This window comes from Paenibacillus sp. FSL R7-0312, from assembly GCF_038004445.1.
Lineage (GTDB): Bacteria > Bacillota > Bacilli > Paenibacillales > Paenibacillaceae > Paenibacillus_AQ.
Window position 1 is genome coordinate 6,858,196 of the sequence record NZ_JBBORE010000001.1, and the last position, 57,671, is coordinate 6,915,866.

A 57,671-nucleotide genomic window follows, 5' to 3' on the forward strand; every position below is an offset into this window, starting at 1 on the left:
ACATGACATCACGGTTGCCTCCGGCGAGAATGTACTCTGCTGCATTCAGCAGCTCATCGTAAGTCGCACTGAACCCGCGTTTCAGCAGGACGGGACGCCCGCAGGTTCCCAGCTTGCGCAGCAGGTCAAAGTTCTGCATGTTACGTGTGCCTACCTGCAGAATATCCGCATGCTCCGCACAGATATCTACATACTCCGGTGTCATCACTTCCGTGATGGTCAACAGGCCGTGGCGTTTACCGGCTTCAGCCATCATCGTAAGACCTTCTACACCCACACCCTGGAAGCTGTAAGGTCCGGTACGTGGCTTGAAAGCACCGCCGCGCAGCACCTGGCCGCCGGAAGCCTTAACAAGCCGTGCGATTTCATCAATCTGCTCCGGGGATTCCACGGCACAAGGGCCGCCCATAATGACGAGATTCTCTCCGCCGATCTTCACCCCGCGGATATCGATAACCGTATCCTCCGGATGGAAATCACGGCTTGCCAGCTTATAGGACTTGGTAATCTTCACGACGTTCTCGACGCCCTTCATCTGGCGCAGATGCTCGGCCAGCTTCGGCGTCACGCCGCCGACAAGACCGATCACAGTATGATCTGCTCCCCTTGAGAGATGTACCTGCAAGCCTTCTTTTTCAATTATGGCAATAATATCATTTACCTGATCCTGCGGTGTTTGGTTGGATGTAATAACGATCATATTATAGCTCCCCTTTTTGGACACTTATTCTTATAAACGGGTACAATCAATTTAAATTTGATACTATCTCGCTACGACGCGTGTACGCTTTTAAGCACTAAAGTGATTTTACCGCAAGTTTCCGTTCCAGTCAACCCCAATAGGCTATATATAACAAAACCGCCGGAGGTAAAATCAATAACTCACTAACTTTATCACGGCACATGCTCGCAGGAGCGGCTAGCGCCCAGGAACGAGAAAAACGGCAGCATACCCGGTTACAGGCCACACTGCCGCTATACCTATTCTATAAGTTCATAATTGCTATCATGTCAGGTAGCACTCGTACTCTTGTTCTTCACAGGCGGCAGAAGCTTCGCCATATTCACCGTACGTTTGATCTCCCAGGTCTCGGGGTTCGATTCGTCATACTGCTCCAGATAATTGATAACTTCCTTGGTAATCGGCGTTGGCGTAGAAGCGCCTGAGGTTACCCCTACCTTGGTAATTCCCTTCAGCCAATCCCTATTCAGCTCAGATACATCTGAGATCCGGTGAGCCGGTACACCGGCAATTTCTTCCGACACCTGTGCCAGACGGTTAGAGTTATTACTGCGCGGATCACCGACAACAATGACCAGCTCACACTGGCCGGCCTGCTCCGCTACCGCTTCCTGGCGGACCTGGGTTGCCATACAGATCTCATTATGGACCTCGGCTCCCGGGAAGGTCTCCAGCAGTTTTTTCATAATATGCTTAATATCCCACTGGCTCATGGTGGTCTGATTCGTAATTACAATACGCGAGGAAGGGACCGAGAGACCGGCAATTTCATCTTCCTTCTCAATCAGATGGACATGCTGAGGGGCAATCCCCACCGCACCTTCCGGCTCAGGATGACCTTTCTTGCCGATGTAGATAACCTCGTAGCCCTCTTCAACCTTTTCCTTGATGAGGTCATGAGTCTTTGTTACATCGGGACAAGTGGCATCGACTGTGGTTAACCCCTTGGCCCGTGCTATCTTGCGTACCTCGGGCGACACACCATGAGCAGTGAAAATAACCGTCCCGCTTTCTATTTTATCCAAAATATCCAGACGGTTATGCCCGTCCAGCGTAATGATTCCGTCATCCTCAAAGGAGTTCGTGACATGGCTGTTATGCACAATCATGCCCAATATATAAATCGGCCGTGGCAAATCAAGATTTTGTGCGGCCTGCCGTGCCATTACCATAGCATCGACGACGCCGTAGCAATAGCCCCGGGGAGAAATTTTGATGACTTCCATGATTCACCGCTTTCTGCTGTCAATGACTGCTGTAATAGGAACCGTTTAATTATACCCTATTCCAGCGGCGGGGCAAAGAGAAGCGGCATCCAGATCACAAAAGTCGTCCCTTCCCCCTGCCGTGTGACCACCTCTACAGAACCGCCGTGCTCATCAATTATCCATTTGGCGATGGACAGCCCCAGACCGATCCCTTCGGTAATTCCTCTAGATTCATCCGCACGGTAGAAACGGTCAAAGATGTGCGGCACTTCGTCCTTATCCATCCCGATTCCGGTATCCGAGATACGGATTCCCACCTGGTTCTGATAAAAGACGGCATCCAGCGTAACCTCACCCGCAGGCGTGTATTTAAAAGCATTATCAATGAAGATGAACAACATCTGCTGCAGATAGTCCTTGTTGCCAAGAATATATTTGCCGTTCAACTGGCCCATTTCGCCCACAGACCACTCCGCCTGACGCGGCAGGAAGGAAGCACGGCGTGCTACTTCGGTCATCATCGGCTCCAGCGCTACCGGCTCTATATCAAAGGTCCGGCCTGTATCCGCTCTGGCCAGAGAGAGCATATCCGCCACCAGCCGGCTCATACGCTTGGATTCATCAGCAATATCCTTCACCGATTCAATGGAGAGCTGGCGGATTTCCGCCTCGGTCATCCGGCTGTCATCCGGCTCCATCTCCCATATCTTCTCCAGCAGATCAATATTTCCGCGAATCGTTGTAAGCGGTGTCCGCAGCTCATGCGAAGCATCCGAGACGAAGCGGCGCTGCGTGGCATAGGCCTCCTCCAGCCCCGTATAGAAGCCTTCCATCCGCCCGAGCATACTGTTCACCGTCTCAATCAGCCGCCCGATCTCATCCTGCGGTCCGTCGTATTCAATGCGCGAGCTCAGATCCGTCCCGGTCTGTATCCCGTTTGCCGCCTCAATAACCTTGCCGATCGGACTCATTGCTTTGCGGGCCAGGAACAGCCCGAAGGTGAAGGCTGCGATCAGAGTCGCAAAAGAGCCAACGAGCAGGATATTCTTCAGTCTCAGCATCAGCCGATCCTGCTCACCTGTATACGCGGCCATTTGCAGGACTGCAGCAGGATTGCCTTCATACCCCGGAATATCAACAGCCCGCTGATAGATTAAGAAAGAATTTCCTTGGTAGCTCTCTCTAACAAAGCCCTGTTGGCTGACTATAGCGGCTTGTTCCGGAATATTGAACCGAAGATCAAACGTCTTCATGTTATTATTGGGAACAATCCGCGAAATATCATATATATACAACTGTGCAAATAAATTCTGGCCTTCCAGACTTCCGCCCACATACAGATTGGAAGTTCCGTCATAATAAGTAACCGGCTGCAGTTCGATCTGATTGGCCTGATTCTTAAGACGGTCCTTCAAGTCACCGTACGTATTAATATAGACAAACCCGTAGATTAACGCGGACAGGGCCAGCAGCATTATGGCCAGAATCCCTGAATACCAGGCAGTCAGCCGCAAACGTATAGACATATTAGTCACCTCTTAGGATGTAGCCGGCTCCCCGGATCGTTTGAATCAGCCTTTTGCCGCCATGCTCTTCCGTCTTCTGGCGCAGCATTGCGATATATACCTCAAGCACATTGGATTCACCGCTGTAATCGTAACCCCAGATCTTATCCATGATGAGATCACGGGACAGCACCCGCTTCGGGTTCTGCATGAACAGATGCAGCAGTTCGAATTCCTTTGCCGTCAGCTCCAGACGTTTGCCTGCACGCGTCACTTCACGCGAATCTACATCCAGTGTGATATCCTCATAGGAAACCGCCTGGTCCGAGCCTCCGCCCTGCTCACTTTTGCGCCGGAGCAGTGCCCTTACCCGGGCAAGCAGCTCCTCCAGAGCAAACGGCTTCACCAGATAATCGTCCGCACCCAGATCGAGCCCTTTGACCCTGTGTTCAATCTCATCCTTGGCCGTCAGCATAAGTACCGGAACACTGCTTCCGCCCTCACGCAGACGGCGGCATACCTCAAACCCGTCCACTTGCGGCATCATTACATCCAGGATAACCACATCCGGATCGCTGTTCAGAACGGCACGCAGCCCATCTGCCCCGTTAGCGGCTGTTTTGACATCATACCCTTCAAAGGCAAGCCCGCGGCGCAGCATGGATATAATTTTCTCATCGTCATCAATAATTAGAATATTCGGTCGCATCAAGCAGCCCCCATTGTTCAGTTCATATATCTATATTGTATCATGAATCCGTTTACCCGCAGCCTATGCAGCAAAAACGGAAGGGTCTCCCCTTCCGCTGTACTGCTCACCGTCCGGTGTGTTTATTGCTTCTGAGTTTGAGTCGTGTCAAAATCATTTTTATTGCCGATCTTTACCGGAAGATCCAGCTTCTTACCGTCACGAACCACATTCAGTGTCACCTGATCGCCAACTTTGAGCGTCTGGATGTAAGTAATCAGATCCTGGCTGGTGGCATAGTTCGTACCGTTCACACCTGTGATGATATCGTAAGGGCGGAGGTCGGCGGTATACGCTGGAGATTTGAAGACAATCTCGGCGACTACGGAGCCTTCTTTAAGGTCAGTGCCCATTTGTTTAGCGACTTCATCGGTAATGGTCATCAGCGAAGCGCCGATGAATGGTACCGGTTCTTTCGGAATTTCCTGATTGGCTTCCAGTTTCTCTACAACTTCTTTAATGGTATTGACCGCGATAGCAAAACCGATACCCTGGGAGTCTGTGCTAACCGCCACATTCATCCCGATGACCTGACCATTCATGTTAAGCAGGGGTCCGCCCGAGTTCCCTGGATTAATCGAAGCATCCGTCTGCAGCAAGTTCTTGTAATTGCGTGTGCCGCTTCCGTCTTCTTCATTAATATCAATACTGCGGCCCTTGGCACTCAGTACACCTGCTGTAACGGTGTGGTCAAAGCCCTGCGGGTTACCAATCGCTACGACTTCTGAACCTACCTTAATGCTGTCGGAATCACCAAGCGCCACTGTAGGGAAGTCCGTTCCTTCAATTTTGAGCACTGCCAAGTCCAGATCTTTGCTGGAGCCGAGCAATTTCGCTTCATAAGGTTTGGTATTGCCGTCAACCGTAACCTGAATGACATCTGCATTATCCACCACATGCTGGTTGGTCAGAATATAACCGTCTGAATTATAAATGAAGCCTGTGCCGATTCCGTAAGGAGTAAGCTGGGATGAATCCGAATTGTTTGATTCCGGCTGGGATTCTGAATTGGAGCCGGAAGATCCGCTGCCGCCGAACTGATCACCGAAGAAGAATTGGGAGAACGGATCGCTCATATTCGGATTACTGCTGCTTCTGCTGCTTGATTTAACCAGCGTCTCAATTTTGACAACTGCCGGTCCCACCCCATCTACTACGCTGGATACATCACCCGATCCGGTAACCAGTGCTGCTGTGGAAGTGGAAGGCGTAATGGTAGCACTTCCGTTCGCTGTCTTAGCTGCTGTATTCGTAACGGCAGCAGTAACTGCCTGATCGCCTGTGAACCAGTTGCCCCGGTCCGCCATGAACATCGAACCCGATAATACAATCATTCCTGCAAGAAAAGAAATAAGTACCGCCTTAACCGGCTTCTTCGGCTTACGGTTATACTGCCAGCCATTGCCCCCCTCAGGAGGATTGCCGCCGCGTCCGCCATTGCCGTCATATCCTGTGGTACGGAGCGAAGTGCTGTAAGGTAAAGGCTTGACCGGCTGCGGAGGTGAGATCTCTACACGCTCCGGCTCCCGGCGGTTATAGTGCTGCGGATCTTCACCATTCATCTCGTCGTTGTTCAGGGATTTGAACGGCCCATAGGAATAGTAGTAGGAAGAGCCTGCTTCGTTTGATGAATTACTGTTAGTGCTATCTTTACTGTCCCATTCCCGCTGCGGTCCCGGTTCATTATCACGATTGAAGTTGTTCTCACGATTGTAATTGTTTTTGTTATCGTCCATGTTTTCTTTCCTCCCGCGCTCTGCCGCATCCGGCAAAGTGTTATTTGTTTTCTTGTTCTTATTTTGTACTTTAAACCTTAAGGTCACATTAAAAACAATTTAAGCGGAGATAAAAGATATGAACACTTAAAAGAGAATATGAGGGAGAACCGCCGGAAACGCGGTTACTGAGGCTGTTGAGGCAATTGCCGGACGTAGAGGACATGCAAATCCCCCGGCATTATAGCGCCGGGGGTATTGAAGGTTACCGCTTCACGCATACGTACAATAGGCATGAAAATTGTACATATTGCAACTTTGCTTCCTAGATAACAGGATGTTACGGAGAATTGTTGTACGAAATACAAGAATCGTCCCGTTTAGCCGTTTGAACGAGTTGGAATGCTGCCTTTCGTACAACAATTTTCGATTATAGACGATATGTAAAGGAAAATGTTGTATTTTGCGCAGGATTCACTGGCCTGAAGGAGCTAACTCTGCGCCCAGCCCTTACGGTGGGCGTAGATGGCCAGCTGGGTGCGGTCATCCAGCTCACATTTCATCAGCAGGTTGCTGACATGCGTCTTCACCGTCTTGATGCTGATATGCAGCTCCTCGCCGATATCTTTATTGGTTTTGCCCTCAGCGATCAGCAGCAGAACTTCCTTCTCTCGCTCGGTCAAGCCGGAAGAGTCGCCCTGTACGGTACGCTGGCGGATGCCTCGGGTAAGTGCCTGCGAGACATCGCCGGTCATCACCGGCATGCCGCGGTACGCGCCTTGCAGCGCGTAGATCAGCTCTTCTGCCGAGACGGTTTTGAGCACATAGCTGACCGCCCCTGCCTCGATCGCGTCTACAACAAGATCATCCTCCAGGAAGCTGGTGAGGATGACAATTTTGAGACCCGGGAATTCGGCCAGCACTGCGCGCGTTGTCTCCGCCCCGTTCATGACCGGCATCATCAAATCCATCAGCACCAGATCCGGCAGGGCATCATGCCCCAGTTCACGCAGCATGCCTAGCGCCTTATGCCCGTTGGCTGCCTCACCTATAACTTCAAACATTGGATCAAGCATCAGATAGGTTTTGAGCCCCATCCGCACCATATCATGATCATCCACCAGCAGCACTTTAATGAGACTCATTCTGTACTCCCCCTATCAGGCTCAGATTCGGCATCAACCGGCTCCGGGATGCCCTGCACAAACTTTGGTATATGTACGCGGATCGTCGTTCCCGCCCCCTTGCGGCTGATAATCTCTACCTGGCCGCCGAGCTTCTCGGCACGCTCGCGCATGGTGGTAAGTCCGTAGGAGCCCTGTTTATGCTGCACCTGCTCGAAGCCCTGCCCGTCATCGCTGATGCTCAGCACAACCTGGCGCGGCACTTCACGCAACGACAGGCTGACTACCCGTGCTCCGGCATGCTTCACGATGTTCGCCATCGACTCCTGAATAATCAGGAACAGCTGATGCTCAATCGCTTCGGACAGCTCACCCTGCAGTTCAAGCTCCTTTACCCCCTTGAGCCCGTTCTGGCGGCAGTAATCCGGGAACCATTTCTCCAGCGCCTCGAACAGATTGCGCCCCTCCAGCTCCACCGGACGCAGCTGCGCGATCAATGCCCTCATTTGCTTCTGCGCCATCTGGGACATGCTGATCAGCTGTTCCATCACCGTCTGCCCGTGCTCCGCGCTCCGTTCAAGCACTTTAGGCAGCGAAGAAGCGGACATGTGAATCGCAAAAAGCTGCTGGCTCACCGTATCATGCAGATCCCGGGCCATACGCCTCCGCTCTTCCAGTACCGCGCTCTCCGCCGCCTTTTCCTTCTCGATGACTTCCTGTTCACCCAGCTGCTGCAAAAGCTTCATCTTCTTCTCCACAGTATCCATCATAATATTGAATTCGTGATATACCCGGGCAAAAGACTGGTCTTCGCTCTCCGGCATCCGTACGGACAGATTGCCTTTGGCTACCTGAAGCATATTCAGATCCAGATGGTCGATCCGCCGCTGAATCCGCTGTCCGGCAATATAGCCGATAGTCACTGTGAAGAGCACAATGCCCAGACACAGGTACAGCCACATGCGGGTATCCACCACCCGGATATAGCCCAGGCATGTCCCGGCATACATCAGTCCGGCAGTTACTCCGCCGCTAAGCAGGAAATACACCAGCAGCATCCACTTGGTATTGCTGAAGATCGTCCCCATTTAGCCCACCGTTTTGACTTTAATGTCACCGATGAAGCAGCTGACGTTAATGCGGACTTTTTTACCTGCTTCCTTATAATAAGGCGTCTTGCACTGCACATTACTCATGAACCCGCTGCGCGACTGCTCAAGCACCTGCATATCACCAATGAACGAGCTGCCGTTAACCGATACACCAAGATTCATATCATCGGGAATATAAACCTTAATATCACCGACAAAAGCGGAAATGTTGATCTTGGTCTCACCGTAAGGAATTTGCGCATTGGTCAGATCCAGCACTGTATCCCCGATAAACTGCGAAATATTGGTTTGTTTCAGCTGGAAATGCTCGCGGCCCATATGGACATCCCCGATAAAAGCCGAGCGGTTCGTTGTTTCTTTGTCCTGCCCGGAATCCTGAAACTCCTCATGCCATTCGCCGTGGCGGCGGGCATGGCGTTCCTGACGCTCCTGGCGTCTGCGTTCATGGCGTTCCTGCTTCTCCTGCCACTTGGCATCTGACGAAGAAGAGGAGTCTCCCTGTTCTTCGTCTTCATCCTCCGTGTCTTTGTGCAGATAATCATTCCAGTCCCGCCCGCCGGCACCGGCAGATTTGCCGAACTTCTGCTCAAACTGCTCATCGAGCGTCGATTCCAGCGGTGCAGGAGGCTTCGCATCCAGCGGGCTTTTGCCCGGTTCGGGCGGATAGAAATTCGGTGGTGCCGGCGGTGCCGGAGGAACCGGCGGCGTTGTCCCCCGCGGCTTGAAAATAACAGCTAAACCGCCGCCGATCAGCATAACCGGGATCAGCATTTTGAAGAAATCGCCTGCCGAGAAGTCAAACCATTCTAAATTCCGCCCCAGGAAAAACACGCCGATGGCCAGAAAGAAAAATCCGCCAAGTGTTGCAGAGAATCTCGAATGCTCATCGTCCGGGGACAGAAAGCGTTTAACCCCTAATATAATCAGAATAACCGGCCAATACGTAGATATCATTGAACCCAAGCTGAAATCAGTGTAGCCCATCTGTCTTAGCAGGAACAGGCCTCCGAGACCGATAAGGATCAGTCCGCCGAGCACCTGGCTGGTGAACCGTCGTTTCATATGTCATTCCCCCTAGTAGTTAGTGTAACTCTCGCTTCTTCACGCTTATAGTCCTAGTCTACAGGAAGAAAGCTGCGGGGAACAGCGGCGTGAGAAGGAAACAGGCCTCAGTCTCCAGACCGAGACGGCTGGAATATTCCGTTAATTGTATGATGCCCATAAAAAAGCTGCCCTTTCAGCCCATAATCCGGACGTGAGAGGACAGCCTTGACGCTTCAAATGCTCATACCGTTACCCCAGCATTACTGCTGTGGTTTTTGTACCGGTTTGGAGAACGTGTTGCTCTTAGTAGTTGCACCGTCGTTCTCAACGGCAAACTCAGCATTGTATTTTTCATTCGGTGTTTTGAAGTTCTCTTGTACCTTTGGTTTCTTGGAATTGGCCACGGAAATCACCTCCCTTTTCCTTCAGTACAGCCTGTTTAGAGCTGACGAAAAGATTATATCGGAAGAGGCAAGTCGCTTTGCCCCAGTCGATATTATGGGAAATGTGACGTCGTATTATGCATGCTTACGTGAAAAATAATTCAAACTCAGTGAGGCCGGTCCAGCCCTTAAATAACCTCTTCCAGCAAATATTGCGGCACTGCATTATAGGTCTGGATTGCATGTCCGAGACTTTTCAGCATACTCTCCGTGCATTTTCCGTTACCGCGTTTGATGAGATGGACGACAACCGTCTTCTTGCCCCATTCTTTGTACACCTGCTTGGTGGTGCTGAAGTACAAGTCAATCTTCCGCCCCTTAATCGCTGAACCGGTGTCGGCCACTATAGCATATCCATAACCCGGAATATATAAAATACTTCCCAAAGGCAGAACTTTCGGGTCTGCAGCAATGGTGGATACGGCATTCTTGTCCCGGCGTACCTTGACACCCGAGTACGTAATTCCATACTGCGGATGCTTCGCGGTCTTGCCTGTGGATTCGTACCCGGCCGTATAGCCGGTCGCTGTTACTTTCATTGAAGTGATGATCTGCTCCGGCGCAGGTGCAGCTACCGGTACCGAATCCGGCTGCTTGGGAGCTGCCTTCGCCTTCGGCTTACTCTCCGGCACCTGTGCTGGCTTAGGAGCCTGGACGGTAACCGGCTGCCGTAACCGCGAAGAGCCTCCCAGACGGGATGCCGAACCTGCCTCTTGACGCTGAACCTGAGAATTCGTGGTGGCTGCACTAAGTTGTCCTGCAGTGTCTCCCGTCCCTCTTGCCTGTGCCGATTTGCGCGAATCATCCGGGTAGATCCCGGCTGCTGTCAGCAGAAGCACGATGGTGACGAAAAGACACCAAAACCTCTGGTATAAGCCCATTTTGTTCATTAGTTAAACCTCCCCATATAGCGAAGGTTTCCCGTTTCACAAAATTTTATACCTGACACCGGATAATAGCGGTCCCACGCGGCTTATAACAGAGGTTATTAATTCGTAATTATACGTACTATTAACAGCTTGTGAATGCTTTAGATTACGCGTCCCGCAATTTCCTGCGTAAGCGAATCGATGACTTCCTGCAGCGGTTTGGCGCCGATGTCGCCTTCACCGCGTTTGCGGATTGATACGCTGCCGGCATTCATTTCATTCTCGCCTACGACGAACATGTATGGAAGCTTCTCCAGCTGTGCTTCACGGATTTTGTAACCCATTTTCTCATTGCGCAAGTCAACTTCGGCGCGGATGCCGCTGCGCAGCAGCTTCGCAGCCACTTCCTTCGCATATTCATCAAAGGCCGAGGATACCGGAATGATCTTCACTTGCTGCGGAGACAGCCACAGCGGCAGTGAACCGGCAAAGTTCTCCAGCAGGAATGCTACGAAACGTTCCATAGTTCCTAGAATTCCGCGGTGCAGGACAACCGGACGGTGTTTCTGTCCATCATCCCCGACATATTCCAGCTCAAAGCGTTCCGGCAGCAGGAAGTCGATCTGTACAGTCGACAGTGTTTCTTCCTTACCCAATACTGTTTTGATCTGAACATCCAGCTTAGGGCCATAGAAGGCTGCTTCGCCTTCGGCTTCGTAGAATGGCAGGCCGGCTTCTTCGACAACCTCACGCAGCATACGCTGTGCTGTCTCCCACATTTCATCATTGGCATAATACTTCTCTGTATCCTTAGGGTCCCGGTAAGAGAGTCGGAAACGGTAATCTTCAATCCCAAAGTCGCTGTATACCTGCTTGATCAGCTCGAGCACGCGGATGAACTCGCCTTTGATCTGGTCCAGACGACAGAAGATATGGGAATCATTCAGCGTCATCGAACGGACACGGTGCAGGCCTGTCAGGGCTCCCGACATTTCATAACGGTGCTGGATGCCCAGCTCGGCAATACGGATCGGCAGATCGCGATAGCTGTGCATCGAGCTCTTATAGATCATCATGTGATGCGGGCAGTTCATTGGACGAAGCACGAACTCCTCGTTATCAATAGTCATCTTAGGGAACATGTCTTCCTGGTAGTGTTCCCAATGTCCGGAAGTCTTGTACAGCTCTACATTCCCCAGTACTGGAGTGTAGACATGCTGGTAACCAAGGCTGGCTTCCAGATCTACAATATAGCGCTCCAGAATGCTGCGCAGCTTGGCGCCCTTAGGCAGCCAGATCGGCAGGCCTTGTCCAACGAGCTGGTTGAAGGTGAAGATTTCCAGTTCCTTGCCCAGCTTACGGTGATCGCGCTTTTTCGCTTCCTCCAGCAGACGCAGATGCTCGTCAAGCTGGGCCTTTTTGATCCAGGCTGTGCCGTATACGCGCTGCAGCATCTTGTTCTTGCTGTCTCCGCGCCAGTAAGCACCGGCTACGTTCATCAGCTTGAACACTTTGATCTTCGCAGTGGACGGCAAATGCGGACCACGGCAGAGGTCGAAGAATTCGCCCTGTTCATAGATTGTAATCACGCTGTCTTCCGGCAGCGCCTGAATCAGCTCCAGCTTGTAAGGATCGGCCAGCTCGCCGAATCTGTCCAGCGCTTCCTGACGGCTTACCTCATGGCGGACAATCGGCAGGTTCTCAGAAACGATACGTTCCATTTCCTTCTCAATCTTCAGCAGATCCTCCGGATTCAGCGGATGCTCCAGATCCATATCATAATAGAAGCCGTCTTCAATTACCGGACCTACTCCGAGCTTAACCTCCATAGTTCCGAACAAACGTCTTACCGCCTGGGCCATAAGGTGAGCTGTACTGTGACGCATCACTTCCAGGCCTTCCGGGGAATCCAGGGTTACGATCTCTACAAGATCGCCTTCCTGCAGCTGAGTGGACAGATCCACGACGATTCCGTTGATTTTGCCTGCAGCGGCATTCTTACGAAGTCCGCTGCTGATCGAGGCTGCTACATCATCAATGCTGCTGCCGTCCGGGTATTCCCGGACCGAACCGTCCGGAAGTTTGATATTTACTGACATTTTTCTTCCTCCTAAAAGTTTGTTAGCCAATACTTCCCTGATCCTTTACGTACAAACTTACTCCGGGAGCATTGGCTTAGTTGTGCGGAACATCCGCTTCTGTGATACTTGCTTCTTCGGCAGGTCTCTGCACACAAAAAACACCCGTCCCGCAAAGGGACGAGTGATTGCACCCGTGGTTCCACCCAAATTCGATACCATTATACAAAAGCTGCTGCAGAGCAGCGGCATTGCAGAATAGAATCCTTCGTCAGCATGGAGATAACGGCCATGAACCGGCGGTTCTTACTATCCTGCTGAAATGATGTCCGCAGCCGGACATCCCAGGAATTCATAACCGCAGCTACAAAGGGGTAAATCAAAAGCCGGTACCGGAGGAAATTGCAGCCTGGGGTTTCCTCTCTCTGAAGCGGTCCTGAACATCGATTCATATCTTTGTCGAAGCTGATAACGTGAATTACGGTAATTATAAATCTCAGCTTATCTTCCGTCAAGTGGAACCGGCTGTGCCTCCTCACAAGGACGGCACAGCCGGTTCAGCAAGTTATACAAGTCTGAAGCGCCGCCGCCCCAGGCTGTTCATTCTTCTTCCCGGCGTTTCTTACCCGGCAAGCGGCCTGCGCGCTTCAAAGACTCACGCAGCAAGTATTCGATATGTCCGTTTACGCTGCGAAACTCTTCTCCCGCCCAACGTTCCAGCGCTTCGTGCAGTTCGGGATCGATCCGCAGCGGAAAGCTTTTTTTGGCCGCCATAATATTACCGCCTTAGTACAACGAGCCAGCGTTAATGACTGGGCTCGCACCGCGCTCCGACACAATCGCCACCATCAGATTATTGATCATCGCCGCCTTGCGTTCTTCGTCCAGTTCAACTACACCGCTCTCTTTGAGTTGGCGGATTGCCATATCCACCATGCCGACAGCACCTTCTACGATGATCTGGCGTGCAGATAGAATGGCCGAAGCCTGCTGGCGCTGCAGCATTGTGCTGGCGATCTCTGTGGAGTAGGCCAGATGGGTCAGGCGGGCTTCGATCACTTCTACACCGGATAAGGACAGACGCTCCTGCAGCTCCACCGCCAGTTCTTTGGCAATCTCATCGGCATTGGCCCGCAGGGACATGCCGGTCTCATTGAAGTTATCGTAAGGGTATCTACTCGCTACATGACGCAGCGCCGTTTCACTCTGGATTTCCACAAACGCCATATACTTATCTACATCAAACAGCGCCTTGGCCGAATTAATGACCTTGAATACAATCACCGCAGCAATCTCAATCGGATTTCCTTCCACATCATTGACCTTCAGCTTCACGCTGTTGAAGTTGCGGACCCGCAGCGATACGGTCTTGCGGATGCTGAACGGAATTACAGCGAATAACCCGCTGGTTGCAATCGTACCGACATATTGGCCAAAGAAGGTCACGACCACTGACTTGTTCGGCTGAACGACGGTAATACTCGTACATAGAATACCGGCTGCAACAAACAGGATGACAGGCAATGCCACGTATTCCTGAACGGCACCGTAAATGCCGCCCCCGATACAAATGGCAATTAGAGCCACCACCCAGAATCCGCTGACAGGATGCAATGTTTTCTCTTTCATAAAGATGCCTCCATTAGATATGTATTTGATATAATTATGATATCACTTTTGGATAGAACTGTAAACTACTATTGTAAAAAAATCACTGCCCCTTTACCGTTTTTCTTTTATGATTTGTCTGACATTACGAATGTTACGAAGCATCAGTATGGACCAAATCACAATGAACAAAGGATGTGTAACTCATGAGTGTTAAAGATCAAGTACTGGAAATCATTAAAGCTTCAGCAGCTCCTGTAACTGCAGGTGAAGTTGAGAAGCTGTCAGGGCTGGAACGCAAAGCGGTCGACAAGGCCTTCACCGAGCTCAAAAAAGAAAATGCGATTGTCTCCCCTATCCGCTGTAAATGGGAAGCTGCAGTGAAATAACAAGACGCCTATGGTCTGGGCTGGACAAGCCTTAGCATCCTCGTAAACGGAAAGGCCCGCGCACAATGTGCACGGGCCTTTTGCCTGATTCAATTGTATTCATATAGAAATCAGGAAGCTTTGTTTTCCAGCATCCGGTAAATAATGACGGCCGCCTGGGCGCGGTTTGCAATACTTTTCGGTGCGAATTTCTGGGCGTCCACACCGTTGACGATCCCCAGCTGAGTAAGCTGTGCTACAGGCTGCTGCGCATAGGACGCAATCTTGGCCTTGTCAGCAAACTTATTCAGAGCAGCAGGATCAACCGGCTGCAGCTGATCCTTGAGGGCATTAGCGATCATGATCGCCATTTCCTCACGGGTAATCTCACGGCCCGGCTCGAATTTCCCGTTGCCCGAACCTCTTACCAGACCTGCATTTACAGCAGCAGCGATGGTGTCCGAGTACCAGACTCCTTGCTTCACATCGCTGAACGTAACAGCTGTTGCCGTATTCGTCAAGCCGAGCGAACGAACCAGCATGGTTACGAATTCTGCACGGGTCACGCTCTTCACCGGAGCAAAATTCGTGCCGTCGATGCCTTTAATAATACCTTTTGCCGCGAGTGCATTAATGGCCTCCTGTGCCCAGGCTACCTTACCCAAATCTTTGAATACTGCTACAGGTGCGGCAGGACTCTGTGTTGGAGCCGGAGTGGCTGCCGGTGCAGGAGTTGCTGTTGCCGCCGGACTAGGAGAAGCTGACGGTGAAGCAGTTGGTTTAGGTGTTGCAGTCGCAACAGGTCCTGTACCAGGGTTTGAACCCGGGTCTGCAACATTGGTAATCCGGCCTTCAATAGCAGCTCTAATGGCACCGCCTTTGAACGTATTCACAATATACTCGTAGAATACGTCCAGATCAATCGGTCCGGCCAGCGATTTACTTGCTTGCGTCAATACTTTGTAATTGTCCCCGCCTGCAGCCATGAAGTTGTTGACTACAGCCGTATAGGTCTTGGACATTTCAATTGGTGTCCCGTCTGTTTTGGTCAGATTAGCCACACGGCTGGCAACCGGCAGATACATGTTGGCAGTATATTTCAGACCGGAGATCTGCAGTGTCTTGATGTCTGGTGTTCCGTCGGCTTTCACTGCCCATTGCTGCTGCAGCAGTGTCTTAATCTGTTCACCGGTAAGCGTCAGCTTCACCAGTGTATTGCCAAATGGCTGGATCTTAGCCAAGTCACCGAAGGAGACATTCCCCTTTGGCAGATCGGCGCGGATGCCGCCCGGATTCATGAAGGCAAAATCAGCAGGAGCCTTAGCGCCGTCTTTGAAATCAGCTTGACGCATGGCATCCGCAATCAGGTTGCCTAGAGGAGCTTCCTTCAGGTATACATCTGTACGGGTAACCGTACCATCTGTTGTGCCTACAGGATTGCTCAGCTCCGGGTGCTTGTCCAGGTATTTTTTCACCAACGCTGCTGACTCTGCATCAGGAGTGATACCAGGATCATCCTGGAAGGTCGTAGGAACGATAGCAGATTTCTCTTTAACATCGCCTGTGGTGTGGTCGATCACCAGCTTAATGTCATCATAAGCCGTACCATACGAATATGCCTGAACGATCAACTTGCCGTTAACTGTACCGTTGGCCAGTGCGTGGTTGTCGCCGGCAACGATGACATCGACCGGGGAACCAGCCGGGAGGGCATTCGCCAGATCGGCCGCTTCGCCTGTCGTCTTGCCGTCTTTAGTTGTTGCAGGATCATGCGCAAGCACAATAATCGTTTGTACGCCTTTATCCTGAAGCTCCTTAGCGTATTTATTGATTGCCTCGACTTCCTCGGTCGCGCTCAGGAATTTAACGCCTGCCGTACCTTCAGGGGATACTTTGCTTGGCGTAGCCTTGGTCACGACACCGATAAAGCCGATTTTGACGCCGCCGATTTCTTTGATTACATACGGATTAATGATCGGAGTCCCGGTTTTTTCATCCACCGCATTGGCATTGATATAATCAAAGTCCGCGCCTTTATGGACGATTGACTTATTCTTTGGATCTTCACCGCCGAAGATTTGTGATTTCATCGCCCCTACACCTTGGTCGAACTCATGGTTACCCAGTGAACCCACATCGAATTTCATCAGGTTCATCCACTCGATCGTCGGTTCGTCGCGTTCAAGCGAGGATACCGGAGCAGAAGCGCCGACAGAATCGCCGTTATGGAACAATAGAGAGTATTCATACTTCGCCTGGGCTTGTTTCAGGTAAGCTGCCAGATAGGCGACTGTCCCTGCTGGCCGGTTGCTGACAATAGAGGTTGTATCCAGCTGTCCGTGCAAATCGTTGACTCCGATCAGATGCACTTCAACATCTTTGGTCGGTACCGGAACGGATTGTTTCAGATTCAGATTAAAAATTTCAAAGCCTTTAGCGTTCTTTGTCCCTGTATCGCTAATTTTGCCGCTAGCATAAGGAACAGCATCCGGCGACGATGTAAAGGTCACATTGACATTGCCTTTGATCGGTGCAATCGACCAGTTATTGTCGGCCGGTTGGTTAACGGTTCCTGCTTCCTTGATATAATCCATCAGAATTTGGCGGTTCTCGTCCAGAGTGTCAATAATCATCTTGGCATCTGTTTTGAGGCCCGGGAAGTTCCCGCCGCCGCTAGCACGATAATTGTTAGTAACAACGATAAACTTATCATCCATGTTCAGTGGTTTGTCATTATACGTGATTGAGGTAACCCGGCTGGAATTGGCATCATTAATTGTGCCATCTTCTTTGTATTTCGCATTGCGGGTTACATCGATCGTATACTCGATTCCGTCAATCACATCGAAATTGTATACGGAGAATTTAGAGTTAAGCAGCTCCTGCGTGGTGGATACCGCCGGTTTGATACGGTTAAAGGCGCCTGCGCTCATTTCAACCCATTCTTTTACCGTTGACCCCTTAACCAAAATTGCCTTCAATGTATTATCGTAAAGATACAAGTCACTTGCACTGCGGATCGTCAGGTCGCCTGCTTTAATATCAGTATATTCATCAGGGCCGTTGCGTCCTGCTTTGAAAGGCGCGCCTACGCTCAGTATTGGCATCCCCTGGTAAGCAGCCAGAGTCGGATCTGTATTAATCCGGTTCTCTACATAGCTTCGCTGTGCATAGGTTACGATCTGAACGGTCGGATCATCCTGCACCATCGCGAAGAAGCTGTTCATCGGCACATCCGTTTTACCCAGCGGTGTATTAACATATTGAATTGTAGCTTCATGGGCTGCTTTTAAGGCCGCGTCCACTGCAGCATCCGGAGTCACGCCCGTAATTGAACGGGTAGAGGATTGGGAATTGGTTTTGTCTACAACCCAGCCGTCTCCCTCTGGCTTAATGGTGAGGTCAATCAAGCCCAGATTGTTTCCGCCGAAGCCGGCTTGAACAGCTGGAACACCATTGATCTGACCTTTGGCATTGTCGATGCCAGGCAGCAAAGCTTTGGATGCATTCTTGAACGATGCGTCCAGAGCATCCACAGTTGCTGCCGGGAATACTTTATGGGTGTGGGAGAATGTGATTGCATCAATATTAGGTACCAGGCTTAGTGCTTTGATGTCATTCTCGGAGCCGTCGCCTAGCACTGCCGAATCAGCATAACCAGTGTGCGCCATAGCAACGATAATATCCGCACCTTTCGCCTTCATCTCAGGAATGAATTTTGCGGCTGTTTCAGCAATATCTTTAGTAATAACCTTGCCTTCCAGATTGGCTTTGTCCCAATCCATAATCTGCGGAGTAACAAGACCAATCAGGCCTACGTTAATGGTTTGTGTATTGCCATTGCTGTCTTTAACTTGCTTTTCCAAAATTTCATATGGTTCAAAGTAATTTACATCGTTGTTAGGATTATTGTCACCGTCGTTAACATATACATTCGCATTAATAAAAGGTATATCTGTATATGTTGCCGAAGTAACACTGTTCAGATACGGCAGACCATAGTTAAATTCGTGGTTGCCGAGTGTTGCAGCATCATATTCCATTGTATTCAAAGCCGCAATCATCGGATTGATTTGTGTAGTCTTTCCTTCAGCATCTACTTGCTTCGAAGCGTACGTACCCAGCGGTGTACCCTGAATCAAATCACCGTTGTCGAGTAAAAGATTGTTTGTGTTGTTCATCTCTGCACGAGCCTGTTTCACCAGCGTTGCCGTCCGGTCCAGTCCCACAGTCAGTGACTCTTTGTTCTTGAAGTAGTCCCAGCCCATCACATTGGTATGCACATCTGTAGTACTCATCAGCCGCAGGCTGACTGTGCCAGGTGCAACAGTGGCAGCTTCCGCCTTCCCGCCTCCCAGTACTGAACCGGCAACAACTCCGCCTAGTACCTGTGCAGTGATCACAGTGGCAGCCAGTATTGAAGCGATAGGTTTGTTCCAACGCTTTTGTCTCATATAATAGAATACCCTCCCAGTCGATCTCTTTAAACTGACCGTCAAAGCGTAACATATCGCCAACTTTCAATCTATCAGACTGGGTTAACTAGAATTGCGAGTTTTGTAAATTGTATAAAAGAGTAACAAGTATTAGGGAGGGCTGACATTGGGCGAGGAAAAGAACACACATCGGGAATTTTTTTGGGTCAAAGACGAGAACCGAAACGTAAACCTACAAGACATACGCTGGTTTGAAGAAATGCTCACCTTTGATACTTTGCGGGAAGCGGAAGAATGGGTGATGAGTGATGCCTATAATAAGGTTGGCGGACGCCAGTTCGACGGCTATCTGACCAGTGATCCTAAGCTCGCTTTTGCACTGGTCTATAACCTGACACGACTGAAGACTCTTGGCAGCGCTTCTTTCAATAATATCTATGCTGATGAGAAGGAGAAGGATGGCCAGACCCTATTTATGGTTTGGGTGGAGTGATAGGTACTGAACGCAAAAAACGCCTATCCATCACCTGTCCCTGCGGATAGATGATAGATAAGCGTTGTATCTGCTCTGCAATATAACCGGGCTAACACCATATGAGATGTCGCTCTACCCTCTAATTCTGCATGATGAAATCATTGTCGATCTTGACGCTGCCATCCTCGAAGGTCCGCAGGATGTCGTAACGCGTGTTGCGCTGCGCCGGGATCTTGCCTGCTTCGCGGATGAGCTGTGTAATGGACTCGATATTGACCTTGTAGGTCGCGCCCGCCGAGGAAACTACGTTCTCCTCGATCATCGTGCTGCCGAAGTCATTGCAGCCGTATTGCAGTGAAAGCTTGCCGACCTCAGGGCCCATCGTGACCCAGGAGGACTGGAAGTTCTTAATATTATCCAGCACCAGACGGCTGATCGCCACAGTCTTGAGGTATTCCTCCGGTGTCTGCCGGTCCAGCTTAAGGTTCGTATTATCCGGCTGGAAGGTCCAGGAGATGAAGGCCAGGAACCCTTCGGAATCATATTTGTTCGCAATGCACTCATCCTGGGCTTCACGTACACGAAGCAGATGCAGCGCCCGCTCTTCCATACTCTCACCGAGGCCGATAACCATTGTGGCCGTCGTGTTCATGCCGATCCGGTGCGCGGTCTGCATAACATCCATCCACTCGCGCCAGGAGCCTTTGAGCCGGCTAATCTTACGCCGTGTGCGGTCGTCGAGAATCTCCGCTCCACCGCCGGGAAGAGAATCCAGGCCTGCAGCATGAATCTCGCGCATGACCTGCTCCAGCGGCAGTCCGGATACTTCGACCATCTTCATGATCTCTGCCGGTGAGAATGAATGCATGGTGATCTCCGGGAACCGCTGCTTAATTCCGCGCAGGATATCCGTGTAATAGCTGAACGGCAGATTCGGGTTCGTTCCACCCTGCATCAGAATTTCGGTCCCGTTCACGCTGATTGTCTCTGCTATCTTCTGATAGATAGTTTCATCGGGAAGGACGTATCCTTCCTCCGAACCGGGTCTGCGGTAGAAGGCGCAGAAGCGGCAATAGACATCGCATACATTGGTGTAGTTAATATTGCGCCCGATTACGAATGTAGCCAGCGGGTCCGGGTGCCAGCGCTTCATAATAATATCCGCAGCCGCGCCCATTTTCTCAATTTCATTGCTTTCGAACAACGTGATTGTGTCTTCTAATTGAAGACGTTCACCTTTAAGTGTCTTATCTAGAATAAGATCAATTGCACTCAACGTTCGCAGCCTCCTCTTAATCCTATGAAGTATAGTAGATGAATTTAATTTAAAAAATAAACAAACTCGTTCCCCCATCGTATCACAATCGGATGAGCTTGAAAAATCTTTCGCCAAGTGAAAACGATTTTGCCGTCCTTTTATTAGGATGGAACGTTTCAGCGAGAAATCGAAGGATACAACATTATAAGGTAAACCACATAGAGTCTTATATTTAAATAAACAGCAGCACCGCATTGGTGCTGCTGTTTAAGGTGACTGCAAATTCAGATAACTGAACGGATCTGTTCCAACTTGAACTATTCCAGTTCGGTGCGTGCGGCTTCCAGTGCCTGCGCCAGATCAGCGATCAAATCGTCCACATGCTCGATGCCGACCGAGAAACGCAGCAGCCGGTCATCTACGCCAACCGCATCACGGATTTCCGCCGGAATATCGGCGTGAGTCTGCACAGCCGGATAGGTCATGAGCGATTCCACACCGCCAAGACTCTCTGCGAAAGCAATCAGGCGGATATGGCGGAGCAGCGGCTCCACATATCTCGCATCCTTCACCTTGAAGGAGAAAATTCCGGTATTGCCCGAAGACTGGCGCTTCTGGATTTCATACCCCGGATGATCCGGAAGCCCCGGATGGAAGACCTCAGCAATGGCCGGATGCTCCAGCAGATAACGGGCGATAGCCAGTGCATTGCTCTCATGCCGCTCCATGCGTAGGGCGAGTGTCTTCATTCCCTTCATCAGCTGATAGCTGTCGTTCGGGGCAAGAACGGCTCCCATTGAGTTATGCAGAACAGCCATTTCAGCAGACAATTCAGCACCTTTCGTTACTATAAGTCCAGCCAGTACATCATTGTGTCCGCCCAGATACTTGGTCGCGCTGTGAACGATGATATCTGCTCCAAGCTCAATCGGGCGCTGGAAGAACGGGGTCAGCAGCGTATTGTCGACAATCGTGAGCAACCCGTGGTGGCGGGCCCATGTACATACCGCTTCGATATCCGTAATCATCATCAGCGGATTGGTTGGTGTCTCAATGAATACACCCTTGGTGCCCGGCTGTCGCGCAGCCTCCAGAGCATCCAGATCATTCGTATCCACATAGGAGGCGCTGATGCCGTATTTGGACAGAATCCGTTCCAGCAGACGATAGGTTCCGCCGTACAGGTCGAGCGAGACAACGAGATGATCCCCTTGCCCAAACAAGGTAAACACAGTAGTCAATGCAGCCATACCCGAGGCGCAGGCGAAGCCGGCATCGCCGGATTCCAGTACCGCTGCCGCATCTTCGAGCACAGAGCGGGTAGGATTTTTGGTGCGGATGTAATCAAAGCCCGTGCTCTGTCCGAGTCTCGGGTGACGGAATGCCGTCGCGTTGTACACCGGATAATTAATCGCCCCTGTCGCGGGGTCCTCCATCGAACCAATCTGTGCCAGTCTGCTCTCAATTTTCAGTTTCTCGTCCATTTCCATTGCCTCCTAAAAGTTTGTTAGTATTTGCTTCCCTGAATTTCTTCGTACAAACTGGCTTCGGAAGCATGGGCTTAGTTTTGTATAGCGTACACTACCTGATCATTCTTCGACAAAACTTGCTTCGGAAGCATAGACTATGTGTTGTGCGCCAACCCATCCTTCTATAATACAAATACAACTTTTAAATAAACGCTCCGATATCGTAGGGTGTCTCCTGGTATACATAGTAATTGAGCCAGTTAGCGAATAATAAGTTGGCATGGGCACGCCAGACGGCCGGCGGTGTACGGGTGGGATCATCTTTTGGATAATAGTGCTTTGGAATCTCAATATCCATGCCTTTGGCGATATCGCGGTCATACTCCCATTTCAGGGAGAACGGATCATATTCTGAATGTCCGGTCACAAAAATCTGCTTGCCGTCATGCGTAGAAACCAGGTACACACCGGCCTCCTCTGATTCCGCCAGAATCTGCAGATCCGGATTATTCTCTATATCTTCACGGGAGACGTCGGTGTGACGGGAATGCGGCACATGGAATACTTCGTCGAAGCCCCGCAGCAGTTTCACATTATTATGGCTCAGCGTATGCGGAAACACTCCAAAGCATTTATCCGGCAGACTCACCTTACGCACACCGAAGTGGTGGTACAGTCCTGCCTGCGCGGCCCAACAGATATGCATGGTCGAGGTTACGTTCTGCTTGCTCCATTCAAAAATCACTTTCAGCTCTTCCCAGTAGTTGACATCCTCGAACTCCATTTGTTCCACCGGAGCACCGGTGATGATCAAGCCGTCAAAGCGGCGGTCACTGATTTCATCAAAGGTTTTGTAAAAGCTCTTTAAGTGCTCTGCCGAAGTATTCTTCGAGGTATGGGAGCTGGGATGCAGCAGAACAACATCCACCTGAAGCGGTGAGTTCCCGATAAGGCGCAGCAGCTGCGTTTCCGTGGTTTCTTTGGTCGGCATCAGATTCAGGATGGCGATCCGCAAAGGACGGATATCCTGATGAAAGGCATGGCTTTCATCCATTACAAAAATATTCTCACCGGATAATACTTCTTTGGCCGGAAGACTGTCGGGAATTTTAATAGGCATTGCTGTTTCCACTCCTTAACTGAAATTAGGTTCCGCTTGGCGGTTAAATCTGATCCAAAACAACGAAAAAAGACCTTTCTCGGGCGAGAAAGGTCATATATCTGCAGTCATATGCGCCTCTCTCATCTGCCAGAGAACTTCCGCCGGACAAATAACGTCCTGCAAAGCTTCCGCAAGAATTAGCACCGTGCGTTCACACGCCGGTTGCCGGGTTTCATCGGGCTAGTCCCTCCACCTGCTCTTGATAAGATTAAGCTGTATTCAGTTGGAAAAGCTAAAGCATCCGGAGATACTATTCTTAAAATTTACTTTAAATCATGAACCTCCTTTTCGTCAAGTCCATACAATGCTTAAGGGGCCCAGAGAATGAAAAGAATTTATCTTGAAAGAGGCATACCCGGGCGTTATACTAGACAAGTGTTTCAACCATAAACGGCGAAAAGAAGAGGTGAGAGAAGAATGGAAGGCGACCCGGGCTCGCGAATAAGCGTGCAGAAAGAACAACCACACAGGATTAACATCAGCTTGCCGGCGGCGGGGGCAGTTCTTCTTCATGCTCTCGGACCGTCTTTTGGCCTTCATCAGTAGATTGTACCACCGGCCAAGCTGATTTTTTCTCTGTGCTTTAATTAGCATATCCCTGGAGAAGACCAGGGACAGAAGGAGTGAATCAGATGAAAATCCGGCTGGTAAACGCAGGGGTTTTTACGACTATTGACAATATTGAGGATACACTTACCGCACCCGCTGAGGGTTTCTATTGGATTGATGCGGATGCTGAGGACCTTGTAGAGCTTCAGCCATTGTACAATCTGCATGATCTGGCTGTGGAGGACTGCCTCAGTGAAGAGGATCAGCGCCCGAAGCTGGAGATTTATGAGAGCCATTATTTTATCGTAGTAAACAGTATCCGGTTTGATGACGAGGAAATCTTCCTCCGCGCGCTCAACGTGTTCCTGGGCAGACATTTCATCATCACCGTTACCAAGCAGAAGATCCATGAGCTGCGCGTCCTGAAGCCTGTACTCTGGGAGCAGGAGGTCAGTGAGCCTGACCGCTTCCTGTACCTGCTAATCGACCTTGTGGTTGACAACTTCTTCTCCGTAGGTGACCGGATTGAAGCGCGGATTGAGAAGCTGGAAGAAGACATCCTCATGCACACCAAGAAATCGCATCTTAGCGAGATCATCGGTCTGCGCAGTGAAATTCTCTGGCTGAAGAAGATGCTAGGCCCGCAGAAGGAAGTTATCAACACGCTGAACAAAAAAGACCTCCGCCTGATCGACGATCAGCTGCAGAAGTATTTCAGTGATATTTATGAAAATGCGGTTAAGATCTCTGAAACCTTCGAAACGTACCGCGATCTCATGGGCAACTTACGCGAAGCATATCAGTCCAGTATCGCTAACCGCGCCAATGAAATCATGAGAGTATTTACGGCAATTACTACGATATTCATGCCGCTGACCGTTATTACCGGTATCTACGGTATGAACTTTGACAATATTCCCGAGACTCACTCCCAGTACGGCTATTATGGAGTTATCGCCGTCATGGTGACGCTCGGCTGCGGAATGCTGGTGATATTCCGCAAGAAGGATTGGCTATGAAGCACAGCGGACGAATACGCAGGACGAAGGCACCGATTACCCGGAGGGTAAAGGAAGCCTTCGTCTTTTTGGTATATGGCGGGCTTTAAATTTACTGTTGTCCAGCCGTATTCTTATCCATGCTGTTGAACAACCGCTCCGTATCCTCGCGCTTGCACAGCTGACGCTCCGGGTTCATGACCGCCGCCGCACCGGAGGCAACGCCGAATTGAACAGCTCTGCGCAGCGGCCAGCCCCGTTCCAGACTATATACGAGTCCGGCTACCAGACTGTCACCGGCACCAACTACGCTGAGTACGGGAACCTCAGGTGCCCGCAGGTGCTCGCAACCGTCTCCCGTAATCAGCAGCGCCCCGTCCCCGCCAAGCGAAACCACAACCACCTCGGTCCGCCCTTCTTCGATCAGCTGCAGCGCGGCTGCCTTCACTTCCTCATCACCGGTTATAGTACGGCCCGATAACTCTTCAAGCTCCCGTGCATTAGGCTTCAGCAGATAAACTCCGGCATCAGCAGCCAGCTGCAGCGGTTCACCGGAAGTGTCGACAATCACCCTGGCATTCCATGGCTTCACAATTTCAATGACACGGCTATAGAAATCAGCCGGACAGCCTGGAGGTAAACTGCCGCTGGCTACAAGATAAGTTGGTTTGTCCGGCAGCGCCATTAATTGTTCGAGGCATTGCTTCCAATCGCCTTCGATGAACCTCGGGCCCGGCATGTCGAACCGGAACTGCTGTCCTGTGGATTCCTCCACGACAATCAGATTCTCCCGGGTCTGCCCGCTGATCGGAATCTCCTGATGCTTCACGCCCTCCTGTTCCAGCATATGGTGCAGCAGCTGACCATGAAGTCCGCCTGAGGCATACAGTGCAAGGGAATCCCCGCCCAACCTATGAATCGCCCGTGACACATTCACACCGCCGCCCCCCGGTTTGTACGAGGCTTCACGGCAGCGCAGCTTATGATCGGGAACAACCTTACTTATACCCGTACTGGCATCCACGCTAGGATTAACCGTCAACGTAACTATCATATGTCCCACTCCTTTTTAACTGCATACAGGTATAGTACCCCTAATCGCCCCTTTCTCCTAATAATTTGCAGACACTGCCGGCCGCAGATAAAACCCTGCAGCTCGCTTCCTCGCGGGAAAGGGGGAAGCGCGATACAGGGTAAGCTCCGGGAAGTAGGCTGCTTCCTACAGGTTCGTCGCCAGCCCCAACCCGGCCGGTTGCTCCCGGCGGAAGCGGATACGGATCAGCCGCAGGCGCTCATAGTACATATCGAGGCCTTCTGCGGGCGAGAAATCCTCGCCATAGGCCTTATAGAGGACGGGCTTCAGGAAGGTATCACCAATCAGCTCATAAGCTGTCCATATATTGTTCTGTTCCTGGGAAGTGACTTCATTGAGTTCAAGAGCAATGAGCTTCTCAACAGAATAACCGTCCTTCTCCAGTTCCTCTACAGCTTCAAGAACTTCACGGCGGGAGACCCCGCTGAGCCCCTTGAGCTGCTCCATTCCCTGCCCTTCTTCAATCCCCTGAAGCAGCACACGCCGCAATCTCAGCCGCTCCAGCTGCTTCTTGTATTTCAGCTCCTTCTGTTTGTACAGCCAGGAAACAAAGCTCTCTTCGTCCACCGAATCACTTACCCAGCCCAGCGGATATTGATGCTCACGCTGCACACCGGAGGTAATACTGAGCCAGTCGGCGCCATATTGCGAGGCTTTACCTTCACCTACCCCGGGAATCTGCAGCAGCTCTTCTGCCGTATGGGGCAGAAATGCACTGATCATCCGCAGCAGACGGTTGCTAGCCAGAATATAGGGTGCCTTGCGTTCACTGGAGGCCTTGCCTCTGCGCCACGAGCATAGCTCCTCATAGACCGTTTCATTTGCGTACTGCTCACTGTAATATTGCAGCTTAAGCTGCTCCTGACCGCGGCTGTTAAGATGCTCATCTTCATGAAATACACCATCAATCAGGGGGCGGTAACCGTCACCCATCTTCATTGCAAGCTCATGCCGGTACACACACAGCATTTCATTCCATGAACCGCCTTCATACCATAGGCTGTCACCCATTTCCTGTTCCCCTGAGAAGTCGCGCCAGCCCAGACGCCATACCCCCTCCTCCTCTCCAATCCACAGCTGGGCAAATACCTCCTGGTCCACGCCTGACATTCTGGACAAACGGTTCATAAATACGATCTGCATATGAATCCCTACCTTCATCGTCTTACAGTATGCATGGTCTTTGTGCGGACCACCGGAATCTCTGCCCCCGCCCGATACGGTTTCAGCGGGAAAGATAAGGAACATTTATTGCGCGGAGCCTATAAATTCTTATCTTTGCACAAAAAAAGCACCTCTCCCACGAAAATACGTGAAAGAGGTGCTTCCTCTTAAATGCTATACTGTTAAAACCTAGGATACCACATATTGCGAAACAGTCAATGTCTTTTTATAGCATATTCTACTGTCCGTCAAGCGCCAGCTTCGCAAGACCAAGCGCACCCGAGAGTCCGGCATTATCCCCGAGCTGAGGAGGGACGATATAACTGCCGATCGCTGCATTGAGCGCCGGATGCTGCACATATCCGCCAAGCAATTCCTGCAGCTTGGTATGGATCAGCGGGAAGAGCTGGCTCTGCTTCATCACGCCGCCGCCCATCACGATTCTCTGCGGCGAGAGGATCAGCACATAGTTCATCAGGGCATGGGCCAGATAGTGGGCCTCCATCGCCCAGGCCGGATGATCCGATGGCAGCTCGCCCGCAGGCTTGCCCCAGCGCTTACCGATCGCCGGACCTGCCGCCAGGCCTTCCAGGCAATCGCCATGATAAGGGCAGAAGCCTTCATAGATATCTTCCGGATGGCGGCGGACCAGAATATGTCCCATCTCAGGGTGAGACAGCCCATGGATCAGCTTCCCGCCGACCACTGCACCGGCGCCGATGCCGGTGCCTACTGTGATATAGAGGCAGCTATCCAGCCCTTGGGCGGCACCCCAAGTGTACTCGCCCAGGGCGGCTCCGTTCACATCTGTATCGAAACCGACCGGAACATCAAGTTGCTCCGCCACGGCTCCTACCAGATTATATCCACCCCAGTGGGGTTTCGGTGTGGTTGTAATATATCCGTAAGTAGGGCTGCCGATCACCGGGTCAATCGGTCCGAATGAACCGATGCCAATGGACTCCACATCTTTACCGGAGAAGTATTCTAGTACCAGCCCCATCGTTTCTTGAGGGGTTGTGGTCGGAAAGCTCACCCGGTCGATAATCGTCCCGTCCTCATTTCCGATTCCGCACACAAACTTTGTTCCTCCTGCTTCAATCGCTCCCAACAATTTCACTGCAGCGTTCTCCCTTCTCCATTACCTCATTAAGTTATTGCTTCCAGATTTTGAAATTCAGCAGCATATAATCCAATCTATTCCCTGATAAATAAAACCGATAACCTGCCAGCAGGGTAATAAAGCGCTCTCTTGATCCTATTATACGAGGCTTAAAGATGTATGACAAGCGGTTGACATATGTGACACGGTTAAAAAATATTCTGGAATTGCTCGCCTCCGGTCTGGAACACTTAGAGCCGCTGCTTCGCCTGCTTCTTCTGTTCCCGATAAGTGAGGCAGGCCTCCACCATACGTCCGGCTGCCGGGAAATGGGAGGCCAAATGAATATGCGCATACGCCGCCATAATGTTGCCGCTGATATACCCTTCCGGCTGACTGCCTCCTCTGCCTTTACTCTCATAGGCATAAATCCGGTCTTCGCCGGGAATATAGCTCATGCCGGAATAATGGAATTCATGGCCGCGCAGTCGCCCGCCCTGCTTCAGCAGCAGGCAATCGTGAAGTGCTGTCACCTCACGGTACCCGAGCGCGGCGCGGCGTTCCTGCATTATGCTGTGCGCCGGAATGATCCCGGCCATCTTATGCACAGCGCCGGAGCGGTCGGTCAGGCTGCGGGCCAGCACCATGTAGCCGCCGCATTCCGCATACAGCGGCATTCCGTCTGCAGCTGCAGCTCTTACGCCGTCCAGGAAGAGCGAATTCGCTGCAATCACAGCAGCGAATTCTTCCGGAAACCCGCCGCCGATATAGATTCCATCGGCCTCCGGCGGGATTCCTTCCCCGCTAAGCGGACTGAAAGCAGCCAGCCGCGCACCTGCGCGCTCGAGCAGCTCCAGATTGTCGGCATAATAGAAATTGAATGCCGCATCCCGGGCTATGGCAATAACCGGCTGGACAGGACGGTGCGCCGGCCTGCTCGTATCCGCCGGCATGATCCGGGCTGCCGGTGAAGACAAGGGTGGCCCTGCTGACACAGGCTGCTCCTGTGATGCAGGCTCCAATGCCGGCAGGCTGCCCGAATCCGGAGTCTCAGTCGCCGTAACCACCGGCATCCCTGGCTCCAATATACCCGGGCTGCTAAGCGAGGGCCCTTGCGCCTGCAGCACCGCATCCGGTTCCGGCGGATACTGCAATGCAGGCGCAGCAGCGGCAAGCTCCAGCAGACGCTCCAGATCGGTGCCCTCCGCCAGCAGATCGGCGGCATGCTCGAACAAAGGCTCCAGCTCTCCGCGCTCCACAGCGGGAAGCAGGCCAAGATGCCGCTCCGGGATATCGAGGCCGCTGTCGCGCGGCAGCCAGCCGATGACCGGAATGCCGCAGGCCGCTTCAATCGCTGCCCGGACCATCCGGTAGTGGCCCTCACTGCCGCAGCGGTTCACAATAACCGCAGCAATCCGCACCTGCGGCTCCAGCTGCTGAAAGCCCAGCACAATAGCCGCTGCACTGCGTCCCATGCTGCGGACATCGACTACAAGCAGCACCGGACTGTCCGTCAGGATAGCGATCTCCGCCGTTGATCCGGTGAGTGCAATGTCCTCTTTGCCGTCATACAATCCCATTACGCCTTCAATGACCGACAGGTCCGCATCCTCCGAGGTGGTCAGGAAATACTCCTGCAGATAGCTGCCTGAAGTCATCCAAGAGTCCAGGTTGCGGGAGGAACGGCCTGTAACTGCACTATGATAAGCAGGATCGATATAGTCAGGCCCGCATTTATAGCCCTGAACCTTCAAGCCGCGCCGGGCAAACGCCCGCATCAGTCCCAGCGTGACCGTTGTTTTGCCGGAGCCGCTGCCCGTGCCTGCTACTACAAAACGCGGGCGTGTCTGCAATAACGGCTCCCGGTCCTTCATTTCATTCCATCTCTCTCTCACCGCTTCTCCCCCGCTCTAACCGGCATAGACAACCCGCGCTACGGCGATTGTCACATTTCCGCTTTTATGTTTGCGCTGCAGGAGCGCCTGCGCACCTGAAGACAACAATGCGGCAGGCTCACAGACACCGTACGCTCCGGTCGCTCTGAACACTACCTCCGAAGGATTGTCCAGCGTGACAGCGTTCAGCTGGTCTGGTGAATACAAAGCCAGCTCCCAGCCGTATTTGGCACACAGAGCCAGCAGTCCGGCCTCATCGCCCTTTATCCCGGCAGTCGCCACATTCCGCACACTGTAGAGCGATAGCCTGAGCTCTGCCAGCGTATGCAGCATTACAGCTTCAAGCTCTTCCGCAGAGGTCCCGCGGTTACAGCCCAAACCGAGCACCAGACTGCGCGGACGATAGACTACAGCGCATTCAGCATGCATGGCATCCTCCGGCTCATCTTGATCCGGCAGCCGGTCACTAACCACAATCGCCGCGCTGAAGCGGAAGCCGCTGCTTCGCAGCTCCTCCCGGCTGGCGAATAACCGTATATGCTCCGGCAGCACTGCCCCCGGCGGCAGCCAGCCCGGCTCTCCGCTCTCCTGGACAAAGGCTACCGGTTCCCCGTTGACGAGCGCAGCACTGACACTTTTCATACTGGTAAAGCTGTCCGCGCGCCAGCCGTATTCCCGGCCAAGCAGATCCACAGCGAAGGTGCCTTGCACATCGGAAGCCGTTGTAATTACCGGATGACTGCCGAGCAGCCCGGCGATCTGCAGCGTCAGTCTGTTGGCCCCCCCGAGATGGCCGGACAGCATGCTGATCACATGCTCCCCGCGCTCATCGATGACGATGACGGCAGGATCGGTTCTTTTGTCCTGCAGCAGCGGAGCCATCAGCCGGACAGCAGCGCCCAGTGAGAAGAACAGAATGACCCCCTCGTAATCCCGGAAGAGCCGGGGGAGTAAATCTTTGACCGGCCCCTCAAAAAGTGAACTCTCCCCAGCCCGCATCTCCAGCCCGCCGCTATACTTGGCATAACAAAAGACTTCCGTCTCCCCAAGCCCGGCTCCCAGCTTCAGCGCCAGCCCGATGCCGTTTCGCGTGATCGCGACCGCTGCATACCGCCGCTTACTCACCTGAGCCCATTCCTTCCCGGCAGCCATGGGTAAATGCCTTGTCATAGAGCTTGGAACGGTGCTGGTCGCGGTCCGTCAGCCCGGGGTCCAGCGCCCAGCCGGCCAGGATCATGGCGTGCATGGTGATACCCGCAGCACGCAGATCCGGCTCCAAATTCTGCACCGTTGTCCGCAGAATCTGCTGATCCGGCCAGGTGGCCCGCTTCACTACAGCTACCGGTGTATCCGGACTCCAGCCGGCAGCCAGGAATTCCCCGGTCACATGCCCGGCCAGGGAGGCACTAAGGAACAGCGCCACCGTACAGTGATGCTCCGCCAGCTTACGCAGCTGCTCGCGTTCCGGCACCGGTGTACGTCCTTCCGCACGGGTCAGAATCACCGTCTGCGTCAGCTCCGGGACGGTCAGCTCTGCACCAAGCGCCGCAGCGGATGCAAAAACAGAGCTTACACCCGGCACGATTTCATAGCTTACGCCCCGCTGCTTCAGCAGCGACATCTGCTCCAGAATCGCACCGTACATGGACGGGTCGCCGGTGTGGATGCGGCCTACGCTTTTACCGGCCTGGACGGCTGCCGCCATCAGCTCCACCTGCTGCTCCAGATCCAGCCCCGAGCTTCGCAGCACCTCTGCACCGGGCTTCGCACTGTGGATCAGCTCCTCACTGACCAGAGAATCGGCATAGAGCACCAGGTCCGCTGAGCGCAGAATCCGGCTGCCTTTTACCGTAATCAGCTCCGGATCGCCGGGTCCGGCACCTACAATATATACTTTAGGCTCGAGCACGATATCTGTCATTTGCTCACCACCATCAGACTTAAGTACTCCAGCTCCTTGCCCCGCAGATCCCGCGCATCGCGCCATACCGTTTCATACGGAGAGGTTACCTTGGTAACGACGGATGCCTTGCCGGACAGTCCCAGTTCATCCAGCACATCCAGCACCAGATCCAGCACCTTGGCCACCTTGAGGAACACCACCGTCTCGTGATGCAGCAGCGCTTCCTTCAGTGCCTCGCGGTCACCTGTCGCCGGGATGATACCCACCCGCTGATCTCCGTCCGCCAAGGGCTGCCCCAGGGCAGCAGCCGCGCCCAGCACCGAGGAAATCCCCGGAATGGAGACGATCGGCACACCGGGATGCAGCTCCTGCATTAACCGGGCCAGATGGATAAAGGTGCTGAAGAGATTAGGGTCACCTTCCGTCACAAAAGCCACATCCCTGCCCTGCTTCAGCTCACTCCAGCACAGCTCCACAGTGCGGTTCCAGCCGCTGGCCAGCAGCACAGGATCTTTCGTCATCGGGAAGATCAGCCCGAGCATGATTTTCTCATCCGGCTTCACATGCATCTCGATGATTTCGTGGGCGTAGGATTTGCCGCCTTTGTGGGTTGCCGGGTAGGCAATCACCGGACATTCCCGCAGCAGCCGGCAGGCCTTGAGCGTAATCAGCTCCGGATCACCGGGGCCGACACCGACACCGTACAACGTCCCGACCGCCCGGGGAGTCAGTCTTTCCTCCAGCTTCAGCTCTTCCTCATCCATAGCATCATAGAGCACACTTGCGGCCTGCATCGCCGCTTCTGCCAGCTGCGTTTCAGCGGCAATTCCTACTCCTTCGCATGCTTCCTGCCCGTCCACAGCCAGCACTGCCTGCCGACTCGCCTCCGTTACATGGGTCTTCATCGCATGTTCCTCCTTTGTTTCTGATCGCTTCTTGTTTCCTTATATCTCAATATCTGATCTGATCAGCCTCAGCTCTTCCACCCACTAACCACATAGACCGGATTCATGCCTTCGAACCGGGTCATGCCGAGAATCGGCTTACCCCGTGATGCCTGAAGCATAGTTACCCCGCAATCCAGGCCTGCTTGCTTCAACGCCTCCATGCTTCCATATAGCGTCTCAATGGTTATCGCTCCAACGACAATCCGCCCTTCCGGCCGGAGTCTCAAGGCGCAGAGCGCGATAATATCCGCCAGCTCCCCGCCGCTGCCGCCGATAAACACTCCATCCGGATCCGGCAGATTCTCCAGCCCCAGCGGCGCTTTCTGATGTATGATCTGGAAATCGGCGCGGAACTTCCGGCGGTTCGCTTCCATGTTCGGCAGATTCTCCGCGCCTTTTTCCAGGGCATAGACCTTGCCGAACCGGGCGATCCGCGCACATTCTGCCGCAACCGCACCGGAGCCGGAGCCGATATCCCACACCACCGCATCCTCGGACAAATTCAGCTCTGACAGGACCAGAGCCCGGACCTCACGTTTCGTAATGAGGCCTTTCTCCGGCTTCCGCTGCTGGAACTGCTCATCCGGATAAGCGAAGCCGCGCCGCAATGATGAGCCGGTTCCCGGCCTTCTGCGCAGGATAACTACATTCAGCGCCGCAAATTCACTATTCTCCATCTCATCCAGCGTCCAGAAGCGGCAGACTTCCTCCGCTCCCCCCAGCCGTTCGCACACAAACGCTTCATATTCCAGCATCCCGAACTCACGCAAATAAGCGGCAATCACCGCAGGCGTATTACTCTCGTCCGTTAGCAGAGCCACCTTGTGCTTGCCGTCTATACGCTGGGCCAGTCCCTGGATGGGGCGCCCGTGCAGACTGATCAGCTCGGCATCCTGCCAGCTGTCCCCCAGCCGGGCAAACGCGAGCTGCACACTGCTATAGTGCGGAATAACCTCAACATGCTCCGGCCCGAACTTGCGGACAAGATACCCCGCGATGCCAAAAAAGAGCGGGTCCCCCGAGGCCAGAACCACAGTCCGCCGCTTCTTCCACACTTTCTCCAGCTTGTCTGTAAAAGGCGTCAGCCCGCCTTGCAGAACGATTTTCTCACCGGTATATCCGCCAAAAAAATTCAATTGCCGTTCTCCGCCGAGCAGTACCTCACTGTTATTCACTTTGCTCAGGCTATCCGGTGTCAGGCCGCCGGCGCCATCCTCCCCGATACCGATCACATAGATCAGGTTACCCACGGATCTCCGCCCTTCCCAGCACTCGGCCCTTCATCGTGATCAATACCATCTCTACAATCATGCCTCCGTTCATATGCTTCAGACTCTCTTCACAGGCATGCCGGCACAGGCTCTCAAAAAAAGCGGAATTTCCTGCATCAGTCATCATATCCACGACCTGCGAGGCTGTATTGGCGGCAGTAATCTCCTTCATCTGCTTGTCATTTGCCCCGGCCTCCGCCGCCACGGCTGCCAGAAATCCGAAGTCAACAGGGGCATTCTTCGAGTGGATCAGCATAGCGCCTTGAGCAACTTTGGAGAACTTACCGGCCATGCCAACAAAGGTAACTTTCTTGATCCCATAGGCCTTGGCATGCTCCAGCGAGAAGCCTACATACTCCCCCATCTGGATAAAAGCTTCCTCCGGAAGTCCGGCGAACATCGCCATCGCATATTTCTCACTGCTGCCGCCGGTGGTCAGAATGATCTGCCCGTTCCCCGTCGCCGCCGCAACCGAAATCGCCTGAACCACACTCGCCTTGTAGGCTTCGGTGGAGAACGGGGTAACCACGCCCCGCGTGCCGAGGATGGAAATGCCGCCGATGATGCCGAGTCGCGGGTTGAGCGTTCTTAGGGCAATCGCTTCGCCTTCCGGCACGCTGATGACCACCCGCAGCCCCCTCGCTGCGCCATGCTCCTCCAGCACACCGGACACCGCCTCCAGTATCATCCGCCGCGGCACCGGATTAATTGCCGCTGCTCCGACGGGTACCGGGAGCCCAGGCTTCGTCACCCGGCCGACGCCACGGCCGCCGTCGATCTCCACACCGGGGTGATCCAGCCAGCTCACCGCTGCTTCGATCCAGGTCTGATGCGTGGCATCCGGATCATCTCCGGCATCCTTGACCGTGGCACAGCTTGCCGAGTCCGCTCCTTCGCGCTGCCAGCCTGTAAGTTCAAAGGAGTGCCGGAAGCCCGCCGGGAGATCAATATCTACAGCGGGAAGCCTATCACCTGTAATCAGCAGCAGTGCCGCACCTTTGGCAGCGGCGGCGGCACATGCTCCTGTGGTGTAGCCCCTGCGCAGAGGGGCAGCAGGAGTTGAGGAGGCAGGAGCACCGGTAGGCGACGATGTTAAACCGCTTGGGTTGGCTGTCGACTCAACAACATGCTCAGATTCTCGTTTTGCTGCATACTTTGCATACTCAGCATCATGCTCATGCTCAGGCTCGAGATTCGCTGCGTACTCTGCATTCTTCTCAGACCCCCGCTTTGCAGTGTACTCTGCCGCGGACTCATTATCATGCTTCACCTCCGTTTCCTCCTATTCTGATCTGCCAGGTTGTCTGGTGTTTGCTCGCTCATGGCAATCCCTCTTTGTGATGATATATGTAACCTATTTGGAGCATCGTAGATATATTTAGACACGCTAACAATTAAATAAGTGAGTTCAATCAACAATGCAGCAATTCATGTATTCAGTTCCAAGTGAAAATTCCAGAATAGTTGTATACTGTGCAATTAAAATCAGCGAAAAGGTAGGCTAGCAACTTATAACTGTACTCTGTACAACTCAATCTGCCCCAATGGGTGAGATCAAGCAAAAAATAGTAGTTTAATTGTACGAAATACAGCTAAACGGATAATTGGTTGTAAATCAGACGTTTTAGTTGTACAAAGTGCACTTAAGCATACCTCATACGCATAAGCCTAGGCGTATGGATTAGAACTTGTTCATATCCTGTTCAAAACCCGCTACTAAAGAGTTTGGAGTGTTGGCCCAGCGCTAACACCGTTCCCGCTTATACCTGGGGCAGGGCTAATTCAATTCGCCTGCCGCCCGGCGGTCCGCCAGCAGACTCAGTGCATTGACCGCAGCGACCACGATCGTGCTTCCGCCTTTGCGGCCGATATTCGTGATGTAAGGAATGTCGAGCTTGCGCAGCTCATCCTTGGATTCCGCGGCCGAGACGAATCCGACCGGCATGCCGATGACAAGACCCGGCTGCGCTGTGCCTTCTTTTACCAGACGAATCAGTTCCAGCAGGGCAGTCGGCGCGTTGCCGATCACATAGATGCCTCCGGGAGCCTGTGCACAAGCTTTGCGCGTAGCCATAATGGCCCGTGTAGTCCCGAGCGCCTTCGCTTCTTCCATCACATCCGGATCGGAAATATGAACCCTGACTCCCCCGCCGTACCGCTGAATCCGCTCCTTGGCAATGCCCGCCTCCACCATCCGCACATCGGCAATAATCGGCTTGCCCTGCAGAATGGCGGTGATCCCGGCCTCAATCGCCCGAGGATGAAAAACAAGACTCCGTCCCAGCTCAAAATCGGCTGAAGCATGAATGATCCGCTGCACTATTTTGTACTCCAGCCTGCTGAAGGAGTGTTCACCCATCTCTTCCGTAATCATCTGAAAACTCAGACCTTCTATTTCCTGCGGCTGTACCGTCACCGGCTTGAAATCCGTACCAAAATCCACAGTTATCCCTCCTTGTTCATTTGCAGCGCAGCTCTCACGGCCTCCGTAATCTCGTCAAAAGAGTCAAACACCTTCCCGTTCTCTCCAAAGCTCAGCTCCGGCCGCATAATTAAAATGACGTAAAGCCCCATATCCAGCGCGGCATGCAGCTTCTCATCCACCGAGCCTTCCGCCCCGCTCTCTTTGGTAATCATCACCTGTGTGCCATACTGCCGGTAAAGTGCCTCATTCATCTCTCTGCTAAAAGGTCCCTGAAGCGCAATAATATTCCGCTGCTCAATGCCAAGGGACAGACATTTCTCCATATTCTCCAGGCAGGGCAGCAGTCTGACCGTCAGCCGGATATCCGGATCTCCCAGCAGCGCCTCCGCAAACACCTCAAGTGTCTTGCCGCCGGTTGTCAGCATAACAGAACCCTTAAGTTCCCCGGCCTTGCGCGCAGCCTCTTCATAGGAATGCACAACGATCAGCCGGGGGTGGCTGTCATAGATAAGACTTTGCCGCTCGTAGCGAAAATAGGGCAGGCCCAGCGCTGCAGCCGCGCCCATAGCATTGGCATGCGCCTCCAGTGCAAACGGATGGCTGCCGTCCACTACTGCACGATAGCCGCCCTCCTGCAGCAGCGAGATCATGGCCGGCTTATCCAGCCTGCCGACCCGGGTGCAGATTGCTGCGGCTTCCAGCCGTTCAGCCGCACTGGGCGTTACGACAGAGGCCTGCAGCGGCAGGCCTTGTCGCGACAGGTTCAGCGCCAGCTCCCGGGCATCGCTGGTGCCGCACAGCATGAAGATCATCGCGGCTGGCGCAGATCCCGGTTGTCTGCCGGAGCCGCTGTTCCGGTTACATCATGCCGCTCTTGCTGCCCGTGTCCATGTCCCTCCTCACCATGGTGGTGATGGTGGTGGTGGTGGTGCAATGCCGCTTCATCACGGTACTTGCAGTTATCGCAATTGCTGAAAGACTGACCCTCCATTGTCTCCTCAATACGCTCTGTCAGCATATCCACAAGCCGTGGATGAATGCCGAGCTGGCGGCCGAGCTGCACTTCAATTTCCGGATGCTCTACGGCGAAATGAGAAACCATTTCTGCGAACTGCTTCATCAGTACTCCGGTGAACAGCAGATACGGCACAACTATAATCTTACGCGCACCCAATGCCAGGCAGCGTTCAAGCCCATCCGGAAGCGACGGCTTCGTGATGGCGATGAAGCAGCTTTCAACGCTTTGGTAAGACGTTCTTTCCCATAGCAGCCGGCCCAGCTTATAGAAATCACTGTTAGCATCCGGATCACTGCCCCCGCGCCCCATAAGCAGCACGATGGTATCCTTATCCTCTGCTGCGGATGTTGTGTGGGCCTGGGCTTCCTGCAAACTTAAGTCCGCAGCTCCGGCTTCATTGCTGTAATCCACAGAAATGGCCAGCGAATCAGCTTCGATACTGTGTGTCACAGATGCAGAAAGCGAATCAGCTTCCCGTATCCGGTCCAGCACAATATCTACTGTCCGCTCCTGAACACCCAGCGGACGCCCGTATACAAACTCCACCCCCGGATGCTTCAGCTTGGCCTCATCGATCGCCATCGGAATATCCAGCTTGGAATGGCCCGCAGCGAACAATATAATCGGCACAATATAAATTTGCGTCGCACCGGCCTCCACACATTTGGCAATTCCGCCCGCGATTGAAGGTGAGGCTAGCTCTATGAAGCAGGTCTCAAACCTAAGCTCAGGCTTCCGGGCGGCAAGCTGGCTGGTGAACTGCAGCAGCTCCTCATTTCCCGCTTGAATCCGGCTTCCATGTCCAACCAGTAATACGGTTCTCATCATGCGTGCTCCCTCTATGCTGTCATTATTATCCATACTCCTTGGAGTGCTGTTCACCTGTTCTTCAATACTGCCCATCCGTTCATAAAAAGCATGGAACCGCTCCTTCTCCCGGCCTTGCGCAGTATAATGCTCCACTGCCGCTGCTACAGCAGCCACGGCTTCATCTTCATTCATACCTTCGCGGACGAGCGTGCCGGGATGTGCTGCCCGGCCCGACTTCTTGCCGCCCAGATAGAGCTCATAGCTGCCCCGCGAAAGGACCAGCCCGATATCGTCCAGAACAGCCGAGCTGCAGGCCATGCCGCAGCCCGCCACGCTGATATGCAGCTCTTTGGGTACAGCAAGTCCATGCAGCAGGGTATGCAGGCGGACCGCAGCGCTTAAAGCGCCGCTTCTCCGCAATTCACAGAACCCGCAGGTTTTTACTTTCACATAATCACCGGGTATACTTACGCTCAGTTCTGCCTCTATCAGCTTCGCCGCCAACTCAGCCCGGTCGCCCGGATAGCTGCGCAGCAGAAAATGTCCGTCCTTCGTATAGATCAGCTGCCCGTCATCGCCTGCCAGCTCTGCCATCAGCTTCATCTGGATACCGCTGAATCTGCGGCTGCCGAGGACAGGAGAGACCTCCAGCTCGAAGGCTTCATCAGCGTGTTCCGCCAGCTGAACGGCAGAAATACGTGGACGCTCCACGCGCGCAGATGTTGCCAGACTTAACCCCGCAGCCTCCTCCGTCCGTCCCCCGTCAGTTGGAGCCATACTCTCTAACACCAATCGTTCTACCCGTCCGGTTTCACCGGCAGTTGCACTCGGTGTCATAGCTCCATCTATCCGCCCCGCCTCAGCGCCCACACTCTCCACCCCTGCCCCTTCAGACCGCCCCGCCTCAGCCGCAGCCAGCGACCAAGGCTCGGCCGCAGGGCGCAGCCGCTCATGCGGCTTCAGCGCCTGCGTCTGCGCGCCAAGATTGTACTTGCGCTCGTATCCGCGCGGCGTAACCATCAGACCCTCGTAGACCACCGTCGCCGAGTTGCCGACGATAACCGTAGAGAGCATGCCGATCTCATGCTCCAGCATCTCCTGCAGCGTAGTGACGATCGTCTGCTGACGGTCGCGGTAGGCGCTTTTGACAATGCCGACTGGCGTGGAAGGATCACGGTAACGCAGCAGGATATTGCGCGCTTCTTCAATCTGCCGCGTCCGCTTGCCGCTGCGCGGGTTATAGAAGGCGATCACGAAATCCGCGGCGCCCGCCGCTTCTACACGCGCGGCAATGCTCTCCCACGGGGTAAGATGATCGCTCAGGCTGATTGTGCAGGAATCATGCATAACCGGCGCTCCCAGCAGGGAAGAACAGGACTGAATCGCTGATATTCCGGGGATCACCTCGACCTCTACTCCGTCAGCCCGGTTCCAGCCCCGTTCAATCAGCACCTCGTAGACCAGCCCCGCCATGCCGTATACACCGGCATCGCCGCTGGATATTACGGCAATGGTCTGACCAGCCTCGGCTCTGCGGACGGCCTCCTGCGCCCGGCTGACCTCTTCGGTCATACCAGTGCCGACAATCTCCTGATGCCGCAGCAGCGGTTTGATCAGCTCCACATAAGTGTTGTAGCCGATTACAGCCTCACTCTCCTCGAGAGCAGCAAGCGCCCGGCCGGTAATATGCTCCAGCGCTCCGGGACCGAAGCCGATAATGAGCAGCTTTCCTTGTTTCTTCATTCTTCTTCCCCCGTTCGTGAATGCCTGTATTAACTATTCAGCAGCCTGTTTAGTACGGATTTGAAATCTCCCGCCGTGCGGGGAGCCGGCCGGCCGGCGGTGAGCCGTGCAGGCAGGCTGTACCACAAGTCGGCCAGCAGCGGCAGATCAAGGCCGATGGCCTGCAATTCTTCCCCCCCGGCAAAAATCTCTTCCGGCGTCCCCTCAGCCCGGCACCTCCCCTGATCCAGTACGATAATCCAGTCCGCCCAGCGGTACGCCAAGTTCATATCATGCGTAGTCATAACTATGGTTGTGCCTTTTTCATGTATAAGGTCAAGACCCTGCAGCATCTGTGTCTCAGATAACGGGTCCAGATACGAGGTCGGCTCATCCAGCAGGATCAGCTCCGGCTCCATCGCCATTACTCCGGCGAGTGCGGTGCGTTTTTTCTGCCCCAGACTAAGCTGGTGAACCGGTTTGTCACTCAGCTCCGTCAGGTTCAGCAGTTCCATGACACTGCGGCAGCGCTCAGCTATTGCGGCTTCGTCCATCCCCGTTCCCCGCAGCCCGAAGGACACGTCCTCCAGAGGCGTGCTTAATATGAGCTGCTGCTCCGGGTCCTGAAAAACAAGGCCCACGCTTCGCCGCAGCGCGGCCAGCTCTTTTTTGGCATAGGACAATGTCTTACCTCCCTGCTGAACCGTACCCTTCTGTGGACGCAGAATGCCGACAGCATGCAGGAACAGGGTCGATTTGCCCGAACCATTATGGCCGAGCACCACCGTTTTGCGGCCTTTGGGAATGGAGAGGGTTAGTTCACGCAGCGCGGCTTCCTTCGTATCCGGGTAATGAAACACCACCCCGTCAAAAGCCAGACTATATTCCATGTCCATGGCGTACTCCTCTAATGTGATTTGGCAAATCGAAATTGGATAAATGTTGTATGTTTTACAGCTTTGATACCTAGATACACCGGCCTTCGGGGGGAGTGTTGTATGAAATACAAGAATTGTCCCGTGAAGCCACTTGGAGGAGACGAAATGCTGCCTCTTGTGCAACAATCTTGGAATACATCCGATATATCGGGGAAATTGTTGTACTTTGGGCATGATTTCAAAAAAGCCAGCAGCTTTCCTGCACTAAAATCTTAATTTCAACCGCTCAGCCACAGCCAAAGCTGCGCCAGCGCCAGCACAGCGATCCCCGCATACGCCCGGACCGCATAACGCCGCGGCACAGGCCGCGCGGTATACGGCGGCAGAATGATCTCCCCCGTGAACCCGCGGGTCAGCAGCCCCTGCGATAATCCGTAATAACGGTGCATCGTATTGCCGAAGAGGGCGCCAGCCATGGCCGCCGTCTCCCCCAGCCTGGCCTTGTACCCTCTCCGGCCGCCGCGCAGCCTCCGGGCCAGCATCAGTCCGTGCGCTGCATCATTCAGCAGGAACAGGAAGCGGTACATGATCAGCATCAGCTCCAGCACAATCTGCGGCATACGCAGTCTGCGGAGCACTTGCAGCAGCTCACTGAACGGCGTGGTGAACATCAGGAAGAAGCAGCAGCTTGTGCAGGCAGAGACCCTAACCAGCAGTTCAGCGGCCCGTTCCAGTCCTGCAGCTGTGATATACACCGGAAGAGGCTGCCCCGAAATCCGGAATACGCCAGCTTCCCCGGCAGCGGGGTGGCCGAATTCCACGAGCAGTGCCGGGACACTAAGGCCATAGAACAGCAGCGCCGTTCCAAACAGCAACAAATAGGCGCGATAGGGAATTTTGGCATGCAGGATGCACCATGACATCATCCACAGCGTAATCACAATCTGCAGCACCGGATCCACTGTATAGGAGAGCAGGAACATCAGTGCCGCGAACGAGCTTTTCCACATGGGAGACAGCTGCCTTAAGGCATTATTATAAGAAAGGACATCAATTCGTCTGATCACTTCCTGATGCTGTTCTGCTTCGCCTGGCCTTGTTTCCCTTTCAGCAGCCCCAGTGAATATCCGATCACTCCGGCGCCAATCGCCGCCTGTAATGCGAACAGCATACTCTCCGTCTCACCCGGGATTTCGGTCAGCGGCTTGAACCAGGGTTCATATTCCGGGTTAATTTCTGTGATCACACTCTCGGCAGCATCATCGGCCCCGCCGAACTCCCCTTCTACGAACAACAGCGGCAGCACACACAACAGGACAACGGCCAGCAGCATCAACCCATTGTTCCATTTATTGCTCATTATGCATTTCCCCCTTTAACCTTGCGTTTCAGGAGCGACATTTCATTCGGACTGTACGATTTCAGCCAGTTCCACAATAATACGGTCAGCAGCCCTTCGCTGATGGCCAGCGGAATCTGCGTTACGGCAAAGATCCCTCCGAATTTGAGAAAAGACGCCAGGACCCCGCCATCCGCAGCCGGAAAAGCCACCGCAAGCTGGACGGAAGTCACTACATAAGTCATCAGGTCGGCAACCGCCGCCGCACAGAATAAGGCCAGCTTCTCTCGGTCCGGCAGCTTCATCAACAGCTTATAGACTGCATATCCGGCAAAAGGCCCCGCGACCGCCATCGAGAACGCATTCGCCCCGAGTGTAGTGATTCCCCCGTGCGCCAGAAGCAGCGCCTGAAACAACAGCACAATCGAGCCGATCACGCCCATCGGCAGCGGCCCCAGCATTACAGCACCAAGCCCTGTACCCGTAGGATGAGAGCTGCTTCCGGTAACGGAAGGCATTTTGAGCGCCGATAGAACGAACGTGAACGCCCCTGCCAGACCGAGCAGCAGCTTCAGCTCAGGATTCTCCTTGGTCATCGATCTAAGCCTGATAATCCCGAGCACAAAGAACGGTAAGAACGCCACCCACCAGAACACAGCCCAGCCTACCGGCAGAAACCCTTCCATAATGTGCATAGCCTGGGCCGTCCCAGGTTCATTCAGCAAAAAGAACACTGTAAATCCGGCAATCAGCGCCGCAAAACTCCAAAATCCGCGTTTCTTCATTTGTCAGCCTCCACGTTTCTTAAATATGGCAAACCAAAAAACTCCCGCCCTTCTGGGTGGGAGTGTATGTACGCAGGTATGATTCGATAGAGAGCACTGCCGTGCGCCAACAAAGGGCTCTGCACCCGGTCGCTCCGCATGGTCCGCTCAACGCTGTGTCTGCATAACATTGAGCCGGCTCTGATCTTGATCTTCAAGATTCCCTCCGGTTCTACAGGGGCACATCGCCTCATCTTATTAACCTATCCGTACACCGCTCCTATCCGCGTAGAGTCGTGGTGTGTGTAATCAAGGTAGGTCTCCTGGCTTGGAATACGGGCGCTGCATCCTTCGTCTTCCCCGGGATCTCCCCAAGTGACATCATGAAGTTCAGCTCTTCCTTACAGTGGCGGGACCGCTCGGGACTTGCACCCGATTCCCTGTTATCCCTTGCCTGATCCGGCAAGAGCACCTTGTTACATCGCTAATCCATCCTACATCATAGCGGAACAGGCTCTGCATGTCTGTGATAAAATTGGAGCGGCTGCGAGGCGCAGTATTCATTTGCTTGTTAGGCAATATTCATTTGCTTGTAAGAATATCATTTGAGTAATATAATTATTAACTATATAACCTGAACGTGGAGGCAGCACATGAAACTTGATCTAACCGAACAATCTTTACCCGTGTATGAAGCGTTATCCAGCGCTGTGCGCCTGCAGATGCTGCGGCTGCTGTCCGAACAGCCTATGAACGTCAAGGAACTGGCCGGGGCGCTGAAGCTCAGCAGTGCCATTATGACCATGCATGTGCGCAAGCTGGAAGCTGCCGGACTGATCCGCAGCCACATGGCTCCCGGGCGCAGCGGACTGCAGAAGATTTGTACACTGGCCGCCGAGAGTGCTGAGATTATTTTCCCCGGACAAGCCAGAACACAGCGCAGAGGCTACCGTAAGGAAATACCCGTGGGCCACTACTCTGATTTCCAGATTGAACCGACCTGCGGATTATCTACCACCGAGCGGGTAATCGGCAACTTTGACGATCCGCGGTATTTCTGGGATCAGGAGCGGGTGAATGCAGGCATCCTGTGGTTCGGCAAAGGATTCGTGGAATATAAAATCCCGAACTTCCTGCTGTCCAGCCAGAATCCTGAGGAACTGGTCATCACCATGGAGATTGCCTCCGAAGCCCCGTCCATCAATAATAACTGGCCCTCCGACATCACCTTCACACTGAACGGACAGCGGCTTGGATTCTGGACCAGCCCCGGCGACTACGGGGACAGCCCGGGCAAATACACTCCTTCCTGGTGGCCTGCGCTCACCAACCAATATGGACTGCTTAAGCAGCTGCGGATTACTCCGGCGGGCACGTTCATGGACGGTCAGAAGCTGTCAGAGGTTACGCTGGATCAGGTCAGTATCCGTGATAAACAGTGGACGTTCAAGGTTTCTGTGGAAGACGATGCGGAGCATATCGGTGGTCTTACCTTGTTCGGCAAGGGATTCGGCAACTACAACGAGGATCTGGTCTTTGAACTCTTTTATACAGATGCTGTTGAAGCGTCGGCAAATACCAGCCGGACGGAAGGACCCGGACAGGATTAGACAACAAACAGCGGCAGCAGGAGACCTTAAGATCAGGTCCCCCGCTGCCGCTGTTGCGGTTACGGTATTATTACTAGAGACAGCCATGCGGTTTAATCAGTCACAGGCTGCCACAAGCCGCCGCCCGGCAGCGGACAGCCGCGTGCCTTCAGCCGGGCCACGACCGGTATAATGCAGCCGCAGGCCGTGCAGGTCACGCCATCCTGCAGCTTAGGACAAGCTCTGCATAGAGCAACCCGCTCGGCATAGACTTCATCCGGGGCAGTGTTCCCCGGATTGAACATCGAAGAGGCCAGAATCCGGGCAATCTGCGCTTCCGTCACCTTGTACTCCTCCCGGCATCCCTTGCAGGCTGAAGTGGTTGTCATGCTGCTGTTCTCCTTACGCTTCCGGAGTAATTTCCAGTACAGTTACCGACATTGGCGGCAGAGTAACCGTCAGCGTATCTCCTTCAAGCTTGAAGCCGTTGAACGGCTGCGGTGTTACAGCTTCCGGCTGCTCGAAGGTATTGTGGGCATCGATGGAAGACCCGGCAAGTGTTGTGCCGCTTACGGCCGCTGACAGTCCAGCCAGTCCGCGCAGCTCCAGCGGCAATACTGCCGGTGCAGCGTGATTCAGGTTGCACAGGCTGACATGAATCACGCCCTCTGCTGTTACGGAAGCTGAAGCAGATACTTCAGGAATCTCTACGCCCTCATAGCTGTATACCGGGCTATCCACTGTCAGATCCAGCAGTTCCGCATCCTGATGTACTTTATACATATTGAATACATGATAGGTTGGAGTCAGAAGCATTTTCTCGCCTTCGGTCAGAATTACAGCCTGCAGCACGTTTACGGTCTGGGCAATGTTCGCCATCCGTACACGGTCGCTGTGCTTGTGGAAGATATTCAGGGTCAGACCGGCAACCAGCGCATCACGGATCGTGTTCTGCTGGTAGAGGAATCCCGGGTTGGTACCCGGCTCTACATCATACCAGGTGCCCCATTCATCGACGATCAGGCCCACTCTTTTCTCCGGATCATATTTATCCATAATGACACTGTGGCGGGTAACCAGCTCATCCATGAACAGCGCTTTCTTCAGTGTGGTGAAATATTCATCCGTTCCAAAGCCGGTAGCCGCACCTTTATTCGCCCAATCCGAAGTCGGCAGGGTGTAGTAGTGCAGGGTAAGGGAATCCATGAAGCGGGTGGCTTCGCGCATCAGCACTTCGGTCCAGTTATAGTCATCCGAGTTCGCGCCGCAGGCGATCCGGTGAATCTTGTTATCCCCATAGTTGCGCACATAAGTCTGATATTGGCGGTACAGGTCAGCATAATATTCAGGACGCATATTGCCGCCGCAGCCCCAGTTCTCATTGCCCACGCCGAAATAAGTTACACTCCAAGCCTCTTCCTGGCCGTTCTTCTGGCGCAGCTCAGCCATCGGCGATACACCGTTAAAGGTCAAATACTCAACCCACTCGGACATCTCCTGTACCGTTCCGCTCCCTACATTGCCGTTGATGTACGGCTCACATTCCAGCATGGCGCAGAGCCGCATGAATTCATGTGTACCAAAATGATTGTTCTCAACCGCACCGCCCCAATGGGTATTGATCATGCGCTTGCGTTCTTCACTTGGGCCAATGCCGTCCTTCCAGTGATATTCATCGGCGAAGCAGCCGCCCGGCCAGCGCAATACAGGAATCTTCATTTCCTTAAGCGCTTCCACCACATCGTTACGGATACCCTTAGTATTCGGAATCGGCGAATCTTCCCCTACCCAGATGCCTTCATAGATACAGCGTCCCAGATGCTCAGCGAAATGTCCATAGATGTTGCGGTTAATTGTGCCTTTGCGGATGTCAGTGTTCAGTACAATGCGTTCTGCCATTTCAGTTAACGCTCCTCTTTAGGTTAATATATTTGTTAATCATTTAATACTTATATTAATATTATAGTCAGGCTACCTCCGGTTCGTCAATCTTTAAATTAAGTGGCTCGTGCAACCGTTTCTTAAGAATCTTTCCATCCATCGCTGCGGTGGCGCATAGGTTGAATTCTCCCCCACTTAGCTAACGCTTGAAGTGGCGGATTCTTGCGAACAGAAGAGTACCCTCTTCTTATGGAGCAAGCGATCCCTGCGTTCCCGCAGTTTTACATTTTTGACGCAAGTGAAATGTTGAATTCTATCGTTTGGTTAGGTGGCGGTTAAACCGCTACTTGTTCAATATTGTGAGCGGCGTTTTCGTCACGGTCATGGATCGTCCCGCAGGCCGTACACGTCCATTCCCGAATGGACAGGTTCTTCACCTCGGGGTGGATTGTGCCGCACACATGGCAACGCTGACTGGTCGGCTCAAACGTGTCGGCGATCCGAAGATTTCGTCCATACCATTTCGCTTTATACGTCAGCTGTCGCACCCACTCGCCCCAAGACGCATCAGCAATGGATTTTGAAAGCTTGGGGTTCTGAATCATATTCGCCACACGCAGATGTTCGATACTAATCGTTTGGTTTTCACGAATCAGTCTCGTGGTCAGCTTGTGGAGGAAGTCATTTCGTTTATTGGCAATGCGTTCGTGAATACGAGCGATATGCTGCCTTGCTTTCTTCCAGTTGGAGCCGCCCGGAGTACGCCGAGCCATCCGCCGCTGCCAAAGCGCCAGCTTGTTCTCGTATTGACGGTAAAAGCGAGGATTGGCGATATGTTCGCCGTTTGAGCATACTGCATATTCTTTCAAGCCTAAGTCGATGCCAATAGGTGTATCCACTTGGGGCAGAGGGTTCTTTTGAACTTCGCAAACGAGCGAGACGAAAAATTTCCCGCTGGCGTTTTTACGAACGGTAGCGGACAATATCCGGCCTTCCAGCTTCCGGGAGTTTGCAAAACGTATCCAGCCGAGTTTGGGGAGCTTCAAGCGACTGCCCTCCATGGCGATATTCCCGTTGGTGAATTTGGTCGTGTAACTTTGAATCGGATGCTTTCGGCTCTTGAAGCGTGGCGCTTGATTTTGCTTCTTGAAAAAACGATCAAAGCTATCCGCCACATGACGAGCAGCCGACTGCAAAGCGATGCTATCGACTTCTTTCAGCCAGTCGTATTGTGCTTTTAAACCGGGGAGTTGTGTCGCACAAGCGTGATAAGACAAGCCTTTTCCCGTTTCCGCATAGCTTTGATTCCAAGCTCCCAAGAAGTAATTGAACACAAAACGGCAGCAGCCAAACATTCGACGAATGAGTTGCTGTTGCTCTGTATTGGGGTAGATCCGATATTTATAGGCTTGATGAACCAGGGGTTTCGAAGAAACCTTCTGCGCAGACACGAGCATGTGCAACACCTCCTTTTAGTGATCTCATCCATATTATAGCACATATGTTCGTCTTGAAATCGAAAACTACTGATTCATCCCCACCCTATCGAGGGTGGAGTATTCTCAGCTTTTTTAGATAAAATACTGCTGTGGGTGGTCAGACCCGTTTTCCCTAAAAAAATCCTTTGACACCGAGATGTCAAAGGATAAAGGTAAATCGAAAGATCTTCATGTTGTGGGGGAACGGACTTCAGCGATCAGGTCTGCGATGAGAATATAACGGTCGGGAGCCGCGCCGATAAAGTGAAAGGGGTAGCAGGTGCTTACGGTTAGGACAGCGTGGTCTGTAGGTACGATAATCGTTTTATCGTCTTTATCAACAATCCGTATAGCACTTATCTTATAGGTGAAAGAACCGGCTGATGTATCAACGACAAGCTCGTTTCCTATTTCCAGCTCGCCTAATTTAGCAAAGACTGTATCCCGGTGTCCGGATAGAACCGAATTGTTATTCTCACCCGGCAGGACGCTTTCCGAGAAATGTCCAATTCCCTCCTCCAACTCATCCTCGTCTGTCCCGTGTATAATCGGAAGAATTTGCTGTAATGCCGGAATTATCAGCTTTCCGATAACATCGCCTTCCAGCGGCCTTATGGGATAGAGGATATCATCCTGCGGCGGTATGCTGCTGGAATCGCCTGCTTCTACCGGAACGGCGATGCTGCTCTTTACACTATGGCGCAGATCAGCCTGAATTGGGATAAGATCTGTATTCTCATTATAAGCAACGGGAACGGTTTGCGCCTGGATATGAATCAGGGCCCAAGAGATAGACAAGATCCCCAAAATCATTGATCCCAGGGAGATAATGTATATCTGTTTTCCGGCTTTTACTTTATGCTCAGTGTGCCGTTTATTCACGAAGCTTTCTCCTCCATAAGATTACTCCTCCCATTATGGTTAATAGAGATCCTGAGAGAAGCAAGTTGTACCACGGCGTCGCGGTAGCTGGAAGCTGGCCTCCGGTGACTGTAGGTACAGATACGGGAACCACCTCAAACTTAAACACTGTTCCGTTATGGGAAGTGAATCTCACCAGAATATTATAAGTCCCTACCGGTGCTTTAGCGATCCTATAATTGACACTTTCAGTTCCTTCTGTATTGTATAACTTCCCCCCCAGATCGAAATTCCACACTCCTGTGTCTTCTTGATTATCAGGGAGCTTTGCATCAATAATCATATCCCCGTCCGGAAGTAAGCCTACTTTAACCCATTCCGTTTCAACACTCCAAGCAGGCGCTGCCGGCAGCTCCGCAGGAGGTGAAGCAGCAGGAGTATTGACAGGTGAAGCAGCAGGGCCTGGCGTTGCTGCAGCCGGGATTGGTGTTGCCGTGGCCGGTATTAGCGTTACTGTTGCTGGTATTGGCGTTACTGTAGCCGGTATTGGTGTTGCCGTTGCTGGTATTGGCGTTGCCGTTGCTGGTATTGGTGTTGCCGTTGCTGGCACTGGCGTTGCCGTGGCCGGTATTGGTATTGCCGTTGCTGGTATTGGCACTACCGTTGCTGGTACTGGTGTTGCCGTAACTGGTACTGATGTTTCCGTAACTGGTACTGGCGTAGCCGTTGCCGGTATTGGCGTTGCTGTGTCCGGTATTGGCGCTGGTGCATCTGTTTCTACAGGCGGTTGTACCGGTGGTTCCACAGGCGGCTCCTGGACACAAGCCGGAACGGTAATGTTAGACGGGCCCGGGCCAGTGAATGTAACTGCATCTTGTGACAGAATTCTTCCATTTATAATAGTATTAATACCAACCGTTGTTGCTGAAGATTGACTCAATAAACTGCCATTGAACTCCGTATTTGCCGCGAGTGTCGCGGCCCCGTTCACCACCCAATAGATATTACAGGCTTGTGCCCCGTCTGTTAATAGAATCTTCGTACCGGCCGTTGTATCCAATGTCCCTGCAATTTGGAAGATAAAAATATCATCACCGCTAAGTGTTACATCAGCACTGATATTAACTGCACCTGGATAATTATATATACCGGGCAGCAGGATTTCGCCTCCCAGATCCGCTCCAGCCGTTCCATTTACAGTAGGCACCTGTGAATTTGCATACCCAATGGCATTTCCCAAATCAATGTCAGCAGCATGATAAACACTATCATCTAAATAATTATTCCCATTCGTTATATGTGGAATTACGGTCTGAGTAATAGCTCCCGTATTTCCGGAAACGGAAGTCTCAACCGTTGTCATCGTCTTTGCGAGTAGCCCGAAAGTGGCCGCTGAACCCAAATTCATGTCTATTACCGCAGCTGAAGCGGGCAGCAAAATCCTTGAAAAAGACAGTGTGAAAACCAGCACAATTGCGGTGAGTCCTAGATATTTCAGTTTCATACGCATGCTCCCTTTTTTTGTTGCCAATTTTTACCATTATATACTTATTAATTCTACAGTAGTCTTGTCGAATAAGCAAAGTAAATCTGTAATTCCGCACCTTACACGATATACCACCCCTGCTGAACCCAAATGCACTGCAAAAAACCACCAAATACCCGAAAGTGTCTGACGGCTTTACATTATTGTTCCGGCAAGATTCATTTCACTGTCCATACAAAAGATGATATTATGGCAGTGGCAGCCAAATAAAACACATGGAGAGTACTATGATCAGACCCATATGTAAAGATATGACGATTCTAAGCCAGAAGTCCACATCGGCAACCCCAGAGGATCTGCCAGTGTTAGATGACCTTCTGGATACCTTGCGGGCGAACGCAGACCGCTGTGTCGGCATGGCGGCTGACATGATCGGTGTCAACAAGCGCATGATCGCCTTCAGCATCGGACAAATGAATATTCCAATGATCAATCCGGTCATTGCCCAGCGTGCCCATCCGTATGAAACCGAGGAAGGCTGCCTGTCCCACGAAGGCGTACGCAAAACTACTAGATATGAATCCATTGAGGTAGAGTACTTAGACTATAATTTCAAGCCGCAGAAGCAGACCTTCACCGGCTTTGCGGCGCAGATCATTCAGCATGAGATCGATCACTGCGACGGAATTGTAATCTGAGCCCGGCATATGGTATTCATTTGTTAGGGAAAACGCAAAAAGACCCCTACGCGAGATTTTCGCAAGGGGTCTTCTGCTTGTTCAGGAGGCTCTGGCCTGCCTAAGCCTATAACTAAGCTCTACTCAGCCCAAATCTCCGAGTTCAATCTGTACGATTCCCCGTTCATCCCGGACCTCGGCGATCCCGCCGATCAGATGCATCAGGCTGCCGAACTCCAGCTCATTGAACTTGCGAGCCGCAGTATCCCGCTGCAGTGCCCACAGACAGTCCGCCAGTTCGCAGACCACCGGCACATCGCAGCGGATTTCCGCCAGCTCCCGCGAGAGATGCAGCATATCGAGGTCAGCCTCGATTTTGGCCCGCACGCCTTTGGGCAGCAGATGCAGGTTCTCAATGACACCTTCCACAGTGCCGTATTCGGTCAGCAGCTTGGTGGCTGTTTTCTCACCTATGCCCTTCACACCGGGATAATTGTCGCTGGTGTCGCCCATGAAGCCCTTCAGGTCAATCACCTGTGCAGGGGTGAGGCCACGCTCAGCAAGAAGTTCCGCCGGATCATACACTTTATAGTTGGAGCGGCCTTTTTTCATAATCACGACCTTGACGCTGTCATTCACCAGCTGTAGCATGTCGTGGTCACCTGTGAGAATATAGACCTCCGACTCCCCGCTGTAGCACGAAGCCAGTGTACCGATGCAGTCATCAGCCTCATAACCAACCAGACCGATATTCGGCACGCCCAGCTCGGCCACTACCTCTTTCACGAGGTCAAACTGCGGAATCAGCTCCAGCGGCGCGTCAATCCGGTTCGATTTGTAGCCGTCATACTTCTCCGTACGGAAGGTACCTTTGCCCATATCCCAGCAGCACACCACATGTGAAGGCTCAAACGTACTCACCGCGTCGAAAAAATACTGCAAAAATCCATACACCGCATTCGTCGGAAGCCCGGCGCTGGTCTTGCGGATATATCCTCCATAAGAGGTAGCATAAAAAGCCCGGAACAGCAGAGCCATTCCATCAACGATCATTACCCGGCCCTTAGTGTCTGTTACTGTGCTCATGTGTAACCTCTCCTTGTATTCTGTAATTTAGGTATTGCTCCAGGCCTCAGCGTACTGCTCATCTTTGTAGCCGACTGTAACCTTCCTGCCGTCAGTGACAACCGGACGCTTGATCAGCATCCCGTGGCTGGCGAGCAGCTCAAGTTGCTTATCTTCACTGAGACCGGCCAGCTTGTCCTTCAGATTAAGTTCCTTGTAGACCTCACCGCTCGTATTAAAAAACTTCTTCAGCGGCAGTCCGCTGTTCTTCAGCAGGACACGCAGCTCCTCCACTGTGGGCGGCTGCTCGGCAATATGCTGCAAGTCCAGCTCATGCCCCTGCTCCTTCAGCCATTTCACTGCGGCGCGGCAGGTGCTGCATTTCGGATATTGATACACCTTCAATTGACTCATGTGGTTCTCCTTTTATTATAAGCGCAGCGGAAGTGTTGCAGTGCGCTGATTATTAGGGCTGCCGGCGAAGCCACGTTCGCGGGCCGGATGGGCCGAAACATTGGTGCACCTGCGTTGCTACGTTTAACCACCACTCTAGCCGCCTATTCCGTTAGAGGCATCTGGGCTATGTGCTGAGTGATCGGAATTAAATGGAAATTGTACATTTAGTTAGCATAAATTCGTAGCTTAATAGGAATTAGTTGGATTTTAAACACTTAATTTGAGCGCATTTGATACTTTCCGGCCAAACCTCTGAAATTAGTTGTACTTTTTCCACTTGTTGGATTTAGAGTGGAGAAACAGCTAAAAATAAGTGCAGTCTCGCACTTATTTCACAATCTCAGCTGGCTCCTGGCTGTACCCACCAGCGGAATTCTAAGCGGACCCTCTATCTAACGGCTGCCAGCTGAGACCGTTATTCCCTGGCTGCAATCTCACGCAGCTTCGCCTGCAGCAGCGCCATATCCGGCGGCAGCGGAGCTTCGAAGACCAGATCAGCATGCGTGACCGGATGCCGGAAGGACAGCCGCACCGCATGCAGCGCCTGGCGCGGAATCGACGCGTCCAGCTCCGCGATCTCCGCCAGCTGCGCCGCTTCCTCCGGCGTCAGCTGCCCGCCTCCGGCAGGCGTCAGCCCTGCCGCTTGCTGCCCGCCGCCCGGTTGCGTCGGCTCTGCCCCGCGCTGCCCGCCATCCGGCAGCGCCCCCGCCTCCGGCGCCAGAGCACCCCCAGGCGCCGGGCTTGCCCCAGGCTGCCCATACAAAGGGTGACGGTACATGCCGTCACCGATCAGCGGGCAGCCAATAGAGCTCATATGCACCCGGATCTGATGGGTGCGCCCGCTCTCCAGCTTCAGCTCTACGAGTGAAGCTGCACTTCCATAGACCTCCTTGACCTCGTACCGGGTCAAAGAGGGATAACCGTCCGGCGTCACGATCCGCCGGTGCGGCTCCAGCGGGTCGCGGTCGATCGGACCGTCGATGTCGCCGCTAGGCACAGCGGGAACACCGTGCACAAAAGCAGCATACCGCTTGTCCACCGTCCCGGCGATCATCTGCTCGGAGATATGCTGGTGGCTGTACGGGTTCTTGGCAATGACCAGCACACCGGAGGTCTCCTGGTCCAGCCGGTGGACCGGACGGAAGCGGACCCGCTCCCCTTTCTCTGCCCAGTAATGAACCACTCCGTTGGCGAGTGTCTCTGTATAATGGCCATGGGTCGGATGGACAATGATCCCCGCGGCTTTGTTCACGACTAGCAGATGCCCGTCTTCATATAGAATCTCAAAAGGAATCGGCTGCGGCAGGATATCCTCTGACGTTTCTTCCTCCATCCGGATCTCTACCCGGTCTCCGCTGCTTACCTTGACACTAATATACACACGCTCTCCGTTCAGCGTAATCCCTAGGTCTGTCATTTTCAGACGGGACAACAGCTTACGGGAGACATCCATCCGCTTCTGCAGGATGGTTTTGAGCAGCCAGCCGTCTTCATCCGGCGGCACCATATAAGTAATCGGCGGATAGTAGCTGGTCATTTGTTCCGGAACACCTTTTTGCTGCGCACATACTCTACCTCAGCAACCTCCTGGCGTGTATTGGCAGCACGGGCCAGCGCGAAGAAATAATCAGAGAGTCTGTTCAGATAGACAACAGCCTCCGGGTTAATGTCCGCACTCCGTCCCAGGGTCACAGCCCGGCGCTCCGCGCGGCGGCAGACAGTCCGGCAGACATGCAGCACCGAGGACAGCTGGCTTCCGCCGGGCAGAATGAAGCGCTCCAGCACCGGATTCTCCGCCTGCAGCACATCGATCCAGCCTTCCAGACGGACGGCCATCTCGCTTTTCACCTTATATTTGTTCTCGCTCAGCTTCACGAACGCCAGGTCCGAACCGCAGTCAAACAGCTCATGCTGAATCTCCAGCAGCTGCTCCCGGACATCCGCGAACCGCTCATCTTCCATCAGACTCCGTGCCTGACCCACGAAACAGTTCAGCTCGTCTATGGTGCCATAAGCCTCGACGCGGACATCGTCCTTGCCCACACGGCCGCCGATGACTGAGGTTTCCCCTTTATCCCCCGTACGCGTATAGATCGCCATCGAATTCCCCTCCTAAGTTGCAAATCACATAGTAATAGTGTAATCGTTCTTATGTATGTAGGCAAACAAAGATCATCATTTCTGACATGTAAATAACTCCCTAATGAGCATATGGAATCCCGATCCCCCCGCCTACGGCTTCCGAAAAGTAATGCAGTACATCAGGCCTTTGCATACCTCCTTATATTCGATCTCCAGCATATCCTGCGGAATGAGTCCAAGCACCCCCGGCAACTCCTCCCCCTGCTGAAAATACCCCTTAACCACCGGCACCTTCCCGTACGTCCCCTTAACCAGCTTCTCTGTCTCATCGGCAATCATCAGTCTGGTGCCCGGCTTCGCCACCCGGATCATCTCCAGCACCGCAGCTCCCGGATCACTGAAATAATTAATTCCGCCGACATGGTAGACACAATCGAAGACGTTGTCCCGGAAAGGCAGCTTCTCCGCCTGTCCCTGGAACAAATGGGCCTGCAGCTTCCAGCGCCGCAGATTGCGTACCGCCTGCTTCAGCATCCCGCTGGAGATATCCAGCCCATACAGCTCTGTATGTGCACCCAGATAGGGGAAATTATCACCGCTGCCCACCGAAGTCTCCAGAACTAGGTCACCTTCCCGAAGTTCCAGCGAAGACAGAAACTGCTCTCTGTACCGGCGTTCCCCGCCGAATTTCAGAACGAAATAGGCTTTGTTGGACAGCCGGTAGAAACGCGCTATCCGGTTGTACAGCTCAAGGTACTTTTTGTTGCTGCCCTCGGCATCCGCTTCTCCCAAAAAAGCGAGAAAGCCCTGCTTCAACGGATACTTACGCCCGCTCTCCGGATTAACTGCTCCCGTTCCTTCGAGCTTCAGCTCATCATACGTAAAGGGGTCCCGCAGTATATCGGCTTGTAACATAAATATCATCCTCTTTTTCCGGTACGCTGCAGAAGAGCCCGTACCTTTAGAATCATCGTGAGTATTCATTATATGCCTGCGGCAGGGGTCCGCCATCAGGCCCCGGGTCCACCTCCTCCTCCGCCCCGGGACGTACAAGCATTACAGCAGCCTGAATCCCAGGCAAGGTTCCCCGGCTTCAATCGTCCGCCTCATTCGGGCAAGATATACCTTCTGCCCTTCCGTAAGCGTACCCGGATCTGAGTGCACCATATGATAGGTATAAGAATAGAGATTCCGATAATCTATAAAGTAGCCGATCTGAGCCGTGAATCCGGTATCGGCGTTCCCCCTGCGGTAGCCTTTCATAAAAGCGTGATAGAATGCCAGCACAGCGTCCTTCTTGCCCGCATCTTCCGGCACAGTCTGGGCCATATGATAGACTGCAATGGCAATATCATACGCAAACCAGTGGTATTCCGCATCCCCGAAATCTATCACTGTCAGCGTGCCGTCATGCAGCAGGAAGTTATGCGGATGAAGATCGCCATGAATTAGGCCGAATTCATTCCCGGAGGTGCCAAGGCGGCTGAATTCTTCCTGGTATACCTTCCACTTTTGCGTCAAAAGAGGGTCTGTTTCAATCCTCTCCGCCAGCAGAATTATATTCTCCTGCCAATGTGGACGCGGATGGACTGCCTGGTAGCTCCGGGCACAGGAATGCAGTCTTCCCATCGCCTCTCCCCAGTGCTCGAATACCAGCGGATTCCAGACCGTCTTATCTTCCCGATTCACATATGTACCTTTAACCTTATGGAACAGAATATAATAAAAAGGCTCTGACACCGGGCAAATATATTTCCCGGACTCCAGGCACAACGGTCGGATCGCACTCACTTCACTCTCCTGCAGGTAGTTCAGCCATTCCATCTCCGACAAGGTGTGTTCCCTGGGGACCACGGTGTGATCCAGTATTTTGACGACTATATTCTCCGCTCATCCCCGTTCAAGCTCAAATACATTGTCATTATACCCTCCAAGCAGCTTGACCGCTTCAGGAGGACAGCCGAGCTCTGTGAACACCTGCTGCCGGATACTCTCTGGAATCATCGCACTCCCCCCTGTCCCTGCAAAAATTCTATCAGCTCCCGGTTAACCCGCTCCGGCTGTTCCATATTAATGCCATGGCCTGAGCCCCCAATCACCTTATAGCGGAAATCCCCGTCCTGAAGTATGCCGATAAAATCCTTCTTATGCTGCAGCTTGTAATCCCCGATCAGGAAATACAGCTTATCCCTGACTATAGCCGCGCGGACCTTGTCATAGAGCTCAACCTTCTGGACAAACATTGCCTGCTGGTTATGATTCTTCATGAGCAGCACCACATGCTCGGCCAGTTTAGGGTGTTTTTCCGCAAGTCGTGATTCCGGCGAGCTGAGCTTATTGAATACTTTGAGCAGATTTTTGCGGGTGGGTACCATGATTTCCGGGAACATCATCAGCAGCGTCTGAATCATGCTTTTTAACGGGGCCGTGACCATTCCTCCTTCCATACAGACCGCCTTCAGCACCCTTCCCGGCTCGTTAACCGCATAATTGAAGGCCATGTACGCTCCATTCGACACACCCGCTGCATAGAATTGCTCCAGCTTCAATCCATCAGCGATGCTGTTAATCCAATCCACCTGATTGAAATTCTGCTTATTGAACCTGTCACCCGGCACGCTCTTCCCCGGCCCTCCCAGCGTATCCACCGCAATGCAGCAGAAATGCCGTGACAGCTCCTTCATGTTCAGCAGCCACATCACTGCCGAATTATCGCCTACCCCATGGAACAGGAGCAAGGGCGGTAAGCCGGCCTCTCCCGCTGTTATGCAGTGTGTTGTCCCGTACGGAGTCTCGATATCCAGCTCCCTAACCTCCGTCCCCCAGTCCCCGAGCAGCTCATTATAGGAACGGA

General features: G+C 53.0%; 52 protein-coding genes, 1 pseudogene and 2 riboswitches (2 of these 55 only partly in view). Of the genes and pseudogenes, 6 read left to right on the forward strand and 47 right to left on the reverse strand.

Going from position 1 to position 57,671, the window contains the following annotated elements:
* The 14 genes from aroF to MKX70_RS29820 all read right to left on the reverse strand — a co-directional run.
* On the reverse strand, positions 1–700 hold the 5' portion of the coding sequence (aroF, locus tag MKX70_RS29755) for a 3-deoxy-7-phosphoheptulonate synthase (RefSeq protein ID WP_042234235.1). The gene continues 347 nt to the left of window position 1, outside the view; 700 of the gene's 1,047 nt are visible here — the first part of the coding sequence; its start codon is at positions 698–700; its stop codon lies beyond the left edge, outside the window.
* A 311-nt stretch (positions 701–1,011) separates the two neighbouring features.
* Positions 1,012–1,968, reverse strand: a complete 957-nt coding sequence (locus MKX70_RS29760; RefSeq protein ID WP_042234234.1) for a 4-hydroxy-3-methylbut-2-enyl diphosphate reductase — start codon at positions 1,966–1,968, stop codon at positions 1,012–1,014.
* A gap of 56 nt (positions 1,969–2,024) precedes the next feature.
* Complete coding sequence (locus MKX70_RS29765; RefSeq protein WP_042234233.1) at positions 2,025–3,476, reverse strand: sensor histidine kinase; 1,452 nt, start codon at positions 3,474–3,476, stop codon at positions 2,025–2,027.
* Position 3,477: 1 nt separating this feature from the next.
* A complete protein-coding gene (locus tag MKX70_RS29770) occupies positions 3,478–4,164 on the reverse strand; it encodes a response regulator transcription factor (protein ID WP_042135165.1) in 687 nt (228 codons plus the stop codon).
* A gap of 122 nt (positions 4,165–4,286) precedes the next feature.
* A complete protein-coding gene (locus MKX70_RS29775; RefSeq protein WP_042234232.1) occupies positions 4,287–5,939 on the reverse strand; it encodes a S1C family serine protease in 1,653 nt (550 codons plus the stop codon).
* 470 nt (positions 5,940–6,409) lie between these two features.
* Entirely contained in the window at positions 6,410–7,063 is a 654-nt protein-coding gene (locus tag MKX70_RS29780) for a response regulator (RefSeq protein ID WP_042234231.1), read from the reverse strand.
* Positions 7,060–8,130, reverse strand: a complete 1,071-nt coding sequence (locus MKX70_RS29785) for a HAMP domain-containing sensor histidine kinase (protein ID WP_340841414.1) — start codon at positions 8,128–8,130, stop codon at positions 7,060–7,062. Before MKX70_RS29785 ends, MKX70_RS29780 begins: the two co-directional genes overlap by 4 nt.
* Positions 8,131–9,216 carry a cell wall-active antibiotics response protein LiaF gene (liaF, locus tag MKX70_RS29790; protein WP_042234227.1) on the reverse strand — a complete coding sequence of 362 codons (1,086 nt, stop codon included), beginning with the start codon at positions 9,214–9,216 and terminating at the stop codon, positions 8,131–8,133.
* Positions 9,217–9,458: 242 nt separating this feature from the next.
* The gene (locus MKX70_RS29795) at positions 9,459–9,602 is read right to left on the reverse strand and encodes a hypothetical protein (protein ID WP_156123046.1); all 144 of its coding nucleotides are present in this window, start codon (positions 9,600–9,602) and stop codon (positions 9,459–9,461) included.
* Between the two features lie 167 nt (positions 9,603–9,769).
* Complete coding sequence (locus tag MKX70_RS29800; RefSeq protein WP_445323725.1) at positions 9,770–10,480, reverse strand: 3D domain-containing protein; 711 nt, start codon at positions 10,478–10,480, stop codon at positions 9,770–9,772.
* Between the two features lie 191 nt (positions 10,481–10,671).
* Positions 10,672–12,609 (reverse strand): threonine--tRNA ligase, encoded by a 1,938-nt coding sequence (gene thrS / locus MKX70_RS29805; RefSeq protein WP_340789000.1) that lies wholly within the window; start codon positions 12,607–12,609, stop codon positions 10,672–10,674.
* Between the two features lie 200 nt (positions 12,610–12,809).
* Complete coding sequence (locus tag MKX70_RS29810) at positions 12,810–12,944, reverse strand: hypothetical protein (protein WP_340841416.1); 135 nt, start codon at positions 12,942–12,944, stop codon at positions 12,810–12,812.
* A 244-nt stretch (positions 12,945–13,188) separates the two neighbouring features.
* On the reverse strand, positions 13,189–13,362 hold the full coding sequence (locus MKX70_RS29815; RefSeq protein WP_039303331.1) for a toxin-antitoxin system HicB family antitoxin: 174 nt from the start codon (positions 13,360–13,362) through the stop codon (positions 13,189–13,191).
* A gap of 12 nt (positions 13,363–13,374) precedes the next feature.
* On the reverse strand, positions 13,375–14,217 hold the full coding sequence (locus MKX70_RS29820) for an SPFH domain-containing protein (RefSeq protein WP_042234219.1): 843 nt from the start codon (positions 14,215–14,217) through the stop codon (positions 13,375–13,377).
* A 185-nt stretch (positions 14,218–14,402) separates the two neighbouring features.
* On the opposite strand from MKX70_RS29820, the gene MKX70_RS29825 reads away from it, so the two are divergent.
* The gene (locus tag MKX70_RS29825) at positions 14,403–14,585 is read left to right on the forward strand and encodes a hypothetical protein (RefSeq protein WP_039303325.1); all 183 of its coding nucleotides are present in this window, start codon (positions 14,403–14,405) and stop codon (positions 14,583–14,585) included.
* 110 nt (positions 14,586–14,695) lie between these two features.
* Here MKX70_RS29825 and MKX70_RS29830 read toward each other — a convergent pair whose 3' ends face one another.
* A complete protein-coding gene (locus MKX70_RS29830) occupies positions 14,696–19,018 on the reverse strand; it encodes a bifunctional 2',3'-cyclic-nucleotide 2'-phosphodiesterase/3'-nucleotidase (protein WP_340841417.1) in 4,323 nt (1,440 codons plus the stop codon).
* 148 nt (positions 19,019–19,166) lie between these two features.
* Between MKX70_RS29830 and MKX70_RS29835 the strand changes: the two genes are divergently transcribed.
* Positions 19,167–19,493 carry a hypothetical protein gene (locus MKX70_RS29835; RefSeq protein ID WP_340841418.1) on the forward strand — a complete coding sequence of 109 codons (327 nt, stop codon included), beginning with the start codon at positions 19,167–19,169 and terminating at the stop codon, positions 19,491–19,493.
* A 121-nt stretch (positions 19,494–19,614) separates the two neighbouring features.
* On the opposite strand, the gene mqnC is transcribed toward MKX70_RS29835, so the two are convergent.
* The 3 genes from mqnC to metA form a co-directional block, all read right to left on the reverse strand.
* Complete coding sequence (gene mqnC / locus MKX70_RS29840; protein ID WP_340789011.1) at positions 19,615–20,751, reverse strand: cyclic dehypoxanthinyl futalosine synthase; 1,137 nt, start codon at positions 20,749–20,751, stop codon at positions 19,615–19,617.
* 299 nt (positions 20,752–21,050) lie between these two features.
* Positions 21,051–22,217, reverse strand: coding sequence for an aminotransferase class I/II-fold pyridoxal phosphate-dependent enzyme (locus MKX70_RS29845; RefSeq protein ID WP_340841419.1), 1,167 nt, complete (start codon positions 22,215–22,217; stop codon positions 21,051–21,053).
* 187 nt (positions 22,218–22,404) lie between these two features.
* On the reverse strand, positions 22,405–23,322 hold the full coding sequence (metA, locus tag MKX70_RS29850; protein WP_039303312.1) for a homoserine O-acetyltransferase MetA: 918 nt from the start codon (positions 23,320–23,322) through the stop codon (positions 22,405–22,407).
* 119 nt (positions 23,323–23,441) lie between these two features.
* A riboswitch (SAM riboswitch) is annotated at positions 23,442–23,573 on the reverse strand.
* Between the two features lie 423 nt (positions 23,574–23,996).
* Between metA and corA the strand changes: the two genes are divergently transcribed.
* A complete protein-coding gene (gene corA, locus MKX70_RS29855) occupies positions 23,997–24,932 on the forward strand; it encodes a magnesium/cobalt transporter CorA (protein WP_042234210.1) in 936 nt (311 codons plus the stop codon).
* 91 nt (positions 24,933–25,023) lie between these two features.
* Here corA and MKX70_RS29860 read toward each other — a convergent pair whose 3' ends face one another.
* The 14 genes and pseudogenes from MKX70_RS29860 to MKX70_RS29920 all read right to left on the reverse strand — a co-directional run bounded on the left by MKX70_RS29860 (position 25,024) and on the right by MKX70_RS29920 (position 41,157).
* Positions 25,024–25,965: a 1-phosphofructokinase family hexose kinase gene (locus tag MKX70_RS29860; protein ID WP_340841420.1), complete on the reverse strand. Its 942-nt coding sequence runs from the start codon at positions 25,963–25,965 to the stop codon at positions 25,024–25,026.
* A 165-nt stretch (positions 25,966–26,130) separates the two neighbouring features.
* Entirely contained in the window at positions 26,131–27,147 is a 1,017-nt protein-coding gene (locus MKX70_RS29865; RefSeq protein WP_042241970.1) for an HRDC domain-containing protein, read from the reverse strand.
* 259 nt (positions 27,148–27,406) lie between these two features.
* Entirely contained in the window at positions 27,407–28,288 is an 882-nt protein-coding gene (locus MKX70_RS29870; protein ID WP_042234205.1) for an ROK family protein, read from the reverse strand.
* Positions 28,289–28,521: 233 nt separating this feature from the next.
* Positions 28,522–30,144, reverse strand: a complete 1,623-nt coding sequence (locus MKX70_RS29875; RefSeq protein ID WP_340841716.1) for a cobyrinate a,c-diamide synthase — start codon at positions 30,142–30,144, stop codon at positions 28,522–28,524.
* A gap of 36 nt (positions 30,145–30,180) precedes the next feature.
* Positions 30,181–31,317 carry a cobalt-precorrin 5A hydrolase gene (locus tag MKX70_RS29880; RefSeq protein WP_445323690.1) on the reverse strand — a complete coding sequence of 379 codons (1,137 nt, stop codon included), beginning with the start codon at positions 31,315–31,317 and terminating at the stop codon, positions 30,181–30,183.
* Positions 31,283–32,077, reverse strand: a complete 795-nt coding sequence (gene cobM / locus MKX70_RS29885) for a precorrin-4 C(11)-methyltransferase (protein WP_081956778.1) — start codon at positions 32,075–32,077, stop codon at positions 31,283–31,285. The genes MKX70_RS29880 and cobM overlap by 35 nt, the downstream gene beginning before the upstream one ends.
* Before the next feature lie 5 nt (positions 32,078–32,082).
* Entirely contained in the window at positions 32,083–32,832 is a 750-nt protein-coding gene (gene cobI / locus MKX70_RS29890; protein WP_042241967.1) for a precorrin-2 C(20)-methyltransferase, read from the reverse strand.
* Positions 32,833–33,041: 209 nt separating this feature from the next.
* Positions 33,042–34,265 (reverse strand): precorrin-6y C5,15-methyltransferase (decarboxylating) subunit CbiE, encoded by a 1,224-nt coding sequence (gene cbiE / locus MKX70_RS29895; RefSeq protein WP_340841422.1) that lies wholly within the window; start codon positions 34,263–34,265, stop codon positions 33,042–33,044.
* Entirely contained in the window at positions 34,258–35,556 is a 1,299-nt protein-coding gene (locus tag MKX70_RS29900; RefSeq protein WP_340841423.1) for a cobalt-precorrin-5B (C(1))-methyltransferase, read from the reverse strand. The genes cbiE and MKX70_RS29900 overlap by 8 nt, the downstream gene beginning before the upstream one ends.
* A gap of 507 nt (positions 35,557–36,063) precedes the next feature.
* Complete coding sequence (locus tag MKX70_RS29905; protein WP_340841424.1) at positions 36,064–36,729, reverse strand: precorrin-8X methylmutase; 666 nt, start codon at positions 36,727–36,729, stop codon at positions 36,064–36,066.
* Between the two features lie 2 nt (positions 36,730–36,731).
* A complete protein-coding gene (gene cobK, locus MKX70_RS29910) occupies positions 36,732–37,523 on the reverse strand; it encodes a precorrin-6A reductase (protein ID WP_340841425.1) in 792 nt (263 codons plus the stop codon).
* On the reverse strand, positions 37,520–38,632 hold the full coding sequence (locus MKX70_RS33500; RefSeq protein ID WP_445323726.1) for a sirohydrochlorin chelatase: 1,113 nt from the start codon (positions 38,630–38,632) through the stop codon (positions 37,520–37,522). The genes cobK and MKX70_RS33500 overlap by 4 nt, the downstream gene beginning before the upstream one ends.
* A pseudogene (gene cobJ / locus MKX70_RS33505) lies at positions 38,618–40,282 on the reverse strand (precorrin-3B C(17)-methyltransferase); the annotation flags it as partial. The pseudogene cobJ and the gene MKX70_RS33500, both read right to left, overlap by 15 nt.
* 29 nt (positions 40,283–40,311) lie before the next feature.
* Positions 40,312–41,157, reverse strand: coding sequence for an energy-coupling factor ABC transporter ATP-binding protein (locus tag MKX70_RS29920; RefSeq protein WP_340841427.1), 846 nt, complete (start codon positions 41,155–41,157; stop codon positions 40,312–40,314).
* Between the two features lie 102 nt (positions 41,158–41,259).
* Here MKX70_RS29920 and MKX70_RS29925 point away from each other — a divergent pair, with 102 nt between their 5' ends.
* Positions 41,260–41,415 carry a hypothetical protein gene (locus MKX70_RS29925; RefSeq protein ID WP_156123042.1) on the forward strand — a complete coding sequence of 52 codons (156 nt, stop codon included), beginning with the start codon at positions 41,260–41,262 and terminating at the stop codon, positions 41,413–41,415.
* A 2-nt stretch (positions 41,416–41,417) separates the two neighbouring features.
* On the opposite strand, the gene cbiQ is transcribed toward MKX70_RS29925, so the two are convergent.
* From cbiQ to MKX70_RS29940, 3 genes are read right to left on the reverse strand one after another with little or no spacing between them, the layout of a single operon-like run.
* Positions 41,418–42,206, reverse strand: coding sequence for a cobalt ECF transporter T component CbiQ (gene cbiQ / locus MKX70_RS29930; RefSeq protein ID WP_340789043.1), 789 nt, complete (start codon positions 42,204–42,206; stop codon positions 41,418–41,420).
* Complete coding sequence (locus MKX70_RS29935; protein ID WP_340789046.1) at positions 42,203–42,499, reverse strand: energy-coupling factor ABC transporter substrate-binding protein; 297 nt, start codon at positions 42,497–42,499, stop codon at positions 42,203–42,205. The genes cbiQ and MKX70_RS29935 overlap by 4 nt, the downstream gene beginning before the upstream one ends.
* Entirely contained in the window at positions 42,499–43,263 is a 765-nt protein-coding gene (locus tag MKX70_RS29940) for an energy-coupling factor ABC transporter permease (RefSeq protein WP_340789049.1), read from the reverse strand. The genes MKX70_RS29935 and MKX70_RS29940 overlap by 1 nt, the downstream gene beginning before the upstream one ends.
* 275 nt (positions 43,264–43,538) lie before the next feature.
* Positions 43,539–43,733: riboswitch (cobalamin riboswitch) on the reverse strand.
* Between the two features lie 162 nt (positions 43,734–43,895).
* On the opposite strand from MKX70_RS29940, the gene MKX70_RS29945 reads away from it, so the two are divergent.
* Positions 43,896–44,852, forward strand: a complete 957-nt coding sequence (locus MKX70_RS29945; protein WP_042234184.1) for an ArsR/SmtB family transcription factor — start codon at positions 43,896–43,898, stop codon at positions 44,850–44,852.
* Between the two features lie 92 nt (positions 44,853–44,944).
* Here the strand turns inward: MKX70_RS29945 and MKX70_RS29950 are convergent, their stop codons facing one another.
* The 5 genes from MKX70_RS29950 to MKX70_RS29970 form a co-directional block, all read right to left on the reverse strand.
* The gene (locus MKX70_RS29950) at positions 44,945–45,220 is read right to left on the reverse strand and encodes a DUF6171 family protein (RefSeq protein WP_042234183.1); all 276 of its coding nucleotides are present in this window, start codon (positions 45,218–45,220) and stop codon (positions 44,945–44,947) included.
* 13 nt (positions 45,221–45,233) lie between these two features.
* On the reverse strand, positions 45,234–46,730 hold the full coding sequence (locus tag MKX70_RS29955) for an alpha-N-arabinofuranosidase (RefSeq protein WP_042234181.1): 1,497 nt from the start codon (positions 46,728–46,730) through the stop codon (positions 45,234–45,236).
* Positions 46,731–47,047: 317 nt separating this feature from the next.
* Entirely contained in the window at positions 47,048–48,169 is a 1,122-nt protein-coding gene (tnpB, locus tag MKX70_RS29960) for an IS200/IS605 family element RNA-guided endonuclease TnpB (protein ID WP_042234178.1), read from the reverse strand.
* Between the two features lie 210 nt (positions 48,170–48,379).
* On the reverse strand, positions 48,380–49,072 hold the full coding sequence (locus MKX70_RS29965) for a class D sortase (RefSeq protein WP_042234175.1): 693 nt from the start codon (positions 49,070–49,072) through the stop codon (positions 48,380–48,382).
* Complete coding sequence (locus MKX70_RS29970) at positions 49,065–50,555, reverse strand: ice-binding family protein (protein WP_340841428.1); 1,491 nt, start codon at positions 50,553–50,555, stop codon at positions 49,065–49,067. The genes MKX70_RS29965 and MKX70_RS29970 overlap by 8 nt, the downstream gene beginning before the upstream one ends.
* A gap of 269 nt (positions 50,556–50,824) precedes the next feature.
* Here MKX70_RS29970 and MKX70_RS29975 point away from each other — a divergent pair, with 269 nt between their 5' ends.
* Complete coding sequence (locus MKX70_RS29975) at positions 50,825–51,235, forward strand: peptide deformylase (RefSeq protein WP_042234169.1); 411 nt, start codon at positions 50,825–50,827, stop codon at positions 51,233–51,235.
* A gap of 123 nt (positions 51,236–51,358) precedes the next feature.
* Here MKX70_RS29975 and MKX70_RS29980 read toward each other — a convergent pair whose 3' ends face one another.
* The 7 genes from MKX70_RS29980 to MKX70_RS30010 all read right to left on the reverse strand — a co-directional run.
* A complete protein-coding gene (locus MKX70_RS29980) occupies positions 51,359–52,300 on the reverse strand; it encodes a 5'-3' exonuclease (protein WP_042234167.1) in 942 nt (313 codons plus the stop codon).
* 27 nt (positions 52,301–52,327) lie between these two features.
* The gene (locus MKX70_RS29985) at positions 52,328–52,693 is read right to left on the reverse strand and encodes an arsenate reductase family protein (protein WP_042234164.1); all 366 of its coding nucleotides are present in this window, start codon (positions 52,691–52,693) and stop codon (positions 52,328–52,330) included.
* Between the two features lie 457 nt (positions 52,694–53,150).
* Entirely contained in the window at positions 53,151–54,272 is a 1,122-nt protein-coding gene (locus MKX70_RS29990) for an RluA family pseudouridine synthase (protein ID WP_042234162.1), read from the reverse strand.
* Positions 54,269–54,835 carry a cob(I)yrinic acid a,c-diamide adenosyltransferase gene (locus tag MKX70_RS29995; protein WP_042234159.1) on the reverse strand — a complete coding sequence of 189 codons (567 nt, stop codon included), beginning with the start codon at positions 54,833–54,835 and terminating at the stop codon, positions 54,269–54,271. The genes MKX70_RS29990 and MKX70_RS29995 overlap by 4 nt, the downstream gene beginning before the upstream one ends.
* A 132-nt stretch (positions 54,836–54,967) precedes the next feature.
* Positions 54,968–55,732 carry a class I SAM-dependent methyltransferase gene (locus MKX70_RS30000; RefSeq protein WP_052416149.1) on the reverse strand — a complete coding sequence of 255 codons (765 nt, stop codon included), beginning with the start codon at positions 55,730–55,732 and terminating at the stop codon, positions 54,968–54,970.
* 141 nt (positions 55,733–55,873) lie between these two features.
* Positions 55,874–56,698, reverse strand: a complete 825-nt coding sequence (locus tag MKX70_RS30005; RefSeq protein ID WP_339842931.1) for a phosphotransferase enzyme family protein — start codon at positions 56,696–56,698, stop codon at positions 55,874–55,876.
* A 119-nt stretch (positions 56,699–56,817) separates the two neighbouring features.
* Positions 56,818–57,671: the 3' portion of an alpha/beta fold hydrolase gene (locus tag MKX70_RS30010; RefSeq protein WP_340841429.1), read on the reverse strand. Its footprint extends 43 nt past the window's final position; the window shows 854 of its 897 coding nt (coding positions 44–897); the start codon falls outside the window, past its right edge; the stop codon is at positions 56,818–56,820.

Excerpts from the sequence above, each read along its gene's own strand:
- MKX70_RS29760 (WP_042234234.1), bottom strand. The coding sequence starts at position 1,968 with ATGGAAGTCATCAAAATTTCTCCCCGGGGCTATTGCTACGGCGTCGTC.
- MKX70_RS29765 (WP_042234233.1), bottom strand. The coding sequence starts at position 3,476 with ATGTCTATACGTTTGCGGCTGACTGCCTGGTATTCAGGGATTCTGGCC.
- MKX70_RS29770 (WP_042135165.1), bottom strand. The coding sequence starts at position 4,164 with ATGCGACCGAATATTCTAATTATTGATGACGATGAGAAAATTATATCC.
- MKX70_RS29775 (WP_042234232.1), bottom strand. The coding sequence starts at position 5,939 with ATGGACGATAACAAAAACAATTACAATCGTGAGAACAACTTCAATCGT.
- MKX70_RS29780 (WP_042234231.1), bottom strand. The coding sequence starts at position 7,063 with ATGAGTCTCATTAAAGTGCTGCTGGTGGATGATCATGATATGGTGCGG.
- MKX70_RS29785 (WP_340841414.1), bottom strand. The coding sequence starts at position 8,130 with ATGGGGACGATCTTCAGCAATACCAAGTGGATGCTGCTGGTGTATTTC.
- liaF (WP_042234227.1), bottom strand. The coding sequence starts at position 9,216 with ATGAAACGACGGTTCACCAGCCAGGTGCTCGGCGGACTGATCCTTATC.
- thrS (WP_340789000.1), bottom strand. The coding sequence starts at position 12,609 with ATGTCAGTAAATATCAAACTTCCGGACGGTTCGGTCCGGGAATACCCG.
- MKX70_RS29810 (WP_340841416.1), bottom strand. The coding sequence starts at position 12,944 with ATGAATTCCTGGGATGTCCGGCTGCGGACATCATTTCAGCAGGATAGT.
- MKX70_RS29815 (WP_039303331.1), bottom strand. The coding sequence starts at position 13,362 with ATGGCGGCCAAAAAAAGCTTTCCGCTGCGGATCGATCCCGAACTGCAC.
- MKX70_RS29820 (WP_042234219.1), bottom strand. The coding sequence starts at position 14,217 with ATGAAAGAGAAAACATTGCATCCTGTCAGCGGATTCTGGGTGGTGGCT.
- MKX70_RS29825 (WP_039303325.1), top strand. The coding sequence starts at position 14,403 with ATGAGTGTTAAAGATCAAGTACTGGAAATCATTAAAGCTTCAGCAGCT.
- MKX70_RS29830 (WP_340841417.1), bottom strand. The coding sequence starts at position 19,018 with ATGAGACAAAAGCGTTGGAACAAACCTATCGCTTCAATACTGGCTGCC.
- MKX70_RS29845 (WP_340841419.1), bottom strand. The coding sequence starts at position 22,217 with ATGGACGAGAAACTGAAAATTGAGAGCAGACTGGCACAGATTGGTTCG.
- metA (WP_039303312.1), bottom strand. The coding sequence starts at position 23,322 with ATGCCTATTAAAATTCCCGACAGTCTTCCGGCCAAAGAAGTATTATCC.
- corA (WP_042234210.1), top strand. The coding sequence starts at position 23,997 with ATGAAAATCCGGCTGGTAAACGCAGGGGTTTTTACGACTATTGACAAT.
- MKX70_RS29860 (WP_340841420.1), bottom strand. The coding sequence starts at position 25,965 with ATGATAGTTACGTTGACGGTTAATCCTAGCGTGGATGCCAGTACGGGT.
- MKX70_RS29865 (WP_042241970.1), bottom strand. The coding sequence starts at position 27,147 with ATGCAGATCGTATTTATGAACCGTTTGTCCAGAATGTCAGGCGTGGAC.
- MKX70_RS29875 (WP_340841716.1), bottom strand. The coding sequence starts at position 30,144 with ATGAAGGACCGGGAGCCGTTATTGCAGACACGCCCGCGTTTTGTAGTA.
- MKX70_RS29880 (WP_445323690.1), bottom strand. The coding sequence starts at position 31,317 with ATGGCTGCCGGGAAGGAATGGGCTCAGGTGAGTAAGCGGCGGTATGCA.
- cobI (WP_042241967.1), bottom strand. The coding sequence starts at position 32,832 with ATGGATGAGGAAGAGCTGAAGCTGGAGGAAAGACTGACTCCCCGGGCG.
- cobK (WP_340841425.1), bottom strand. The coding sequence starts at position 37,523 with ATGATCTTCATGCTGTGCGGCACCAGCGATGCCCGGGAGCTGGCGCTG.
- MKX70_RS33500 (WP_445323726.1), bottom strand. The coding sequence starts at position 38,632 with ATGGGCAGTATTGAAGAACAGGTGAACAGCACTCCAAGGAGTATGGAT.
- MKX70_RS29920 (WP_340841427.1), bottom strand. The coding sequence starts at position 41,157 with ATGGACATGGAATATAGTCTGGCTTTTGACGGGGTGGTGTTTCATTAC.
- MKX70_RS29925 (WP_156123042.1), top strand. The coding sequence starts at position 41,260 with ATGAAATACAAGAATTGTCCCGTGAAGCCACTTGGAGGAGACGAAATG.
- MKX70_RS29935 (WP_340789046.1), bottom strand. The coding sequence starts at position 42,499 with ATGAGCAATAAATGGAACAATGGGTTGATGCTGCTGGCCGTTGTCCTG.
- MKX70_RS29940 (WP_340789049.1), bottom strand. The coding sequence starts at position 43,263 with ATGAAGAAACGCGGATTTTGGAGTTTTGCGGCGCTGATTGCCGGATTT.
- MKX70_RS29945 (WP_042234184.1), top strand. The coding sequence starts at position 43,896 with ATGAAACTTGATCTAACCGAACAATCTTTACCCGTGTATGAAGCGTTA.
- MKX70_RS29950 (WP_042234183.1), bottom strand. The coding sequence starts at position 45,220 with ATGACAACCACTTCAGCCTGCAAGGGATGCCGGGAGGAGTACAAGGTG.
- MKX70_RS29955 (WP_042234181.1), bottom strand. The coding sequence starts at position 46,730 with ATGGCAGAACGCATTGTACTGAACACTGACATCCGCAAAGGCACAATT.
- tnpB (WP_042234178.1), bottom strand. The coding sequence starts at position 48,169 with ATGCTCGTGTCTGCGCAGAAGGTTTCTTCGAAACCCCTGGTTCATCAA.
- MKX70_RS29970 (WP_340841428.1), bottom strand. The coding sequence starts at position 50,555 with ATGAAACTGAAATATCTAGGACTCACCGCAATTGTGCTGGTTTTCACA.
- MKX70_RS29975 (WP_042234169.1), top strand. The coding sequence starts at position 50,825 with ATGATCAGACCCATATGTAAAGATATGACGATTCTAAGCCAGAAGTCC.
- MKX70_RS29980 (WP_042234167.1), bottom strand. The coding sequence starts at position 52,300 with ATGAGCACAGTAACAGACACTAAGGGCCGGGTAATGATCGTTGATGGA.
- MKX70_RS29985 (WP_042234164.1), bottom strand. The coding sequence starts at position 52,693 with ATGAGTCAATTGAAGGTGTATCAATATCCGAAATGCAGCACCTGCCGC.
- MKX70_RS29990 (WP_042234162.1), bottom strand. The coding sequence starts at position 54,272 with ATGACCAGCTACTATCCGCCGATTACTTATATGGTGCCGCCGGATGAA.
- MKX70_RS29995 (WP_042234159.1), bottom strand. The coding sequence starts at position 54,835 with ATGGCGATCTATACGCGTACGGGGGATAAAGGGGAAACCTCAGTCATC.
- MKX70_RS30000 (WP_052416149.1), bottom strand. The coding sequence starts at position 55,732 with ATGTTACAAGCCGATATACTGCGGGACCCCTTTACGTATGATGAGCTG.